Raw genomic sequence first — 56,387 nt, 5'->3', positions numbered from 1 at the left:
GTCTTCCCCGGCAGCCCGCACGCCTTCACCGCCCTGCTCGCCCAGCGCAGCGAGGGTCAGGTGCACTGGCGTACCTGGCACGCCTACCCGCAGGACGGGCAGTTGGTGGCGACCAGGACGAGGGTGGGCGTCCGTGTCCGGTCGGGGGATCCCGGCCTGTCCGTGGGCGCCTCCGCCCAGGGAGTCTGAGGCGCCGGCGGCTCAAACGTCCGTTGCCCGAACGACCTCTGATTCCACACGTGTGGGTGACGAAGGGTACCCGTGCCGTGACGTAACGTCGCAGTCGTGATCGAACCGCATGCGCCGGCCCTGCCCGGTGTCCGGCCGGACCGGGAGCCGCCCCCGCACGGGCCCGCGCGGCTTCCGGTCCGGCCGGCCACCGGGCGGTTCCTGGTCCTCGCGTGCGTGTTCGTCTGCGCGGCCTGCGGTCTCGTGTACGAACTGGAACTCGTCGCACTCGCCTCCTACCTGATGGGCGACTCCGTCACCCAGGCCTCCGTCGTGCTGTCCGTCATGGTCTTCGCGATGGGCATCGGCTCCCTCGCCGCCAAACGGCTGCGCCGGTTCGCCGCGGCCGGCTTCGGCGCCCTGGAGACGACGCTCGCCCTGGTCGGCGGGTGCAGCGCCATGTCGCTCTACGCGGTGTTCGCCTGGACCGGCGACTGGGGCGGCCTGTGGGCCCACGGCCCCCGCGTGCTCCTCGTCGCGTTCTCCCTCGCCATCGGTGTGCTCATCGGCGCCGAGGTGCCCCTCCTCATGGAGCTCATCCAGCGCATCCGCCGCCAGGACGCGGGCGGCGCGGTGGCCGACCTGTTCGCCGCGGACTACGTGGGCGCGCTGGTGGGCGGCCTCGCCTTCCCCTTCCTGCTGCTGCCGTTCCTGGGCCAGCTGACCAGCTCGCTGCTGACCGGCGGGGTCAACGTGGTGGCCGGGGCCGCCCTGGTGCTGGGCCTCTTCCGGCGCGACCTCACCTGCCGGGCCCGCTGTCTGCTGCTCGTCGCCAACATCACCGTCCTCGGCGTCCTCGCCTCCGCCGCCGTCCTCGTCGACGACTTCGAACGAGCGGCCCGGCAGGCGGTGTACGGCGACGACGTGCGCGTGGCGGTGCGCACCGGCGTCCAGGAGATCGTCCTCACCGGCGGGACCGACGGCCGGCCCCTCGACCTCTACCTGGACGGCCGTCTCCGCTTCGCGGGCCGCGACGAGCGGCGGTATCACGAGGCCCTGGTCCAGCCCGCGATCAGCGGTCCGCACGCGCGGGTGCTGATCCTCGGCGGCGGCGACGGCCTGGCCGCCCGCGAGGCCCTCGACCACCCCGGAGTGCGCCGCGTCGACATCGTCGCGCTCGATCCCGGCCTGGTCCGGCTGGCCCGCACCGACCCGGCCCTGTCCCGCCTCAACGACCACGCCTACGGCGATCCGCGCGTCCACGTCGTCACGGGGGAGGCCTTCCAGTGGCTGCGCGGGGCCCCTCCGTCGACGTACGACGTGGTCGTCGCCGATCTGCCCGACCCCGGCATGACGGCGAGCACGAAGCTCTACTCCCAGGAGTTCTACGGCCTCGCCCGCCGCGTCCTCGCCCCGAGCGGTCGCCTCGTCGTGCACGCCGGCCCGGTCGCCGGCCGGTCCCGCGCGTTCTGGACGGTCGAGGCGACCATGCGCGCGGCGGGCCTGCACACCGCCCCCTACCGGGTGGACGGCAGCGGCACCGGCCTCACCGCGGGCCCCGGCCGCAGCGCCGGCGGCTCCCGGGCCCCCCGCGACTGGGGCTTCGTCCTGGCCACCGCCGACACCCGCCCGCCACTGCGCCTTGACCGGCAGGTGCAGCCGCCGCGCACCCTGACCCAGGCGGAGCTGACGGCGGACGCGCGGGCGGCGGAGGCGACCCGGGTGACGGGGCTGCGGCCCTCGACGCTGGTGCACCCGCGGTACTGACCCGACGCCGGGGGCCTGTCACCGGCCGGAGCCCGGCGGAGTCGATTCCCGGTTTCGCCGGGTGCTTTCCAGCGCCCGCTGGGTAGGCTCCGATGTCATGGAGCAAGAGGTGTTCGTTCCGGTTCCGGCCGAGCGGTTGAGGGCGGCCCTCGCAGATCCGGCGCTGGTGGCCCGGGCGGTCCCCGGACTCCAGCAGGACGCGGGCACCGAGCCCGTCGCGGGGCGGCTGAAGGTGCGGGTCGGCGGCCACACCATCACGTACCGGGGCGTCGTACGCGTCTCGCCGCGCGAGGACGGTGCGTACGCCGTGGAGGGCGACGCGACCGAGGTGCGCGGCAGCGGGGTGGTGAAACCGATCCTCACGCTGTGGCTGCGGGAGACCGAGGCGGGCACGACGCTCCGCTTCGAGGGGACGGCGTCGGCGGACGGCCGGATCGCGGAGCTGCCGCCGGAGGCGGTGGAGTCGACGGTCACCCGCCTGCTGAACCGCTTCGCGACGAACCTGGCCACGGAAGCCACGGGAGCCACGCAGGCCACGGGAGCAGTGGAAGCCGTGAAAGCCGTGGAGGTGGACCTGGCGGACGCCGTGAACGAGGCTGCCGATGACGTGGACGAGGTCGACGACGTCGACGAACCGCCGGCCCCCGGGACCGTCTTCGAGGCGGAGGTGTCGCCCGCCGGGCTCGAGGACCTCACGGGGCCCGGAGAGCCGCCCGCCGAGGCCGCGCACGCGCGCCGGACGATGATCGGGCGCAGCGCCGAGGAGGTGGACCACGCCCCGCCGCGCGGACGCTACGCGCCGGTCCCGGCCCCGCAGACCGTCGTACCGAACAGCACACTGCGGTGGGCCGCTCCGGCTGCCGCGCTGGTCGTGGCGTCGGCGATCGTGGTGGGCAGGGCACTGCGCCGACGCGGCTGAGGCCGGAAACAGGCGGCGCCGACAGCAGGTTGGGCGTCACGACGTCCGGCCGGCGGCCTGCGCGAGGCCGTGCCGCCGGGCGGAGGGGACGCCGCACGGCGACGCGGGCACGCCTACCGGACCGCCCCGGTTCGAGGCCGCCGACGCGGCCCGGTTCCCCGCGCGGCGTCTCGGCCGGTCCGCCACCGCCCCGGTCCGATCGCCCCAGTAGGGTCGTCCCGTGAGTTACGAAGACATCACGCTGACCGCGGGCGACGCGGAGGTGACCGTCCAGCCGGGCAACGGCGGCCGGGTCGGTGGGTTGCGCGTCGGCGGCCTCGAACTGCTGCGTCAGGGAGAGCGCTTCGGGTGCTTCCCGATGGTCCCCTGGTGCGGCCGGATCCGCGACGGCCGCTTCCGGGACGGCGGCGCCGTCCACCAGATGCCGCTCAACGCGGCGCCGAACGCCATCCACGGCACCGTCCGCGACGGTGCCTGGAAGGTGGCGCGGCGGACCGCCGCCGAGGCCGTGCTGACGTACGACCTGGTGGCGCCCTGGCCCTACCCCGGCCTGGTCACCCAGGTGTTCACGCTGACCGAGGACACCCTGACCCTCGCGATGGCCGTGGAGACCTACGGCTCGTCCTTCCCGGCGCAGATCGGCTGGCATCCCTGGTTCAACCGCAACCTGGGCGGCCCCGACGACCAGGACGTGCGGGTCTCCTTCGACCCCGCGTGGCAGGAGGAGCGCGGCGACGACCATCTGCCGACCGGCAACCGCGTCGAGCGCAAGCCCGGCCCCTGGGACGACTGCTTCGGCATGCCCGGCGGTGTCGACGTCGGCCTCACCTGGCCGGGCCGGCTGGAGCTGAGGGTGACCAGCCCCGAGGAGTGGGTCGTCGTCTACGACGAGCAGGAGGCGGCCGTGTGCGTGGAGCCGCAGACCGGCCCGCCCGACGGCCTGAACACGCTCCCGCGCCTGGTCACGCCCCTGGAGCCGCTGGAGGCCACCACCACCTGGCGCTGGAGTCGGCTCTGAGCTTCGGCTCTAAGCTGAGGGGCATGACGGACGTACGTGGCGTGCTGCTGCAGCAGATCAAGGACAAGGCCGTGGTGCACGGCAAGGTGACCCTGTCGTCGGGTCTGGAGGCGGACTACTACATCGACCTCCGCCGCATCACCCTCGACGGGGAGGCCGCTCCGCTGGTCGGGCAGGTGCTGCTCGACCTGACCGCCGAGCTCGACTTCGACGCGGTGGGCGGTCTGACCATGGGCGCCGACCCGGTGGCCGGCGCCATGCTGCACGCGGCCGCCGCGCGCGGCCGGCGGCTGGACGCCTTCGTGGTCCGCAAGGCGGCGAAGGCGCACGGGCTCCAGCGGCGGGTCGAGGGCCCGGACATCAAGGGCCGACGCGTCCTGGTCGTCGAGGACACCTCCACCACCGGCGGCTCGCCGCTCGCGGCCGTGGAGGCCGTCCGGGAGGCGGGCGCCGAGGTCGTGGCCGTGGCGACGATCGTGGACCGGGCGACCGGCGCCGACGAGAAGATCCGCGAGGGCGCGGGCGTGCCGTACCTGTTCGCCTTCTCGAAGGATGAACTGGGTCTGGACTGACGGGCCGTATTGACCTGCACTTGACCGGGGCGTGGACCAGGCATGGACCATTCGCCCAGGTCTGGAAAGATGGGGCCGACGATGACGTCGCACCCCAGGTCTAGGTCAGGGCCGTAGTACGCAGATCGACAGATCGCCAACCCGCAGATACCAAGGAGCGGACAGATGCCCATCGCAACCCCCGAGGTCTACAACGAGATGCTCGACCGGGCGAAGGCAGGCAAGTTCGCCTACCCGGCCATCAACGTGACCTCGAGCCAGACCCTGCACGCGGCACTGCGCGGCTTCGCGGAGGCGGAGAGCGACGGCATCGTCCAGATCACGACGGGTGGCGCCGAGTTCGCGGGCGGCCAGTACAGCAAGGACATGGTGACGGGCGCGCTGGCCCTCGCCGAGTTCGCGCACATCGTCGCCGAGAAGTACCCGGTCACCGTCGCGCTGCACACGGACCACTGCCCGAAGGACAAGCTCGACGGGTTCGTGCGTCCGCTGCTCGCGATCTCCGAGGAGCGCGTGAAGGCCGGTCGCAACCCGCTCTTCCAGTCCCACATGTGGGACGGCTCGGCCGAGACCCTCGCCGACAACCTCGCCGTCGCGCAGGAGCTGCTCGCCCGCACCGCCGCCGCGAAGATCATCCTCGAGGTGGAGATCACCCCGACGGGCGGCGAGGAGGACGGTGTCTCGCACGAGATCAACGACTCGCTGTACACGACGGTCGACGACGCGGTGCGCACCGTCGAGGCGCTGGGCCTGGGCGAGAAGGGCCGTTACCTGCTGGCCGCGTCCTTCGGCAACGTCCACGGCGTGTACAAGCCGGGCAACGTCGTGCTCCGCCCCGACCTGCTCAAGGAGCTGAACGAGGGCATCGCCGCGAAGTACGGCAAGCCGGCCGGCTCCCAGCCGTTCGACTTCGTCTTCCACGGCGGCTCCGGCTCCACCCCGGAGGAGATCGCGACCGCGCTGGAGAACGGCGTCGTCAAGATGAACATCGACACGGACACGCAGTACGCCTTCACGCGTCCCGTCGCCGACCACATGTTCCGCAACTACGACGGCGTCCTGAAGGTCGACGGCGAGGTCGGCTCCAAGAAGATCTACGACCCGCGGACCTGGGGCAAGCTGGCCGAGGCGGGCATGGCCGCGCGGGTTCTCGAGGCCACGCAGCACCTGCGTTCGGCGGGCCAGAAGATCAAGTAGTCCCCGAAGGCGCCACTGGAGTACCCCCGGATCTCTGGAGGTACCCAGGAGGTACTACGGGTACGGGTGAGCCCGGCGTCTGTCTACGGCGCCGGGCTCGCTGTATACCTGGGGGCATGCCTGACGTCCGGTTGGCCTCGCCGCGGGGCAAGTGGATCCTGCTCACCACAGTGCTCGGCTCCAGCATGGCCCTGCTGGACTCGACCGTCGTCAACGTCGCCCTTCCGCGCATCGGCCGCGACTTGGACGCCGACCTGGCCGCCCTCCAGTGGACCGTCAACGCGTATCTGCTGACGCTGGCGGGGCTGATCCTGCTCGGCGGTTCCCTGGGCGACCGCTACGGGCGGCGCAAGGTGTTCGTGGTCGGGGTGGTGTGGTTCGCCGTCGCCTCGCTGCTCTGCGGGATCGCCCCGAACCCGGGCGTGCTGGTCGCCGCCCGGGCGTTGCAGGGGGTCGGCGGCGCGCTCCTCACCCCGGGTTCCCTCGCGCTCATCCAGGCCTCCTTCCACCCCGACGACCGGGGGCGGGCGGTGGGCCTGTGGTCCGGGTTCGGTGGCATGGGGGCGGCCGTGGGACCGTTCCTGGGCGGCTGGCTGGTGGACGGTCCGGGCTGGCGGTGGGTGTTCCTGCTGAACGTGCCGCTGGCGGTGGTGTGCGTGCCGGTGGCGTTGCGGCACGTGCCGGAGTCGGACGGGCGGCCCGTCCGCTCGAGCGCGACCGGGACGGTGACCGGGGACGCCTCCGAGGGCGCGGCAGGGCGTCCGCAGGGGCGCTTCGACGTGCTGGGCGCCTTCCTGGGCGCGCTGGCGCTCGCCCTCGTCACCTATGCGCTGATCGAGGCCCGGAGCGGACCCGTAGGGGTCGTCACGGGGGCGGCGGTCGCGGGACTGCTGGCCGGGGTCGCCTTCGTGGCGGTGGAGCGCCGCCGCCCGGATCCCATGCTGCCGCTCGACATCTTCGCGTCCCGCCAGTTCACGGCCGTCAACCTGGTCACCCTGTGCGTGTACGCGGCCTTCGGCGGCTTCTTCTTCCTGTCCGCGGTCCAGCTCCAGGTCGTGGTCGGCTGGTCCGCCCTCGGCGCCGGCACGGCGCTGCTGCCGACGACCGTGCTGATGCTGCTGCTGTCCGCCCGCTCCGGCGAACTCGCCGAGCAGATCGGGCCGCGGATCCCGCTCACGGTCGGCCCGCTGCTGTGCGCCGCCGGGATGCTCCTGATGCTGCGGGTGGGGCCCGGCGCGTCCTACACCACCGACGTCCTGCCCGCCGTCCTGGTGCTCGGTTGCGGCATGGTCGCGCTGGTCGCCCCGCTCACCGCGACCGTGCTGGCCTCCGTGGACGTCGCACGGGCCGGGGTGGCCAGCGGCGTCAACAACGCGGCGGCCCGGGCGGCCGGTCTCGTCGCCGTGGCCGCGCTGCCCCTGCTGACCGGGATGAGCTCGGAGGCGTACCGCTCGGCCAGCGCCTTCGACGAGGCGTTCCAGCGGGCGATGGTGCTGTGCGCGGCGGTGCTGGTGGTGGGCGCGGTGGTCGCCTTCGCGACGGTGCGCCGCCCGGCCCCGGGCTGCCGCAGGCCGGAGTGCAGGACGCACGGGAGCGTGCTGGCGCCGCCGCTGGAGGGGGAGCGGACGAAGGGGCGGCTGTCCTAGCCGGGCCCCGGGCGACGGTTGTCCGGGTTTGCCCGGTGGGCTGGGGCCGAGGGCCCGCGGATGGCGCAGACTGGACGCATGTCCCTTCACGAAAACCTCCTCGGGGGTCCGCCCCCGACCCACCTCCCCGACGACCCCGAGCCGCGCGAGCTCCTCGCGAACGGTACGGCGCCCGCCGACGTCGCCGCGAAGTACCCGACGTCCTCGCTGGCCTGGGCCCAGCTCGCCGACGACGCGTTCGAGCGGGGCAGCGTGGTGGAGTCGTACGCGTACGCCCGTACGGGGTACCACCGCGGCCTGGACAGCCTGCGCCGCAACGGCTGGAAGGGCCACGGCCCGGTGCCGTGGGAGCACGAGCCGAACCGCGGCTTCCTGCGCGCCCTGCACGGCCTCGCCCGCGCCGCGCAGTCGATCGGTGAGCAGGCGGAGTGGGAGCGCTGCTCGCAGTTCCTGAAGGACTCCTCGCCGACGGCGGCCCAGACCCTGGGTTAGCCGTCCACCTGGTGTTCTTGCGGGGCCCGTCTGGTGTGACCAGGCGGGCCTTGCGTTTTTGGGACACCATTGCGCAGTATGTGCCGGTGGGGACCGGGGCCCCCGTGTCGGTAACGGCAGGGGCGGACCGCTACCCGGAGTACACATCAGGAGACAGCGATGTCCCAGCAGGCTCAGCCCCAAGAGGCTTCGGAGCCCGAGACCCCGCATCTCGACTTCGCCGGCACGACGCCGTACGAGGACTACGTCAAGGCGGACGTCCTCACCCACCTCCAGCACACCCTCTCCGACGATCCCGGAGAGATGGTCTTCCTGGTCACCACCCAGGTCATGGAGCTGTGGTTCACGGTCATCGTGCATGAGTGGGAGACCGCCGCGCAGGCGCTCCGCCAGGACCGGGTGCCGGTGGCGATCGACGCGCTGAAGCGTTCCGTCCGCGAGCTGGACGCGCTGAACGCGTCCTGGCGGCCGCTCGGGCAGCTGACCCCGGCGCAGTTCAACTCGTACCGCTCCGCGCTCGGCGAGGGTTCCGGCTTCCAGTCGGCGATGTACCGCCGCATGGAGTTCCTGCTCGGTGAGAAGTCCGCGTCCATGCTGGTCCCGCACCGCGGCGCGCCCCGCGTCCACGCGGAGCTGGAGAAGGCGCTGCACGAGCCGAGCCTGTACGACGAGGTGCTGCGGCTGCTGGACCGGCGCGGTCACGCGATCCCGTCGGCCGTCCTGGAGCGTGACATCTCGCGCCGGTACGAGCCCTCGGCGGAGGTCGAGGCGGTCTGGACGGCCGTGTACGCGGGCGACGAGGGGGACGAGATCGCGCGCCTCGGCGAGGCGCTGACGGACGTCGCCGAGCTGGTGTGGCGCTGGCGCAACGACCACCTCGTCGCCACCCGCCGCGCGATGGGCGCGAAGGCCGGCACGGGCGGCTCGGCCGGCGTGGCCTGGCTGGAGAAGCGCGCGCAGAAGAACGTGTTCCCCGAGCTGTGGACGGCCAGGTCCCATGTCTGAGCGACCCGACATCGAGCAACTCGCCGTCAAGGCGAAGGAGTTGGACGGCGGCGACGAACTGGCGGGCAAGCGTGCCCAGTTCCTTCTCGACGACGGTGTCTACCTCGACGGCAACTCGCTGGGCGCGCTGCCGCGGTCCGTCCCCGGGCACGTCGAGGACGTCGTCCGCCGTCAGTGGGGCGCGCTGAAGATCCGCTCCTGGGACGAGAGCGGCTGGTGGACGGCGCCCGAGCGGATCGGCGACCTGATCGCCCCGCTGGTGGGCGCGGCGGCCGGGCAGATCGTGGTCGGCGACTCGACGAGCGTCAACGTCTTCAAGGCACTTGTGGGCGCGGTACGCCTGGTGGACGGCGCCCGGGACGAGATCCTCGTCGACGCGACGTCCTTCCCCACGGACGGCTACATCGCCGAGTCCGCGGCCCGTCTCACCGGCCGCACCCTGCGTGCGGTGACACCGGCCGAGGTGCCGGCGGCGCTGTCGGAGCGCACGGCCGCCGTGCTGCTCAACCACGTGGACTACCGCACCGGGCGGCTGCACGACCTGCCGTCGCTCACCGCCGCCGTGCACGCGGCGGGCGCGATCGCCGTCTGGGACCTGTGCCACAGCGCGGGCGCCCTGCCCGTCGGTCTCGACGAGCACGGCGTGGACCTCGCGGTCGGCTGCACCTACAAGTACCTGAACGGCGGCCCGGGTTCACCGGCGTACCTGTACGTCCGCCACGGCCTCCAGGACCGGTTCGACTCACCGCTGCCCGGTTGGAACTCGCACGCCGAGCCCTTCGGCATGCGGGAGACGTACGAGCCGGCGGCGGGCGCCCCGCGCGGGCGGGTCGGCACTCCGGACATCCTGTCGATGCTCGCCCTGGAGGCGGCGCTCGAGGTCTGGGACGGGGTCTCGGTCGAGGCGGTGCGGGCGAAGTCGTTGGCCCTGACGGACTTCTTCCTGGAATGCGTCGCCGCGTACGTCCCCGAGGGGCGGGTCGAGTCGCTGACTCCGGTGCGTCATGAGGAGCGCGGCAGCCAGGTGGCGCTGCGGTGCGAGGAGGCCGGCGAGGTCATGGCACGGCTGATCGGACGTGGGGTCGTCGGCGACTTCCGCCGCCCGGACGTCCTGCGCTTCGGCTTCACCCCGCTGTACGTCGGGTTCGCCGACGTGGAGCGGGCGGCGCGGGTGCTGGCGGAGGAACTGCGCTGACCCGGCGGTCACCCGGCCGGCGGACCCGGCTGCCGGACCCGGTCGGCTGAACCGGCCGGGTCCCCTGGGCGTACTAGGGGTACGCCCAGGGTGTTTCCCGGCGGGCGGGCCTGCGGGGGCGGCGGAACAGCAGAACCGTTTACCTGGACCGTTTGCCTCTCACCGAGCGTGACATCCGCGTGTCCGCGCACGTCACGGGCCTGATACCGTCCCGGCCAACGGCCGAATTCTCACCTGGTCCGCCAAATCCGTTTCGCCGCTGAGAGGTTGGAGCATGCCGGACGACGTTGTCGCAGCCCGGGCCGCCGCCGAGGAGGCGTCGGCCTTCGCGCATCCGCCCGTCGAGCCCGATGTCACCACGGCGTACGGCGATCACCCCGACCAGGTGATCGACTTCTACGTGCCGCGAGCACAGGTCGGGCCGGGCGGGTCCGTCCCGCTCGTCGTCGTGCTGCACGGCGGGGCCTGGCGGGCGCCGTACGACCGGCGGCACATCACGCCCTTCGCGGGCTTCCTGGCCCAGCGCGGCTTCGCCGTGGCCAACGTGGAGTACCGGCGGGGCGCCGACAGCCCCGACCCGGAGGGGACATCCCTGATCGCGGGACGCTGGCCGGACACCTTCGACGACGTCGCCGCGGCCCTCGACGCGCTCCCCGCCCTCGTCCGGGAGGCCGTGCCGCAGGCCGACGCCCGCCGCACGGTGCTCACCGGTCACTCGGCGGGCGGCCACCTCGCCCTGTGGGCGGCGGCCCGGCATGTGCTGCCCGCCGCCGCGCCCTGGCGCACCGGGGGTTCGGCCTCGCTGCGGGGTGTCGTCGCGCTGGCTCCGATCGCCGACTTCGAGGTCGCCGAGAAGCTGGACGTGTGCGGCGGATCGGCCCGCCAACTCCTGGGCGGCGAGGAGCACTTCGTGGAGCGACGGCCGTACGCCGACCCCGCGCTGCTGCTGCCGACCGGTGTCGCGACGACCCTGGTCCAGGGCCGCACCGACCTGGTCGTCCCGCAGGCGGTCGCCGAGGCGTACGCGGACGCGGCGGCGAAGGCGGGGGAGGTGGTGGGCCTGACCCTCCTGGAGGACGTCGGCCACTTCCCGCTGATCGACCCGGCGGCGGACGCGTGCGCGGTGGTGGCGGAGGAGATCGCGCAACTGGCGTGGTAGCCGTGACCCCGCTGTGGCGGGGTGAAGTCCCCTAGGTCGTACCCGTAGTACCTGAGAGCTACGTCGAAGAAGAGCTCCTCAGCGGGACGCGAACGACGAGCGCTGATCCGTAACTTCCAAGCCAGAAAGGCCCGATGACCGGGCGCACTGGCGGGGGAGGGGCGGGATGGCGGAGGTTCGTTTTCGCGGGTGGTGGCGCCGTGTGAGGGAAACGCGTGGGGGGCGGCACTGGTTCCGTGCCCTGTCGGCCGTCCTCGTCACCGCCGCCGTGGTCGTCCCGCTCACGGCGGCAGCGGCCCGGCCGCGGATCCCGGCTCCGGCCCCGGCCGCCCTCGCCCCGCTGACGGCGGCGACGCTGGAGAAGGCGTACGCCGCCAACCGGGCCAACGTCGTAACGGCGTCCCGGATGGCCGCGGCCCACGGGGACCGGCATCGTGCCGCCGCCGAGCGGGAGCTGGCCGCCCCGTCCCGCAGACTGCTCTCCTTCGACGGCCGGGGTTCCGGCCGGGCGGTCGAGGTGTTCGGGGACCTCGCCCACGCCGACCGTGTCGCCGTCCTCGTACCGGGCTCCGACACCTCGCTGGACACCTTCGGACGCTTCCGCGCGGGAGCGGCCGCCCTGCACCACCGCCTCTCCGGGCAGCCGGGCGCCGGCTCCCGTACGGCGGTGGTGGCCTGGCTCGGCTACACCACCCCCGGCACGGTCAGCGCCACCGTGATCACCCCGGACCGCGCCGACGAAGCGGCCCCGGACCTGCGGGAGTTCCTGCGTGGGCTGCGCTCTGTCACGGCACCGGGCTCCCGGTTCACCCTCCTGTGCCACTCGTACGGCACGGTCGTGTGCGGCCGCGCCGCCCCGCATCTGGACGTGACGGATCTCGTCCTCCTCGGCAGTCCGGGCACGGGTGCGGAGTCGGCGGCGGACCTGCGTACCCGCGCCCGGATCTGGGCGGCACGGGGCGCCGACGACTGGGTGGCGGACGTTCCGCACGTCAGCGCCGACCTGTTCGGCACGACGGTCGGCTTCGGCGCCGATCCCCTGTCCCCGTCGTTCGGCGCCCATGTCTTCGCGGCGGGCTCCGGCGGCCACAGCGACTACTTCAGGCCGGGCTCGCCCTCCCTCGCCAACATCGCCCGGATCGTCCTCGGCGAGACCTCGGAGGTCACCGGTGCGTGAGACACGGGAGCGTGGGACACGGGAGCGTGCGGCAGCGGTGCGTGAGACACGGGAGCGTGCGGCAACGGTTCGTGGGTCACAGGGGCGGGCGCTGTTCGGGATACGGCGGGCCGCCGCCCGGATCGACGCCGCCACACCGCCGCAGCGCGACCGGGCCGTGGACGCCCTGCGGGCCCTGGCGATCCTCGGCGTCGTCCTTGGCCACTGGCTGGTGACGGCGCTCGTCGCCGACGGCGGAACCCTGCGGGCCGCGAGCCCGCTGGGGCCGATGCCCTGGCTGGCCCCGGTGTCGTGGATGTTCCAGACCCTCGCCGTGTTCTTCATGGTGGGCGGCCATGTGGCGACCCGAAGCCTCGCCTCGGCCCGTGCACGGGGCGGGACCTACGGCGCGTGGCTGAGAACCAGACTGGCGCGGCTGTTCGTCCCGGTCGCCGCCGTGCTGGCTGTGTGGACCGTCGCCGCCGTCGGCCTCCTGCTCGGCGGCGCGTCCTTCGTCACCGTGCACACGGTGGTCAAACTGGCCCTGTCCCCCCTCTGGTTCCTGCTGGTCTTCGCCGTGCTGACGGCCGCGACCCCGCTGCTGGTCCGGCTCAACCCGCTGTGGCCGCTGGCCGTCGTCCTCCATGTGGACCTGGTGCGCTTCGGCCTGGGCGGCCCGTCCTGGCTGGGCTGGGTGAACGTGCTGGCGGGCTGGCTGGTGCCGTACACCGTCGGCGCGGCCTGGACCCGCGGCGAGCTGGAGCGGCCCCGCGCGGGCCGACTCCTGCTGGTCGGCGGGGCGGTGGGGACGGCGCTGCTCGTCGGCTGGGCCGGATACCCGGCGTCGATGGTGGGCGTGCCGGGCGCGGCGGTGTCCAACCTCAACCCGCCGACGCTGGCCGCCGTCACGTTCGGTCTCGCCCAGTGCGGACTGGCCCTGCTGCTGCGCGACCGGCTGCGCCGGGCCATGCGGCGGCCCGTGGCCTGGGCGGCGGTCGCGCTGGTCAACCTCTCGGCGATGACGGTGTTCCTCTGGCACCAGACGGCCATGATGGCGACCACCGCGACCGGCTTGTTCGCGGGCCGGCTGCCCGGTCTGCACACGGTTCCCGACGGGCTGGAATGGGTGGCGGCCCGGCTGCTGTGGCTGCCGGTCTTCACCCTGGCGCTGGGGGTGTGCTGGGCGGCGTTCCACGCCTGTGAACGCGGGCCGCGCGGGCCACGCCGTTCCGAGGGCCGCAGATCCCGGGTGATCCGCGTCCACCACCGTTCTGGCCGGACGGAGTCGAAGGCGGCCCCCAATGCCTAGGGTTGAGCCCGTGAACGGCGAGGAGACCTCTGTAGAGGGCAGCACCCCACCCGACCGCGCCGCCGTCGCACCCACCGGCCGCGCGGCCCGCCGCGCCTCCTTCCCCGATGCCCTCGGCGCGTCCCGCTCGACCGGCGGCGCCCCGCGCCGGCGGCTCGGCAGACGGTGGCCGGGCCGGCGGGTGCTGCGGTGGCTGCGGTTGCCGGGCTATGTGGTGGGGTGCTGGATCGCCCTCGGTATCGCGCTGGCCGGCATGGATCAGATGGGCCGCTACGGTCTGGGCACGGAGCTGTCGGTCCTGACCGGGTTCGCACAGGGCGCGGCCGTGGTGCTCGCCCTGTGGCGGCCGGTGCCCGCGTGGGCGCTGTCCCTGGCCGGCGTCGTCGTCGCCGCGGTGGCCGCGCGACCGACTCTGGTGGGGCACCCGCTGCCGGGACCCGACTGGCCCTGGAACGCCTCGGAGATCGTCGCCCATCTCCTGGTGCTCCTGCTCGTGGCGCTCCGCGCGCGCCCCCGGGTGTCCCTGGCGGCGCTGACCGCCACCGCCCTGACGACCTGGGTCGTCCAGGGCCTGATCGGCGGGGCGACCTACACCTCGACAGGGGTCACCGCGGTCGTGATCTTCGGGGCCGTCGTGCTCGTCGGCACCGCCTTCCGGGGTCTCGGCGAGGCCCGTACCCAGCTCGTCGAACAGGAGACGATCACCGCCGAGGAACGCGGCCGCCGCACGCTGCTGGAGGAGCGCAACCGGATCGCGCGCGAACTGCACGACGTGGTCGCCCACCACATGTCGGTGATCTCCATCCAGGCCCAGGTCGCCCCGCACCTGGTGGAGAACCCGTCCGAGGAGCTGAAGGAGAACCTCGCCGGCATCCGCAAGAACGCCCTGGAGGCGCTCGCCGAACTGCGCCGGGTGCTCGGGGTGCTGCGCTCGGAGAACCCCGAGGACCCCTACGGACTCGGCGCGGCCGGCACCGGAGCCGCCCCGGACACCCCGCAGCCCACGCTCGACCGCCTCGACGCCCTCATGGAGAACACCCGGGCCGCGGGGCTGGACGTGGTCGCCGCCGTCGAGGGCGAGGCGCCCGTGTATCCGCCGGGCGTGCAGCTGTCGGCGTACCGGATAGTCCAGGAGGCGCTCAGCAACGCCCTGCGGCACGCGCCGGGTTCCCAGGTGCGGGTGGAGGTCACCCACCATGCCCGGGGCCTGTACCTGGAGGTCACCAACTCCCGCCCGCGTGAACCCGTAGCGTCCTCCCCGGGGGCGGGGCACGGTCTGCTCGGGATGCGCGAGCGGGCGGTGATGCTGGGCGGCCATGTCCGCGCCTACCCGACCCTGCACGGCGGTTTCGCGGTGTCGGCGTTCCTCCCGCGGGACGGCGCGGCCACGCCCGGCGATGGTTCGCACGCCGATCCCGGCACCCCCGAGGGCCTCGAACTCATCTTCCTGGACGACCTGGACGACCTGGACGACCTGGACGACGCGCACGACGCGGGCGGCGCCCCGCCCCCGACAGGAGAAGGAACCCCATGACGACCGGCGGCACCATCCGCGTACTGATCGCCGACGACCAGGAGATGGTCCGGCAGGGCTTCACCGTGCTGCTCAACGCCCATCCGGGCATCGAGGTCATCGGGCAGGCGGTGCACGGCCTGGACGCCATCGCCAAGGTCGACGAACTCGCCCCGGACGTCGTGCTGATGGACATTCGCATGCCCGAGCTCGGCGGCATCGACGCCACGCATCGCATCACCCTCGCGCACCCGCACATCAAGGTGCTGGTGCTCACCACCTTCGACCTCGACGAGTACGTGTACGACGCGCTGCGGGCCGGGGCGTCCGGCTTTCTGCTGAAGGACGCCTCCGCGGACCGGCTCGCCGAGGCGGTCCGGGTGGTGGCGGCCGGCGACGCCCTGCTCGCGCCGGTCATCACCCGCAAACTGATCGCCGAGTTCTCCCGTCTCGACGGCAAGCCCAGAGCCCCGCTGAAGGAGCGGGTCGGCGACCTCACCGAGCGCGAGACGGAGGTGCTCACACTGATCGCGCAGGGCCTGTCCAACGCGGAGATCGCCGACCACCTCTTCGTGGCCGAGCAGACCGTGAAGACGCACGTGGGCCGCATCCTGGTGAAACTGGGGCTGCGGGACCGCACCCAGGCGGCGGTGTTCGCGTACGAGTCGGGCCTGGTGAGACCGTCGGGGTACTGAGGGACGCCGCCCTGGTGGGGCCTCGGCGCAGCCCTGGCGGACCCGTAGTACTTGAGAGGGATCCGTACGAACCCCTCTCACTGGTGACGACCGGGACCCCTCCCTCGGCCTACCGTTCTGAACGTGACAGAGACGACGCAGACGCACACCACGCGCCCGGACGACCCGGACGACTCCTACGAGGCCTACCGGCCGCGGAGCCCGGAGTTCCGGGCGGCCGTGACCGCCCTGCGCGGCCTGTGGGAGGACCTCTTCCACGACGCCTTCGCCTACCGCCCGCTGCCCCGCAAGCACCCCGACGGCCGCGCCCTGGGCCGCCTCAAGGGACGCAGGCGGGAGTACGTCGCCTGGTCCCGGCACGCGGTGGTCGGGGCGGCCGGCGCCCTGGCGATGCTGATCGCCTGGACGGACGCCCAGGGCAGCGGCCTCGGTCTCCCGATCGGCCTGCTCGCCCTGGCCCCGGTGCTGCTGACGCTGGTGCGGCCGGTCGGCGCGTTCTGGCTGTCGCTCGCGGGGGCCACCGTCGTCGCGATCATCGGCACCACCTACAGCGATTGGCCCTGGCTGCCGGGCAGCTTCGCCGCCCACCTGATCGTGCTGACGGTCGTGGCGATACGCACCCGCCCGCGCACGGCGGCGTGGATGTGGATGCTGACGGCGGCCTACGGCTTCGTCGCCGAGACCGTCTTCGGCGGGGGCTACTACTACACGAACACCGCCCCCATGCTGGTCTTCTCGGCGATCATCCTGCTCGCCGTCACTGTGTGGCACATCCGCCGGCAGGCCGAGGAGAAGGTGACGGCCCAGCAGACGGTGACCGCGCACGAGCGCTCCCGGCGCACCCTGCTGGAGGAGCGCACCACGATCGCCCGTGAGCTGCACGACGTGGTCGCCCACCACATGTCGGTGGTCGCCATCCAGGCCGAGGCGGCCCCCTACCGGGTGGAGAACCCGCCGCCGGAGCTGGAGAAGGCCTTCGCCACGATCCGGGAGAACGCGGTGGCGGCCCTCACGGAGCTGCGCCGGGTCCTGGGCGTGGTCCGCGCCGAGGACTACGAGGTCCCCGACGCCCCGCAGCCCACGCTCGCCGAACTGGACGGGCTGATCGCCAACGTGCGGGAGACGGGCCTGCACGTGGAGAAGACGGTCACCGGCGCGGTGCGCGAGCTGCCCCAGGGCGTGGAGCTGTCGGCGTACCGGATAGTCCAGGAGGCGCTGAGCAACACCCTGCGCCATGCTCCCGGGGCGGGCGCCCGGGTGGAGATCGGCTATGTGCTGGGCGGCCTGGGGCTGCGGATAGCGAACGACGCACCGCCGAACCCGTCCCTGATCAAGCCCTCGCCCGGCGCCGGCCACGGCATCACGGGGATGCGAGAGAGAGTGAGCATGCTGAACGGCGAGATGACGGCGGAGCCGACCCCGACGGGCGGCTACGAGGTGACGGTGTTCCTGCCGGTGCCCGCCGCGAGTGAGAGTGGCGCATGACGATCCGAGTACTGATCGCCGACGATCAGATGATGGTGCGTGAGGGCTTCTCCGTCCTGCTGAACGCGATGCCGGACATCGAGGTCGTGGGTGAGGCGGTCAACGGCCGGGAGGCGGTCGACCGCGTCCGCGAACTCGCGCCCGACGTGGTCCTGATGGACATCCGCATGCCGGAGCTGAACGGCATCGAGGCGACGCGGGAGATCGTGGCGGCGGACGACTCGGCGAAGGTCCTGGTACTGACGACCTTCGACCTGGACGAGTACGTCTACCAGGCGCTGCGCGCCGGTGCCTCGGGCTTCCTTCTGAAGGACGCGTCGGCCCGCCAACTGGCCGACGGAGTCCGGGTGGTGGCGGCAGGCGAAGCGCTCCTCGCCCCCTCCGTCACCCGGCGGCTGATCACGGAGTTCTCCAAGCTGTCCGACACCCCGCGCCTGTCGGCGACCGCGCAGGCGGCGTACGGCGACCTCACCGAGCGGGAGACGGAAGTGCTGGTCCTCATCGCCCAGGGCCTGTCGAACCTGGAGATAGCCGGCCGGCTGGTGGTCGCGGAGTCGACCATCAAGACCCACGTCAGCAGGATCCTGGTCAAGCTGGGCCTGCGAGACCGCACCCAGGCGGCGGTCTTCGCGTACGAGGCCCGGCTGGTGACCCCGGGCTAGGACACGCGGTCGGCGGCCACCCGGTGGTATTCGTCCGGCGGATCCATCGGATCAGGGCGCTCGACGGGTCCCGCTCCCCGTGAAGCGCCCGCATCGCCCGGTGCCAGGCCGTCATGAGGGACGAGGCCCCGGTACGGCGCGGCGCTGGCTGTGGAGGTACGCGCGGTACTCGGTCTCGTTCAGAACTGCTGGACGAAGGCGCGCCAGCTTTCACCGGAGACGGCGAGGAGCGGCCCGTCCGGCTCCTTGCTGTCACGGACGGCACGGCCGCCGGTGGCTGTGGGCGCGACCTCGACGCAGTCGCCCTGCTGAGCGGAATAGGACGACTTCCGAAAGGGGCCCACAGCCTCGGTCACGATCAGACTTCCTTCATGCTCCGCAGCACGTCCCGGATAAGTCGCGCGCTTGCCTCGGGTGACAGTGCTGCCGATCGTAGTAGGTCGAACGCATTGCCGTAAGCCGCGAGATCCTCCGGTGCCTCAAGCACGGACGTGCCCCGCAGGTTCTCCATCGTCACGGCCTCGACGGTCGGTTCGGAGTCGAAGCTGAAGGAGGAGAAGGCGGGAATCGAAGCCACCAGGACGCCCGCGCTGAGCGGCAGCACCTGCACAGTGATGTTCTTTCTCTTCGCGACCGTGAGGATCGAGGACAGTTGTTCCCGATGGGTCTCGGCGCTCACCAAGGGGTGTACGACCGCTGTCTCCCAGAAGATGGCGGCATACGAGGCTCCGCCCTCCCCGATCTTCGTCTGGCGGGCCTCCCGTACCTTCACCAGTTGTGCGAGCACGTCCGGGGCGACGTAGTCCGGGCCCGCTGCGATGATCGCCTCCGCGTAGGCCGGGGTCTGTAGGAGTCCGGGCACCAGCGCCGGTTGCCACTGGCGGATGTAGGTCGCGTCGTCCTCCAACGCGATGTGGTCCAAGTAGTCCGGTCGCAGATGTTCCGCGTGTTCGAGCCACCAGCCGCGGTTCTTCGAGTGCTTGGCCAAATCCTCAAGCTTTTCGCGGACTTGCGAGTCGGCGACGCCGTACGCGTCCAGCAGAAGCCGCACCTCGATGACGCGAGGGGTCGCATGCCCGCTCTCGACGCGACTGATTCTGGCCTGACTTGACGCGATGAGCTCGGCGGCCTGCGGCTGGTCGAAGCCGGCCGCCTGCCGGAACCTCTTGAGTGCCAAGCCCAGGCGCCTGCTGCGTACCGTCGGCCGTCCACCTGCGGGCATGAGTTCTCCCCTCTGATCCGAAAACCATGTCACATCAGGTGGCAACCCCACGGCTGCATCACGCGATCGAGTGAGACGCCTGCATGTATTCAGTGGTTGTGGTTGTACGAGTCGGAAATCCAGTCCTACCTTCGAGCAGGCGCCACGGACCAGCGCATCGTGACGAGACGTCAGGAGGTACGGCACCCCCATGCCCGAAACCGAAACCTTCCGCATCCCCAAGCACAGAAGACACGTGTCAGTCGCCCGGAATCAGGTCCGGAAGGTTCTTGCGGACTGGGGTGTCGGCGGCGAACTCGCCGACGCCGTCACCCTGTCGGCGAACGAGCTCGTGACCAACGCGGTGACCCACTGCCGGGTGTCCCACGCCCAGGTCGGGGTCACGCTGTATCTCCAGGGGCCGTACCTGTTCCTGGAGGTCTACGACCCGGACCGGGACCGACTGCCCGCGCCTCGCGCCTGCGGCCCGGACGACGAGGGCGGACGCGGCCTCGCGCTCGTCGAGCGGCTGGCCGGTGCCTGGGGGCACGTACAGCAGCGGCACACGAAGTGCGTGTGGGCCCGGTTCACGCTCGTGGAAAGTCCGGGGAAGGCCTATGTTCCGGCGGATTCATGAGGCGCTCGCCGGGCTGCGGCACAAGGACGCCTCCGCGGCGCACGGCCGGGAGCGGGACACGATCCCGGAGGCACGGACTCCGGACCCGTACGTATGGCGGTTGCCGGACCCGCGCGAAGCCCGCTGGCGCAGATGGGCCAGACGCAGCCGCGCGGCCGGCCACTGCCTTCCGTTCCCGCAGGAGGAAGCGTGCTGGCAGCCCCCCGCACGGCCCCGGAATCCCCTCTGGGAAGCCGCTGACGACGTGGTCCGGCTGTATGTCACCGAAGGGGCCCGGGCGGCGGACTCATGAAGGCACGAACGCCTGGACCGACCGGTCCGTAGATTGGGAGGCATGACTGAGGGTGGGGAACCGAGGGTGTTCGCGAACCGGTGGGCCGATGCCGTGGGTCCGGCGGGGACCGCGCCCGACCGGGACCGGTGTGGATGCCTCGGGAGGCGGGCGGGCGGGCCGCCGGGGGACATGCGCTTTCACACCGAGCGCCAGGACACCTCCGCGCCGGGCTGGCGGCGTCTCCTCGAGTTGATCGAGGAGGCGGCGGCCGACGGGCGTGAGGTGTTCAAGCCGCTGGTGGAGCTGACGGCGCAGGAGCGGCGTGAGGTCGTCACGCTGCCGCCGGACATCGGCAGGCTGAAGAGGGTGCGGCACCTGGTGCTGTACGGCAGCAACCTTGTGCGGATCCCGCCGGAGATCGGCGAGATGGAGAGCCTGGAGGAGTTCAGTCCGTACACCTCGTACCGGCTGCACTGGTTCCCGTACGAGCTGACCAGGTGTCCGAACCTGCGCCGCAGCACCGTCAGCACACGGGCGGTCTACGGCAACTACAAGACGCGTCTGCCGTTTCCCTCGCTCGCGTCGTCGGCGTCCCTGCCCGACGCGTTCCACGCGTGCAGCGTCTGCGCGGGACCGCTGCCGCCGTCGGGTCCGGAGCAGGTCTGGATCTCGTCGACAGTCGCCACCGACGTACTGCCACTCCTGGTCAACGCCTGTTCGCAGGCCTGTGTCGACGCGCTGCCCGAACCGGCCGCCCGCCATGTCCCCACACCCCACCGGGGCGGCCCGACGGTGATCCAGCCACCCGCCCGTTGAGGGAGGGGCGCGCGGGCCGCACCTCGCGGGGGACGACGCCGACGGGGCCCGCGCAGCGAAGCCCCCCTGGTCAGGAGCCCGCTCACCGGCTAGCGTCCGTTCATGGCAGTAGTTGACGCTCTCTCCTTCGACCCCTGGGATCCCGCGTTCGTGTCGGACCCCTACCCGGCCTATGCCGAGCTTCGGGAGCGGGGGCGGGTGATCTACTACGAGCCGACCGACCAGTGGCTGGTGCCACGGCACGCGGATGTGTCGGCGCTGCTGCGGGAGCGGCGGCTCGGGCGGACGTATCAGCACCGGTTCACGCACGAGGACTTCGGTCGGACGGCGCCCCCGGTCGAGCAGGAGCCGTTCCACACGCTCAACGATCACGGGATGCTCGACCTGGAGCCGCCCGACCACACGCGGATCCGGCGGCTGGTGTCGAAGGCGTTCACCCCGCGCACGGTGGAGCGGCTGCAGCCGTATGTGCGGCGGCTGGCCGGGGAGTTGGTGGACCGGCTGGTGGAGGCGGGCGGGGGCGATCTGCTCAGCGATGTCGCCGAGCCGCTGCCCGTCGCCGTGATCGCGGAGATGCTCGGCATCCCGGAGTCGGACCGGGGGCCGCTGCGGCCCTGGTCGGCGGACATCTGCGGGATGTACGAGCTCAGCCCGTCGAAGGAGACCGCGGCGCGGGCGGTGCGGGCCTCCGTCGAGTTCTCCGAGTATCTGCTGGAGCTCATCGCCGCGCGGCGCAAGGAGCCCGGCGACGATCTCATCTCCGGTCTCATCGCCGCGCACGACGAGGGCGACCGGCTCACCGAGCAGGAGATGATCTCGACCGCCGTGCTGCTGCTCAACGCGGGGCACGAGGCGACCGTGAACGCCACCGTCAACGGGTGGTGGGCGCTCTTCAGGAACCCGGAGCAGTTGGCCGCGCTGCGCGCCGACCACTCGCTCGTCCCGACGGCCGTCGAGGAGCTGATGCGGTACGACACTCCGCTCCAGCTCTTCGAGCGGTGGGTGCTCGACGACATCGAGATCGACGGGACCACCGTGCCCCGGGGGGCCGAGATCGCCATGCTCTTCGGGTCGGCGAACCACGATCCGGCCGTCTTCGCCGACCCGGAGCGGCTCGATCTCAGCCGCGCCGACAACCCGCACATCTCCTTCAGCGCGGGCATCCACTACTGCATCGGCGCCCCGCTGGCCCGGATCGAGCTCGCCGCCTCGATGACGGCACTGCTGGAACGGGCCCCCACCCTGGCCCTGGCGGCGGAGCCCCGGCGCAAGCCGGCCTTCGTGATCCGGGGTCTTGAGGGGCTCAGCGTGACCCTCTGAGACGGCGGTCTGCGAGGCGGGCGAACACGGCCCACAGGGCCAGGCCCGCGGCCGTCCCGCCCAGCGGGGCCAGCGCCAGTTCTGCGTAGAGGACGCTCCAGTCGGGTGCCTGTTCGAAGCGCCAGAGGCGGGCGCGGACGTCGACGGACCACACCGTGAGGGTCGGGGTCGGCTGCTCGGGGCCCGGGCGGCGCACGGGAAACTCCGGTGCGTCCGCTCGTACGCCTCTGCGATCATCCCCGAATGGCGCACCGTCTCGAATCGCTGGTCATCCGGCACACCCACCGACTTCCCTGCCCGAAGGGATCCACCGGGGGCTCCACCGGGCAAGGGGCCGTCGCCGCGCGGCAGTTCGACGCGGCGTTGGCATCCGTGGGTTTCAAGCTCTCGGCGGAGCTGCTGGATCGGCTGTCGGGGCTGTCGGAGGCCGCGGTCGTGCACACCGCCCGGCGGACGCTGCGCACCGTGAGCGAGATGGTGGGCGACCACGTCCGGCACAACGTGTACTTCATCGACTTTCCGGCGCACGTGCCGGACACCGAAGAGTTCTGGATGCGGTGCGTGACGAAGGCACTCGGCGACGAGAAGTCGCGCGAGAACGTGCTCACGCAGCTGGCGCACGGGGTGCTGGACCTGCTCAGCCTCCCCACGTACGGCCGCTACCAGCACACCTACGAGGAGATGCTCGCGGCGCAGGACGAGCTGATCGCCTCGGCGGGCGACCGGGTGACCGTGCTGCACCTCGGGCGGGACCTGGACGAGGAGCTCACCGACCTGTACCTGGCATGGGCGGGCGGGACGACGCCGCTGGGCGAGGAGCATCTGCGGGACCTCAAGGCCGTCGCCGAGCGGTGCGCGCTCGGCCCCCAGCCGGAGTCGATCCCGGTCCGGGAGAACCGGGCGGTCGTCAACGAGGCCCGTCTCGCCGTCGGCGCGGACCTGCTCCTCGACACCGTCGTGGATGTGCTGCGGCTGGCCTGCGCGCTGTCGGGCGGCGACGTGACGCTGCGGGAGCCGACCCGGTTCCGGACGCTGCCGCGGCCGGTCCGGCGTGCGCTGCTCGCGGGCCTCGACGCCGTGGTCGCGGCGAACCCCGCCAAGCTGGCCGATGTGCACGCGTACCGCGAGCCGTTCAAGCGGCTCGGTGAGCGTCTCCACCCGCACGAGTACCCGCGCTGGCCGCACGCCGCCGACGTGTTCGCCGTGGCGCGGGGCGAGAAGGAGGCGCGGTCCTTCGACAGCCGTTGCGAGAAGCTGCTGGACGAGTTCGACGTCCTCGGTGCGGTGCGGCTGCTGGAGTCCGCTCCCGGCAAGCTGTTCCGCGCCCTGGACCTCCTGCTGCGGATCGCCGCCGACCAGGAACAGCGGGACGTGGTGGTGGCCGCCGCCGTGCGGGTCGCTCCCGAGGTCTCGGGCCGGGTCGTGCTCTCGGTCCGCGAGCACTTCCACAACCGGGAGCGGGAGACCGACGAACCCCGCATCTTCGTCAACCGCCAGGGCCGCGCGTGGGTGACCCCCGACCACCGGCCGTCCGTCCCGGCCGCCGACTGCGATCGTCTGATCGCCGCGCTCGACGCCGAACTGCGCCGCCGGCTCCCGGCGCCGGGGCGGCTGCTCGTCGACCTGGACGTCCTCGACGTGGCGCTCCCGCTCAGCGGCAGGGCGACCGCGGCCGGGCTCGGCGTGCTGCCCCGGGGCTCCGTCTCCACGGTCGACGGCGAGCGGCTGCGTTTCTTCGTGTACTGGAAGGAGACCGAGGACCGGACCGACTTCGACCTCTCGGCGCTGCTCCTGCACGCCGACTACAGCACCGACTCGTGGCTCTCCTACACCTCTCTCACGGCGGTCGGGGGCGTGCACTCGGGCGATGTCACCGAGGCGCCCGACGGGGCCTCGGAGTTCATCGACCTGTCCCTGGACCGGGTACGCGGCTCGTTCATCGTCCCGCAGGTCAACATCTTCGCCGGGGAGGGCTTCGAGGAGGTCGAGGAGTCGTTCTTCGGTTTCATGCTGCGCGACGGTGAGCAGAAGGGGCGGCCGTTCGAGCCGCGCACGGTGCGGATGAAGTCCGAGCTGCGCGGGGCGGGGCGGGTGGCGCTGCCGCTGGTGTTCCGGCGCGCGGACGACGGCCGGTGGCGCGCGAAGTGGCTGCACCTGTATCTGAAGGGCATCTCGTCGGCCAACCGGGTCGAGGAGAACCAGGTGTCGGTGTCCAAGGCGGTGCGTGCCCTCGTGGAGCGCGAGCAGCTGACGGTGTCGTACCTGGTCGACCTGATGTCCGGCGACGCCACGGAGGTGGAACCGTGGGACGGCGAGTCGGTCCCGGACGAGCCCGTGACGTACATCGGTCTCGAACGTCCCGAGGGGCTGCACCCGGACTCCCGGGTCATCACCCTCGAAAATCTGCGCGACCTGATCCCGGGCTGACTGCTAGCGTTTGCCCACGGCGAGGCCATGAAGGGGCTTCCTTCTCAATTTTCCTGCAACGAAACAAGTTCCTTCGCTTTCCTCGCCGTCGACTTGGACCGGGAGGCGCCCACGCGGCGCCTCCCGGTTCTCGTGTCTCGCGGTTTTCGTCCATTCCATGCCGCCGCCCGGCAGCTTCGGAAGGTGACCGGGGTCAGCGCTCCTTCGTCTCCTCCAGCACCGTGCGGCCCAGCAGCAGGTAGCGGGACGGGTCCCGCCGCTTGAGGTACTGGGCGTAGCCGACGCCGGCCACCGCGATCAGCGCGACCAGCCACGGCGTCGCCTTCAGCACCAGAGAATCCGACTCCGGCCCGGCCGCGACCCCCATGTTGGACACCAGCAGCGTGACCACGGCGAGCATCGCGACACCGCCGACGAGCGGGGCGGCGAACGTCCTGAACCAGTGCCGGCTCTCGGGGTGGTGGGAGCGGAAGTAGACCAGCACGGCGAACGAGCACACCGCCTGCACCACCAGGATCGCCATCGTGCCGAGGATCGCGAGCAGCACGTACGTGCCGGTGTACGGGTCCTTGCCCGCCGCCCAGAACGCGCCGATCAGGACGGCCGAGACGACGGTCTGGACCAGGCCGGCGATGTGCGGGGAGCCGTGCCGGGCGTGGGTGCGGCCGACGGTGTTCTTCAGGGAGGGCAGGACGCCCTCGCGGCCCAGGGCGTACATGTAGCGGGCGGCGCAGTTGTGGAAGGCCATGCCGCAGGCCAGTGAACCGGTGATCATCAGCCACTGCATGACGTCGACGGCCCAGTGGCCGACGTACCGCTCGGTGGGGTTGAAGAACAGGCCCAGCGGGTTGTCGGTGGCGACCTGCACGGCGTCCGACTGGCCGGTGCCCGTGATGGCCATCCAGGAGACGAACACGTAGAAGACGCCGACGCCCAGCACCGAGATCATCGTGGCCTTGGGGATGATCTTCTTCGGGTTGCGCGACTCCTCGCCGTACATCGCCGTCGACTCGAAGCCGACCCACGACCAGAAGGCGAAGAAGAGTCCGAGGCCCGCGCTGGTCCCCTTGAAGGCGTTGACCGGGTTGACCGGATCGATGCTGAAGCCGTCCGGGCCGCCGCCGTGGAAGGCGACCGAGATCGCCATCGCCGCGAGGACCGTCACCTCGGTGGCGAGCAGGACGACGAGCAGTTTCTCCGCGACGGAGACGCCGAACCAGGTGCCCGTCGCGTTGACGGCGAGCATCAGCACCGCGAACGCCCACCAGGGGATGTCGAGGCCCGTCTGGTCGTGGAGCGTGGTGGTGGCGAAGGTCGAGAAGATGCCGATCAGGGCCGGCTCGAACACGACGTACGCGAAGGTCGCGAGCAGCCCCGAGGCGAGGCCGATCGAGCGGCCGAGGCCGTAGGAGATGAAGCCGTAGAAGGCGCCCGTCGAGGTGATGTGCTTCGCCATCGAGGTGAAGCCGACGGAAAAGATTGCCAGGACGACCATTGCGACGAGGTAGCTCGCCGGGGCCCCGATGCCGTTGCCGGACGACACCATGAAGGGCACGTTACCGGTCATCGCGGTGATCGGCGCGGCCGTCGCGACGGCCATGAAGACCACCCCGAGCAGGCCGATGGCGTTGGGCTTGAGCCGGTGAACAGTGCCTTCCTCGCCTGATGTCGCCGTTGTGCCCGCCGTTGCGTCCGCCGCTGAGGCGACGCCCTCGTCCACTGCCATCGGGGTGGCCCCTCTCCTGGTCGTCCACGGGTGTGCTGGACCGGAACTCTGTAGCCCGAATGAGTCCGCCAAGGGTGTCGGGACGTTAAATACTTGTCAACCAGACCTTTAGAAATCTGGCGGCAACACGCGCCTCGTACGGTCGCCGCCATGAGCGCCTACACCTCCACCCTCGGCGGCGAGCGGTACCGCTTCGACTCGCTCGCCCGGCTGCTCGCCGCCGCGAGCCCCGAACGCTCCGGCGACCGCCTGGCCGGTCTCGCGGCGCAGGACGCCCGGCAGCGGGTCGCGGCCCGCTGGGCGCTGGCGGAGGTGCCGCTGACCGACTTCCTGACCCGCCCCCTGATCCCCTACGAGGACGACGACGTCACCCGGCTCATCCTCGACACCCACGACCCGGCCGCCTTCGCGCCGGTGGCGTCGATGACGGTCGGAGAGCTGCGGGAGTGGCTGCTGTCGGAGGCGGCGGACGCGGTGACGCTGGCCGCCCTCGCCCCCGGGCTCACGCCGGAGATGGCGGCCGCCGTCTCCAAGCTGATGGGGAACGCCGATCTGGTGGCGGTGGCGCGCAAGGTGCGGGTGGTGACCGCGTTCCGGTCGACCATCGGGCTGCCCGGCCGGCTGGCCACCCGGCTCCAGCCCAACCACCCGACCGACGACCCGGCGGGCGTCGCGGCCGCCCTCCTCGACGGCCTCCTGCTCGGCTCCGGCGACGCGGTGATCGGCGTCAACCCGGCCACCGACAGCCCGAAGGCCGTACGGGACCTGCTGGAACTCATCGACGGGGTGATCGGCCGGTACGCGATCCCCACCCAGTCCTGCGTGCTGTGCCACGTCACCACCAGCGTGGACCTGATGGAGCGGGGCGCCCCCGTCGACCTCGTCTTCCAGTCCATCGCCGGCACCCAGGCCGCCAACGCCTCCTTCGGGGTCACCCTCGGCCTGCTCGACGAGGCGTACGAGGCGGCGCTGGCCCTGGAGCGGGGGACGGTCGGCCGGAACGTCATGTACTTCGAGACCGGGCAGGGCAGCGCCCTCTCCGCCGGCGCGCACCACGGGGTCGACCAGCAGACGGTCGAGGCGCGGTCGTACGCGGTCGCCCGCCGCTACGACCCGCTGCTGGTGAACACGGTCGTCGGCTTCATCGGCCCGGAGTACCTCTACGACGGCCGGCAGATCCTGCGCGCCGCCCTCGAGGACCACTTCTGCGGCAAGCTGCTCGGCCTGCCCATGGGCCTGGACATCTGCTACACCAACCACGCCGACGCCGATGACGACGACATCGCCACGATGCTGACGATGCTCGGCGTGGCCGGGGCCTCCTTCGTGATCTGCACCCCGGGCGGCGACGACATCATGCTCAACTACCAGTCGGCCTCGTACCACGACGCGTTGTACCTGCGGGAGGTGCTCGGGCTGCGCCCGGCGCCGGAGTTCGAGGCATGGCTGGATTCGATCGGGCTGCTGGACCCGCGCGGCGGCATCCGCGAGCTGTCCGGAACGGCCCACCCGCTGACGGAGATCGCCACCACCGGGACCCCCGGACGCGCCACCGGACGGGAGCTCGCGGCATGACCATCAGCCAGGTGACGGACAGCCGGATCGACGACGGCCAGGGCGGGTCGGGCGACGGCCAGGGCGAGTTGTGGGCGTCGCTGCGCCTGCGCACCCAGGCCCGGATCGGCCTGGGCCGGGCCGGTTCCGCGCTGCCCACCCGGCACCGTCTGGAGCTCCAGGCCGCGCACGCCGCCGCCCGGGACGCGGTGCACTCGCCGTTCGACCCGGACGCGGTGGCGGCGCGGCTGACCGGCACGCCGGTGGTCCGGGTCCGCAGCGCCGCCCCCGACCGCACCACCTACCTCCAGCGCCCCGACCTGGGCCGCCGCCTCAACGCCGTCGACCGGGCCCATCTGCCCACGGGCGAGTGGGACGTCGTCTTCGTGGTCGCCGACGGGCTCTCCAGCCGGGCGGTGCACGAGCACGCGGCGGCGATGATCCGGGCGACGACCGCGCTGCTGCCGGCCGGCACCCGGGTGGCGCCGGTCGTCCTCGCCGAGCAGGCCCGGGTGGCCCTCGGCGACGACGTCGCGCACGCCATGGGCGCCACGGCCGTGGTGCTCCTCGTCGGCGAACGCCCCGGCATGTCGGCGGCGGACTCCCTGGGCGCGTACCTGACCCACCGGCCCCGGCCGGGCGTCACGACGGACGCCGACCGCAACTGCCTGTCCAACATCCGCCCGCCACTGGGCCTCGCCTACGAGACGGCGGCGGCGAAGCTGGTCTCTCTGCTGGGGAGGGCGCGGGAGCTGGGGGCCTCGGGGGTGGGGCTGAAGGACGAGTCCGGCGACGAGGCCGTGGTCGAGCGACTGCCCTGAGCGGCGGCCGGCTCACCGCCCCGGCAGCATCAGCCCCAACGCCCCCTCGCGCACCGTCCACGTGCGTCGCCGTACCGGTCCCGCGACTATCGCGTCGGCCCGGTAGCGGAAGTCCGCGCCCGAGACGGTCACCGTCCGCCCCCGGGCCTCCAGGGGCACCGCCACCGCGCCCAGGGACAGCGGCCGTACCGTCACGACCACCGTGCCGGGGAGCCCCGGGGTCACCGACACCGCCTCCACCGGCTGGTCGAGGTCGACCAGGGTCACCCCGTCGACCTCGATCCGCAGCCGGGCCGGGCCGGGCGGGGCCGGGGCGGCGGAGAGCCGCGAGGGCCGTGACGCCACCAGGGTCCGGAAGAGGGAGTGGTAGGTCCGCAGCCAGGGGTGGCCGCCGCCCGGCGCGAGCCCGGCCTCCGCCACGGCCGGCTCCGCCCGCGGAGCGAGCGGCACCGGCGGGATCCGCAGCGCGCCCAGCACCACCCCGTCGCTGTCGTCCACCAGTACGTCCAGACGCCGCTCGGTGCCGTCCAGGACGGCCCGGGCGGCCGCCACGGCCCCCGTGGGCACCCCCAGGGCGTGCGCGACGCCCAGGGCGGCGCCCACCGGCACCACCGACAGCACGGTTTCGGCCAGGGCCCGCTGCCGGTGCAGCAGGGCCACCGTCCGCATCAGCGCCCGGTCGTCGCCGACGACCACCGGCCGCCGCGAGCCCCGCCGGGCCAGCACCCGGGCGAATTCCTCCGGGCCCTCCGGGAGGCACACCTTCGTACTCGCCGCACCCGCGCTGAGCACGTCTTTCGCGATCCGTACGGACTCCCCGTCCGTGCGCCGGGCGACCGGATCGATGATCACCAGCAGCTGATCGGACGTCGCGAAAGTCGCCACCTCGGTCCTGCCTCGCTTCCTCGGGTAGCATCTTTGTGCAAGAGCCCCTTGCGCTATTGCGCCAGGGGCTTGGTCTATTCCGGGGCATCCGGGTCCGACAAGCGGCGACCGACGACGGTCGCGGTGCACGCGGTGCACGCGGTGGAAAGAGCCACCGCGTACGCCCCTGGCCTTGGACATGCCCCACCCGGAAGGGGTGTACGCGCGTGCCCGCACTTGTGCTGCTCGGTGCTCAGTGGGGTGACGAAGGCAAGGGAAAGGCCACCGACCTTCTCGGTGGCTCGGTGGATTACGTAGTGCGCTATCAGGGCGGCAACAACGCCGGCCACACGGTCGTCGTGGGCGACCAGAAGTACGCACTCCACCTGCTCCCTTCGGGAATTCTGTCACCCGGCTGTACGCCGGTCATCGGTAACGGTGTCGTTGTCGACCCGTCGGTCCTGCTCTCCGAGCTGAGCGGTCTGAACGAGCGCGGCGTCGACACGTCGAAGCTGCTGATCAGCGGCAACGCGCACATCATCACCCCCTACAACGTCACTGTCGACAAGGTGACGGAACGCTTCCTCGGAAAGCGCAAGATCGGCACGACCGGGCGCGGTATCGGCCCGACCTACGCCGACAAGATCAACCGGGTCGGCATCCGGGTCCAGGACCTGTACGACGAGTCGATCCTCACCCAGAAGGTCGAGGCGGCGCTGGACGGCAAGAACCAGCTGCTGACCAAGCTGTACAACCGCCGCGCGATCGCCGTCGACCAGGTCGTCGAGGAACTGCTGGGCTACGCGGAGAAGCTCGCTCCGTACGTCACCGACACGGTCCTGCTCCTCAACCAGGCGCTCGAGGCGGACAAGGTCGTCCTCTTCGAGGGCGGTCAGGGCACGCTCCTCGACATCGACCACGGCACGTACCCCTTCGTCACCTCGTCGAACCCGACCGCGGGCGGCGCCTGCACGGGTTCGGGCGTGGGTCCGACGAAGATCAGCCGGGTCATCGGCATCCTGAAGGCCTACACGACCCGCGTCGGCTCGGGCCCGTTCCCGACCGAGCTGTTCGACGAGGACGGCGAGGCGCTGCGCCGCATCGGCGGCGAGCGGGGCGTGACGACCGGTCGTGACCGTCGCTGCGGCTGGTTCGACGCGGTCATCGCCCGCTACGCGACCCGCGTGAACGGCCTGACGGACTTCTTCCTGACGAAGCTCGACGTCCTGACCGGCTGGGAGCAGATCCCGGTCTGCGTGGCGTACGAGATCGACGGCAAGCGCGTCGAGGAACTCCCGTACTCGCAGACCGACTTCCACCACGCGAAGCCGATCTACGAGACCCTGCCCGGCTGGTCCGAGGACATCACCAAGGCGAAGTCCTTCTCCGACCTGCCGAAGAACGCCCAGGCGTACGTCAAGGCGCTGGAGGAGATGTCCGGCGCCCCGATCTCCGCGATCGGCGTGGGCCCGGGCCGGGACGAGACGATCGAGATCAACTCGTTCCTGTAGCCCCGGGAAAGACCTGACGGCGGTACCGGCGGCAGTGCCTGATCGCAGTGCCTGACGGCAGTACGTCGGCTTGGGCCGGTCTTGGACATCCTTGACCGGCCCATGGTCCGTTCGCGGTTACGCCCGTAACTGGCGGAAGCAAGCATCTACGCGGGTAGTTGCCCCTCCTTCCTCACCAGTGGCTCACCGGCGCCCAGCTCAAGGACTACCTGGAGTTCGCCGCGAAGTGCTACCACCAGGTGCCGGCGGGCACGGCGGTCGACACCGCGACCCTGACCAACGCCGACAGCTTCTGGGACTACATGTACGACACGGCGGCGGGCGTCTCGTACGACATCGACATCGCGCAGGCGGAGGGGGCGCGGATCAAGAACCTCAGCTACGAGGGCGTCGCCGTCGCCGACGACCAGGTCTTCGTCGTCGCCGTCAACAACTACCGGGCCAACGGCGGCAGCGGCTACCCGCACATGGCCGCCGCCGAGATCGCCTACAGCTCCACCAACGAGATCCGGCAGCTGATGATCGACTACGTCACGTCCGCGGGGGTGCTGGACCCGGCCGGCTTCGCCACTGCCAACTGGAAGCTGACGCAGGCCGGCACGGCCGTCTTCTGACGTCGGCCGCCCGGCCTCACAGCGAGGGAGGAATGCCGCATACAGGCATATCCTGAGGTGGATACGCGTGTGTGTCGACCAGAAGGAAGTGACTGCGATGCGCATGATGCTCAAGGCGACCATGGACACCGAGAAGGCGAACGAGGCCATCCGGAACGGGACCCTCGGCAAGCTCCTCGAGGAGTCCATGGCGCAGGTCAAGCCCGAGGCCGCGTACTTCACCACCGACCACGGCCGGCGCACTGCCTTCCTGTTCTTCGACATGGAAGAGAGTGCGCAGATGCCCGTGCTCAGTGAGCCGTTCTTCCTCAACCTCGGGGCCGAGATCTCCTACACCCCGGTGATGAACAGGGAGGACGTGCAGAAGGGTCTCTCGCAGCTCGGCCGCTGACCGCCCGAGGACCCGCCCGCTCGACCCGCCGCCCGCCCGACCCGTTCGCCCGCTCGGCCGGCGTGCTCAGCTGAACACGATCATCGACCCCTGGGCCAGACTCCGCGTCACCGCCGCGTGCAGCCCGAGCCAGACGTGCCGCTCGCGCGCGAAGGGGCTGGAATCGTACGGCGCCGGGATGGCGGGTTCCTCCAACTCCGTCGGGCCGGACGGCGGTTGGGGGGCCGACGGCGGATTGGCCGGATCGATGCCGATCGACGGGGCCACGAACTCCAGTTCCCGCAGCAGGGACTGCGCGGAACCCAGGGGTCCGCCGCCCGCCAGGAGTTCGTCGTTGGACAGGGGCTGCGGGAAGTCGACGGGAACGTAGGCACCCGCGTGGTCGTAGTGCCAGACCAGGTGCGACTGCTGGGCCGTCGCCTCGAACATCTCCAGGAGCTGCTCGTAGTCGCCGCCCAGCTCGTCCACCGGCGTCACCGGCAGCCCGCACACCTGGAGGAGGTAGGCGCGGCGCAGGAAATGCAGGGCGTCGTAGTCGAAGCCGGCCACCGGGGCGACCTCGCCGGACAGCCCCGGCATGTACTGGTACACCGGCACGGGCGGCAGACCCGCCTCGGCCAGCACCTTGTTGTACTGGGCGAGTTCGTCGGCGAAGGGATTGTCGGGGGTGTGGCACAACACGTCGACGAGTGGCACCAGCCACAGGTCACAGGCCAAAGAGAGCTCCTCACTCAGTACGGTGACCGGTCAGGGAAGAGTAGTCGGTGCGACCCGCGTCAGCTCCCCTCGTGCAGGTCCCATACCCACACTCCGGCCACCCGCCTACCCGGCCGGCCGACCAGCTTCTCCACCGTCTCACGCAGCCGGTCCTCATGCGGCTGTGGGACCAGCACCAGCGCCCCGGCCCGCCAGTGGGCGAGATCCTCGCGGGTCTCGGCCCGGGCCCGGGCGTCGATCACCGGGACCACGCCCGTGTACCGGACGTCCCGCAGCAGACTCGCCGTGAAGCGCAGCGGGACGCCGTAGACGCCGGTGCGGTCGCCGTCGCCGAAGGGGCCGTTGAAGTAGCCGCCGGGCATCCGGAAGCCGAGGCCGGCCGCCGTCTGCCAGTGCAGCGCCTCGGCGTCCTCGGGTTCCGCGAGCGGCACCGGGACCAGGGTCTCGTCCCCCCGGACGTACGTCTTCCAGGTGCCGTCGGTGAAGAAGGCCGGCACCTCGGCGCGCGGCGCGGACTTCAGCGGGGCGGGGACGAGGGGGAGCAGGGCGAGGCAGACGGCGAGCAGACCGGCGTACTGGGTGCCCAGCCGACGGGCCCGGGCGAGGCGGTCGATCGCCAGGGCGAGCAGCATGCCCAGCGGCGGGGCGCAGACCAGCGCGACCCGGCTCTCGATGACCGAATCGAAGAGGGGCAGGCCGGCGAGCGGCGCCCAGGGGCCGGGGACGGTGGTGTCGGTGAACGGGAGGGGGATGCGCGAGCCGAGGGACAGCACGGCCGCGGCCGCCGCCGTACCGGCCAGCGCCTTGACCGCCGGCCGCCGCCACAGTCCCACCGTGATCGCGAACGCGAGCAGCACCAGCGGCCAGCCGTAGAAGGCGTTCTGTTCGGTGGGGTTCAGCGAGAGGGCGTCGGCGCGGTGGGCGTCGCCCGCGATCAGGGAGCGCTCGGCGAAGGAGAGCAGCGCCCGGACGGAGTTGGCGACGCCGGGCGCGGTGCCGTGGTCGATGCCGGTGTAGCTCTGCGGGCCGGAGAACTGCCAGGCCAGCGGGTAGACGACGAGGGGGAGGCAGACGGCGGCGGCGACCGCCAGACCGTTCAGCAGGGGCCGTACGGCTTTGCCTGCGACGTCGGGGCGTACGGCCGCGTAGGCGACCGCGAAGAGGGTCATGCCCATCGCGGCGAGCAGCAGCGGCTCCTCGCCGAGGAAGAACTGGTAGGCCGCCATCAGGCCGAGGACGACCGCGTTGCGGGTGACCCGCTCACCGGCGGTGAGGCGCAGCGCGCGGTCGATGATCGGCGGGATCATGAACAGCACGACGAAGTTCGGATGCGCGTTGGCGTGGCTGATCATGGGCGGCGCGAACGTGGCCAGCGCGGCTCCGGCGAAGGCGGCCGCACGCTGTCGGACGAGCCGTTTGACGATCAGCCGGTACCAGGCGACGGCGGTCGCGGCCAGCCCCAGCGTCATCACCAGGCCGAGCGTGACGGCCGGGCCGAGCAGCAGCGTGACGGGCGTGAGCGGGACGGACAGGCCCAGCATGGTGGTGTTGGCCATCAGGTTCACGCCGTCCGGGGCGCCCTGGAGGCCGGTGAACAGGGGATTGCGCAGGTGGGCGATGTTGTCGGCGGTCACCGCGAAGAACCACTCCCACTGGTTCTGGTCCTGGAGGGAGTCGGTGAGATAGCGGTGGTCCGGGTCGGGGAGGCGGCCGGAGTAGAGGGCCACCGCCATCGCGAGGAACAGCAGGACGGCGACGACGTCCACGGGTCTCGGCACCGGGATCCGGAGCCGGACCAGGTCGCGCAGGACCCGGAGGTAGTCCGCCGGACGGACCTTCGAGCCGGGCTGGTGCGACCAGTGCACGGGCACCTCGGCGACCGGCCAGCCGGCCCGCTGGAAGTGGCGCAGCACCTCCACGTCGATGGCCCAGCCGTTGAGGCGGGAGGCGGTGAAGGCGGCGCGGGCCTTGTCGCCGTCGAACAGCTTGAACCCGCACTGGGTGTCGCGCGTGCCCCGCAGGGTCGTCCGGCGTATCAGCAGGTTGCCCGCTCGGCCCGCGACTTCGCGTATCCGGTGCTGGCGGTCGCCGAGGGTCGCGCCGGGTACGGCACGCGAGCCGATCGCCGCCGCGTTGCCGTCGGCGAGCGCCTTCTCCAGGCGCTCCGACTCCTCGACGGGAGTGGCGAGATCGGCGTCCATGACCAGCACCTGGCGGCCCCGGCTCGCGGCGACGCCGCGGCGCAGGGCATGGCCCTTGCCCCGGTTGCCGGCGCCCGCGACGAGCTTGATCCGGGGGTCGCGGCGGACGGTGACGAGCTCGCGGGTGGCGTCGGTGGAACCATCGTCGGCGACCAGGATCTCCCAGGTGCGCCAGTGGCTCCCGCCCGCGTCGAGGTAGCGGGTGACGGCGTCCAGGGTGGAGCCGAGCCGGCGCTCCTCGTTGAAGGCCGGGATGACGACGGAGAGTTCGACGGCGATTTCGACGGAGAGGTCGACGGGGAGGGTGACGGGCGTGGTGCGGTGCGCGGGAGCGGGCGCGCCGGGGGCGTCCGCCCTGCTCATTCCGCCGCCAGTCGCTCGATCAGGGCGATGGAGTCGTCGTTGTACGCGGCGAGCATCGCCCGCGCGGTGACGGTGTCGCGGTCGTACAGGGCGTCGACCAGTTCGGTGTGGCCGGACCACAGTCGGCCGCGCAGATCGGTCGGCCGACGCAGGTGCTGCACCGTGCACACCCAGGACTGGAGCCGCAGCCGGTGCAGGAAGTCGGCGAGGTAGGGGTTGCCGAACAGGGCGCTCAGCTCGCGCCAGAAGCGCAGGTCGTAGCCGATGAGGACGGTGAGGTCACCGGCGGCCGCGGCCCGCTGCGCCTCCTCGCCGCGGCGGCGCACCCCCGCTATGGCGGCGGCGGTCCGCGGGTCGTCGTAGTTGTGGTGGCGCTGACGGCCCTCGTCCAGGGCGAGGAACATCCCCTCGATGATCAGGCTGCGTGCCTCGATCATGCCCCGGAAGTCCTCGGCGGAGTACTCGTGGACCCGGAAGCCCCGGTGCTGGTCGGCCTCCAGCAGGCCCTGCGCGGAGAGGTCGACGAGGGCCTCGCGGACGGGGGTCGCGGAGACGCCGTACTGCTCGGCGATCTCCTTGACGGTGAACTCCTGGCCCGGTTGGAGCCGTCCCCCCAGCACCTCGTCGCGAAGCGCGTCGGCGATCTGCTGTCGCAGGGTGCTGCGCGTCACGGCTCCGTTGCCGGTGCTGCCGGGCATGGTCGGGGCGTCTCCATCGTCGGGTGCGAGAAAAAGTGGCGTGCTCGTGGGTATGTACGAGCACGCCACCTTACGCGTTCGACGAAATCAAGACCTTGGTCGAGTGCCCTCCGAGCCACCGGGCCGCCGAAGGGCCGGAACCGCTCCTCGGCCGGCCCTCCTCGGGTCCTCGTCCGACCCTCGTCGGGCCTCGTCGGGACCTCGTCCGGTCCTAGTCCGTGTACTCGTCGGCCACCGAAAGCGCCGCGTCCAGGGCCGCGAGACCTTCCTTGACCTCGGACTCGGAGACGTTGAGCGGCGGCACGAAGTGGGTGCGGTTCATGTTCACGAACGGCCACACCCCGGCCTTCTTGGCGGCGGCGCCGAAGGCGGCCATGGCCGCGTTGGCCTCGCCCGCCGCGTTGTACGGCACGAGCGGCTCGCGGGTCTCCCGGTTCTTCACCAGCTCGAGGGCCCAGAACATGCCGACCCCGCGCACCTCGCCGACGCATCCGTGCCGCTCGGCGAGTTCCCGCAGCCCCGGCCCGACGACCGACGCGCCCAGGTTCTTCGCGTTCTCGACGATGCCCTCCTCCGCCATGACGTTGATCGTCGCGACGGCGGCGGCGCAGGCCAGCGGGTGCCCGGAGTACGTCAGACCGCCCGGGTACGGCCGCCTGGCGAAGGTCTCCGCGATGGCGCCGGAGATGGCGACCCCGCCGAGCGGCACATATCCGCTGTTCACACCCTTGGCGAAGGTCATCAGGTCGGGCGTCACATCGAACAGGTCGGCCGCGAACCACTCACCGGTGCGTCCGAACCCGGCCATGACCTCGTCCAGGACGAAGACGATCCCGTACTGGTCGCAGAGGGCCCGCACCCCGGCGAGATAGCCGGGCGGCGGGACCATGATCCCGGCGGTGCCCGGGACGGTCTCCAGGATGATCGCGGCGATCGTCCCCGGCCCCTCGAAGGCGATCGTCGTCTCCAGGTGCTCGAGCGCCCGCGCGGTCTCCTGCTCCTCCGTCTCCGCGTAGAAGCGGGAGCGGTACAGGTACGGCGCCCAGAAGTGGACGACGCCGGCCGTCGCGGTGTCGGAGGCCCAGCGGCGCGGGTCGCCGGTGAGGTTCACGGCCTGCTGGGTGCCGCCGTGGTACGAGCGGTAGGCGGACAGCACCTTGGCGCGCCCGGTGTGCAGCCGGGCCATGCGGACGGCGTGCTCGACCGCGTCCGCTCCGCCGTTGGTGAAGAAGATCTTGTCCAGGTCGCCGGGGGTCCGCTCGGCGATCAGCCGGGCCGCCTCCGAGCGGGCCTCGATCGCGAAGGCGGGCGCGAAGGTGGTCAGGTGTGCGGCCTGCTCCTGGATCGCGGCGACGACCTTCGGGTGCTGGTAGCCGATGTTGGCGTAGACGAGCCCGCTGGTGAGGTCGAGGTATCGCTTGCCGTCGTAGTCCCAGAAGTACGACCCCTCCGCGCCGGCCACGGCGAGCGGGTCGATGAGCTCCTGGGCGGACCAGGAGTGGAAGACATGCGCGCGGTCCGCGGCCTTCACGGCGGCGCCGGCCTGGGGGCTGGACTGAGGGGTCATGTCAGTGAGCGTAAATGTCCGCGATGCGGAAGCGGTATCGGCGTCCTGTTCCGTGGACGGGGCGATTCCGCGACAGGTTGTCGGGCGTGGGAGGGGCTGGCCCGAGGGCTTCCGAGGTCATTGACAGTTTGCTGTCGAAGTGACAGTCTGCTGTCATGTGGCCGTTACGGGGATCCGCTCACCGAGGAGGAGCCATGAGCCGCAAGCCGGTGCATCTCGCCGTGTACGACACGCTCGCCGACTGGGAGACGGGGTTCGCGACGGCGTACCTCGCACGGAACGGGTACGAGATCCGGACGGTCGGCAGGTCGCTGGAGCCGGTCGCCAGCGTCGGCGGACTGCGGATCCTGCCCGACCTGGCGCTGGACGCCGTACGGCCCGAGGACAGCTCCCTGCTGATCCTGCCGGGCGCCGACCTCTGGGACACCTCCGACGACCTCGCGCCCTTCGCCCGCACGGCCCGCGCGTTCCTCGACGCCGGGGTGCCCGTCGCCGCGATCTGCGGGGCCACCGCGGGACTCGCCCGCGAGGGCCTTCTCGACGACCGGGACCACACCGGCGCGGTCTCCTTCTACCTGGCGGCGACCGGCTACGGGGGCGGCGACCGGTACGTCGAGGCGGACGCCGTCACCGACGCGCGGCTGATCACCGCCGGTCCGACCGAGCCGGTCGCCTTCGCACGCGAGATCTTCCGGCTCCTCGGCGTCTACGAGGGCGAGGTGCTGGACGCCTGGTACCGGCTGTTCCACGACTCCGACCCGGCCGCGTACGCCGTGCTGGAGAAGGCGACGGCCGGCCGGTGAGCCGGGAACGACAGGATCTGCTCAGCCGCGGCGCCCTCGGGGTGTTCCGGCTGAACGGCCAGTTCCTCGCCGTGGCGGAGGAGCTGGCCGGGCCCGCCGGGCTCTCCGCCGCCCGGTGGCAGGTGCTCGGCGCGGTGCTCGGCGACCCGCTGCCCGTGTCCGGCATCGCCCGCGCCATGGGCATCACCCGGCAGAGCGTCCAGCGCGTCGCCGACCTGCTGGTGGAGGGCGGCCTGGCCGAGTACCGGCCCAACCCAGCCCACCGGCGCGCCAAGCTGCTCGCGCCCACGGAAGCGGGCCGGGCCGCGGTCGCCCGCATCGACCCCGGGCACGCGGCCCTCGCCGACCGGCTCGCGCAGGCGTACGGGGACGCGGAGCTCGCCGAGGCCGTACACGTACTGGAACGGCTGTCCAAGGTGCTGGACGGGCTGGAGCCCGCCGTTACGCAACCGTAGACACCGTGCCGCACTACTCCCCGAACGGCCGGATTATTCTCGGCTGGGTTGCACATGTCTCGATCACACATGTGCGGGAAAGGCGGCGCTGCGATGGAGAAGCTGGGCCCGGGGGACCCGCAGCGCATCGGCGGCTACCGGCTGCTCGCGCGGCTGGGCGCGGGCGGCATGGGGCAGGTCTACCTCGCCCGCTCGGACCGGGGGCGCACGGTCGCCGTGAAGCTGGTCCGGCGTGAGCTGGCGGCGCGCGAGGAGTTCCGGGCGCGGTTCCGGCAGGAGGTGCGCAACGCGCAGCGGGTCGGCGGGTTCTGGACCGCGCCCGTCCTCGACGCCGACACCGAGGCCGCCGTGCCCTGGGTCGCCACCGGCTATGTCGCGGGGCCGAGCCTCCAGCAGGTCGTGAGCCACGACCACGGCCCGCTGCCCGAGCGGTCGGTGCGCATCCTCGCCGCCGGGCTCGCGCACGCGCTGGCCAACATCCACGCGGCCGGGATCGTCCACCGTGACCTCAAGCCGTCCAACGTGATGGTCACCATCGAAGGACCCCGGGTCATCGACTTCGGCGTCGCGCGGGCGCTGGAGAGCGTGACCGGCGACAGCCGGCTGACCCAGACCGGCGCGGTGATCGGTTCTCCCGGCTTCATGGCCCCCGAGCAGCTGCGCGGCGGTCCGGTCACGCCCGCCAGCGACGTCTTCTGCCTCGGCTCGGTCATCACCTACGCGGCCACCGGCGCCCTTCCCTTCGGCGCCGCCGACAGCGGGGCGCACGCCCTGATGTTCCGCATCGCCGAGGACGAACCCGACCTCTCGGGCCTCCCCGAGGGCATCGCCGACCTGGTCCGCGCCTGTCTGCGCAAGGACCCGGCCGCCCGCCCCTCCCTCGACCGCGTCCTGGAACTCACCGGCGTCGACGACACCGTCTCCGACGGCCGCTCCCGCGACCCCTGGCTGCCCGGCGCCCTCGTGGCGCAGCTCGGCCGGCACGCCGTGCGGCTGCTGGAGGTGGAGGACCCGGACGGCGCGGACCCGTCCCGCTCCGGCCACGCGGCGCGCCCCACCCTCCTCGACCACTCGGCGACCGCCTCCGAGGCCTTCCCGCAGCACTCCGGCCCGCGCGGGGTCGCGCCCTCGCCGGACCACCGCCCCGCGTCGGCCGCGGGCGCCGACGGCATCCCGGCGCGGCCCCTCCCGCCCGGCGGGCCGACCGCCCCGGCCCACCCGGTGTACGGCTACCCCCAGCAGCATCCGCAGCCGGCCGCGCCCCCGGGCTACGGCCACCCGCACCAGCCGTCGGCCGCCTGGTCCGCGGCCCCGGGCCAGGCGGCGCCGTACAACCCGTACGCCGACGGTGCCGGGGGCCCCGGCACCACCCCCGCCTACGACCCGTACGGGCCCGGCGACCCCGCCGGACCGCAGGAGCCGCCGCGCCGCAAGGGGCGGACGACCGCCCTGCTCGTCGCGGTCGGCCTGGTGGTCGCGGTCGCCGCGGGCGGCTCGGTGTACGCCTTCATGAACGGGGACGGCGATTCCACCGCGAGCGCGGCGCCCCCCGCGTCCGGTGGCTCGACGACCTCCTCCGCGAAGGCCTCGGAGCTGCCCTCGCCGGACTCGTCCCCGTCCCCTTCCGCGTCCCCCTCCGCGTCCTCGGCCGACGGGGTGGTCCCGGCGGCCTACCTCGGCACCTGGACCACCACGATCGAGAACGAGAGCGGCACGAACACGCGCCTGCTGACCCTCGCCCAGGGCAAGGTGGGCGACGCGGTGCTCGCCCTCGTCGCCGACGGGAAGGGCTACCACTGCGAGTTCAGCGCCGCCCTCTCCGAACGGCCCGGCGGGAAAGGCCCGTTGGCGATAGGCCCGTCCAAGGTCACCGCCGGTGAACCCCTCTCCTCGTGCAGCCCCGGCGCCGCCTCCGAGGTCACCCTGCTCGCCGACGGCACACTGCGCCGCGTGAACAACGGCACCGGGGAGAAACTGACCTACACCCGCCGGTGAACGTCGTGCGAACGCCGGTCGACCAGTCCGGAATGTCCCACCGGACAGACGTACGGTGACCCCCTACTGTCCGGCCGACGGGAGTGGCGGGGGCGCCCACGGTGGAGTGGCTGAACGCTGAGAACGTGGTGGCCGTGGGGACGGCCTTCGTCGGTATCGTCGCGTCCGGGATCATGGTCTGGTACGAGCGCCGGGTGCCGCGCAGGAAGCGCGTCGGGTACCGGGTGCAGATGGACAACCCGATCGGCGACGACGTCAGATCCGGCCGTCCCAACCGCCGCCTCGGCCTCTTCGACGAGGCCCCCGGCATGTCGGACGCGACGCTCGTCCTGCTGCGCATCGAGAACGACGGCTCGCAGGGCATCGCCCGCGACGACTACACGGGCCCCGAACGCCACGGCCTGACCGCCGTCTTCACCGACCGCACCATCCGCGGGGTGTCCGTCACCCAGCCGACCGACACCGACCACCTCATGGACCACTTCACCGCGGACCGGGGCTTCGGCTACGAGGACAACACCCTGCGCATCCCGCGCGTCCCGCTCAACCCCCGCGAGCACTTCAAACTGCTCGTGCTGCTGTCGGGCGGCGACGTCGGCCGGGGGATACGGCTGTACGGCGGTCTGCGCGACGGCGAGGTGCACCCCAACCGCAGCGCCACCCCGGACGACACCCCGCCGCTGTTCAGCCGTGCCGCCCGGCTGATCTCCATCCTGCTCACGGTCTGCGTGGTCACCCTCGCGACGATCGTCGTCGTCCGGGACGCCCCGCCCCCCGTCGGCTGCGAGCGCGGCGTGCTCACGGTCACCGGGTCGACCGCGTTCGCTCCCGTGGTCCGGGAGGTGGCGGCCAAGTACGAGCGCGACTGCGAGGGTTCGCGGATCACCGTGGACCCGCACGGTTCGACGGCCGGGATCCGTGAACTCGCCGCCGCCGCCACGGGCGGGAAGGGCTCGCCGCCGGTCGTCGCCCTCTCCGACGGCCCCAAGCCGGCCGGGCGCGACGAACTGCGCGAGAACCGGGTCGCCGTGTCCGTGTTCGCGCTGGTCGTCCACGACGACGTCAAGCTGAAGAACCTCTCCACGGCGGACGTGCGGCGGCTGTACCTCGGGCAGATCGCCAACTGGGACGAGGTCGGCGGGCCCCACCTGCCGGTGGTCCTGGTCAGCCGGGACGCCAACTCCGGTACCCGGCAGGTGTTCCAGCGGCGGGTGCTGGGCCGCGGCGAGATCGCGAACTCGTCCGTCGACTGCGTCCACAAGGACGACCCGACGGCCCCCGTCGTCCGCTGCGAACTCGACTCCACCGACCAGGTGCTGTCCACGGTCGCCGCCACCCCCGGCGCGATCGGCTACAGCGAACTCAACCTGGCCGAGCGCGCGAAGGGCCTGCACCCGCTCGACCTGGGCGGCGACCCGCCCTCCGTGGACGCCATCGAACACGGCACGAGCGACTACCCGTACCGCGAGATCGAGTACGCCTACACCTACGGCCGCCCCCCGGCCGACTCGCTTGCCTCGAGCTTCCTGACCTACCTCACCCGAGGCAACGGCCAGGACGTGATCCGCACCCACGGCCACCTGCCGTGCTGGACCCCGGAGGGCATGCGGCTGTGCCGATGAGCCCGTCCGGCGCTTGAGGACGAGGCCGTCAGGCCGAAAGGGGGGCTGGGGGCACAGCCCCCAGGGACGGGACGGGAAGGGGCGGCGGGGGCGAAGAACGCGGCGGAGCCGACCCCTCACCGAGGCTCGGGCGGCCGCTGCCGAGGCATGTTCGGCCGGGCGTTCGCCCCCGGCGGCATCGGGAACCGCCCATACCCCCCGCCCACGTCCGCCCGCCCGCCGGAGACGACCGCCCCCTGGATCCCCATGGGCGCGGGCCCGGTCCGGAACTCCACCATCCAGTCCGCCGTCTCCGTACGCACCAGCTCGGAGACGTCCTCCGAGAACCGACGCAGCACCGCAAGGCATCGCTCCGCGGCATCGCTCGCCGTGCCCTCCGCCGGGCCCAGCACCTCCCGGACGCTCTCCGACGCCCAGTCGAACTGGAGCACTTGGAGCCGGCGCTGCACGGCCTGCGCCGTGGCCACGTCCCTTATCCAGCCGGACGTCACCCCGAAGAAGCGGTCCACCACCACACACGCCACCGCGAGCAGCAGCGCCAGATACCCCCAGGGAGCGGCGCCGCCCAGCACCCGGGCGAGGTCCAGCAACGGCAGCGCGGCCGCGCACACCGCCCCGGCCGCCGCCCCGGTGCGCAGGGCCCGGGCGACCCGCCGCTTCCACACCCGGTCCGCGAGGTACCAGGCGGCGGTCTCCAGCGCCCCGCGCTCCACCCACCGGTACAGCTCGTCCAGCCGCTCGGCGGGCTCACCCCAGTCCCCGAGCGGAAACGTCCGCCCGGCCAGATCGCCCGGCCGCAGCCCGGCCGCGCCCTCACTCCGCCCGTCCTGAGGCGGACCCTCGGGCTGCATCTCCGGCTGCTGACCCACCCGGCACTCCCTACTGATCCCGACCGATGGAACCCGACCGATCCCGACCGATCCCGACCGCTCACGTTGCGTGACACCCGTGACGCCCGGTGCTGCTGCGCCGGACCTTTCCTACCTCCCAATGGGTGGCGAAGAGGAAGGTTTCATCTCTTTTACGCCCGGAAGTGGGCCTTGATCAGGTATAGGCCTCACACCTGACTCACTCGAAAGAGTGCTGGGGCGACACCCGCACAGACCACGTAGGCTCGTGCCGAGCGGGAAAAAACCCGCCCGAAGGCACACCCGACAGTCGTAGGACACAGGAGCTGATCGTGATTTCCGGTGGTGGCCAGCCCAACATGCAGCAGCTGCTCCAGCAGGCCCAGAAGATGCAGCAGGACCTGGCCCTCGCCCAGGAGGAGCTGGCGAACACGGAGGTCGACGGACAGGCGGGCGGCGGCCTGGTGCAGGCGACCGTGACCGGCTCCGGCGAGTTGCGCGCCCTGCGGATCGACCCGAAGGCGGTGGACCCGGACGACACCGAGACCCTCGCCGACCTCATCGTCGCGGCCGTCCACGCGGCCAACGAGAACGCGCAGACGCTCCAGCAGCAGAAGCTCGGTCCGCTGGCCCAGGGCCTGGGTGGCGGCAGCGGCATCCCGGGACTGCCCTTCTAGGACCGGTCCGCCTTTCTAAGACCGGCCTCGGCCAACTACCGTACGTACCGCAAGGAACCCCAGGAAGGACGGCAGTCCGTGTACGAAGGCGTGGTCCAGGACCTCATCGACGAGCTGGGGCGACTGCCCGGCGTCGGTCCCAAGAGCGCGCAGCGGATCGCCTTCCACATCCTCCAGGCGGAACCGACGGACGTACGGCGGCTCGCGCAGGCCCTCATGGAGGTCAAGGCGAAGGTCCGCTTCTGCGCGACCTGCGGCAATGTTGCGCAGGAGGAGCTGTGCGGCATCTGCCGTGACCCGCGCCGGGACCTGAGCGTCATCTGCGTCGTCGAGGAGCCGAAGGACGTCGTGGCGGTCGAGCGCACACGCGAGTTCCGCGGCAAGTACCACGTCCTGGGCGGCGCGATCAGCCCCATCGAAGGTGTCGGACCCGACGACCTGCGTATACGAGAACTTCTCGCGCGGTTGGCCGACGGGACGGTCACGGAGCTGATCCTGGCCACCGACCCGAACCTGGAGGGCGAGGCGACGGCCACGTACCTCGCCCGCATGATCAAGCCCATGGGCCTGAAGGTCACCCGCCTGGCCAGCGGCCTCCCGGTGGGCGGCGACCTGGAATACGCGGACGAGGTGACCCTCGGTCGCGCCTTCGAGGGGAGACGACTCCTAGATGTCTGACGCCACGCTGCACGCGACCGACCACAACCCGGACGATTTCGTGGTCCAGATCGCGGATCAGGTCGAGAGCTTCCTGGTAGCCGTCACGGAGGTCGCGAAGGGCGACGAGCCCGGCCTGGCGGTCCCCTTCCTCCTCCTGGAGGTCTCCCAGCTGCTCCTGGCCGGCGGCCGCCTCGGCGCCCACGAGGACATCGTCCCCGACGAGCGCTACGAGCCCGACCCGGGCTTCGAGCCGGACGCCGACGAGCTCCGCGAGAACCTCGCCCGCCTCCTCGAGCCGGTCGACGTCTACTCGGAGGTCTTCGACCCCTACGAGCCCCGCAAGGCGCCCGTCCCGGCCCGGATCTCCGACGACCTCGCCGACGTCATCGCCGACCTGCGCCACGGCATGGTCCACTACCGCGCGGGCCGCGTCACCGAGGCCCTGTGGTGGTGGCAGTTCTCCTACTTCTCCAACTGGGGCTCCACCGCCTCGGCGACCCTGCGCGCCCTGCACTCGGTCCTCGCCCACATCCGCCTGGACCAGCCCCTCGAGGAACTGAACGGTCTCGACACCGACCAGTCCACCCTGGGCGACGAGACCCTCGAGTTCGAGGCGGGCCGGGTCATGGAGGAGGAGATCGGCGGACAGCTGGGCGTACGGCCGGCGAACTAGCCGTCACGGCCGGCGAACTAGCCTTCACGCCCGGCCTTGCCTGTCGTCGGGTCAGATCTGCACGGCCGCGCCCGTGACGCCGATGCCGGTGTCCGGTCCGTCGGGGACGGACACCGTGATGGTGCTCGGCCGGCCCATGTCCGCGCCCTGATGGATCGTCAAGGTCGTCGGGGTGTCGACGAGTTCGAGCTCCCGCAGATAGCCGCCGAAGGCGCCGGCCGCCGCGCCGGTGGCCGGGTCCTCGACGACCCCGCCGGGCGGGAAGGGGTTGCGGGCGTGGAAGACGGTGGGGGACTCCCGCCAGACCAGGTCGATCGTGGTCCAGCCCCGGCGGGCCATGAGCGCGGTGAGCGCGGGCATGTCGTAGTCGAGGTCGGCCAGGCGGCTCCGCTCGCCCGCGGCGATGACCGGATGCCAGGCGCCCGCGTAGGCCACGCGGGGCGGTAGTGTCGGGTCGAGTTCGTCGGCGGACCAGCGCAGGGCCTTCAGCAACTCGGCCAGGTCGGCCTCCGCTAGCGGCTCCGTGCGCGGTGCGACGCTCACCAGGGTGGCCACGGTCGTCCCGTCGTCGGCCACGGTGGTGGTGACCTGGACGGTGCCCGCCTTGGTGTGCAGGGTCAGTGGTCCGATGCCGTGCCGCTCGGCGTGGGCGACGGCCGTGGCGATCGTCGCGTGACCGCAGAACGACACCTCGGCGAGCGGGCTGAAGTACCGGACGTGCAGGGTGCCGTCGTCGGACGGCACCACGAACGCCGTTTCCGAGTAACCCACTTCGGCAGCCGCGGCCAGCATGCCCGCGTCGTCGGTACCGCCGGCGTCGAGCACCACACCCGCGGGGTTGCCCCCGGCGGGGTCGGTGGCGAAGGCCACGTAGCGCAATATCTCCATCGGGCGACGATAGCGGCTGACGGAACCTCAGGTCGGCCACTTTCCCACTCGTCGTGGTGTACCTGCCTACACCATGCCTTCGGGAGTGCGCTCCCTCGTTTGCGCAGGTCCGGGACGGGATCGTTGATCTCGCAAGCGAACCCCGGTTCTCCCCGGTTCTCCTCGGTTATCCCTGGATCTCCCCGGATCCCCTCCCCTTAAGGAAGCCCTGTCATGAAGGCTCTGCTCTCCTCCCGTCCCGTTCTGTGGTTCCTCTTCCTCTTCAACCTCACGGTCGCCGCCGTCGCGCCCTTCGTGGTCGACGGGTCCCAGGGCGTGATGACGGCCGTCGGGATGGGCGTCGTCTCGCTCGGGGCCGGTGTCAGCCTGGTCCGGGACCGGGGACGGAAGGCCGCCTGAGAATTGGCCGGGCCCTGTACGTCCCCTGTACGTGTGCTGCACCGGCGCTAACCGGCCGGACGCGAGGCTTGGGTCATCCCAACAGCAGCAAGCCGCACAGGAGTTGCGATGACCCGCAAGACCCGCATACGCGCCGCCCTCGTCACCGCCACCGCCGTCGTCACCGCCGCCACGGTGTCGGTCGGAGTCAGTGCGGCCGGCTCCGAGAAGCCCTCGAAGCCCACCAAGAAGCAGATCGCCGCCCTCTTCGACGGCTGGAACGCCGCGCTGCGGACCGGCGACGCGGAGATCGTCGCGGACCGCTACGCCAAGGACGCGGCCCTGCTGCCCACCGTCTCCAACAAGGTCCGTACCGACCGCGCCGGCATCGTCGACTACTTCGAGCACTTCCTCCAGAACAAGCCGGTCGGCAAGAAGGTCCGGACGATCGTCAACGTCCTCGACGGCGACTCCGCCATCGACACCGGCGTCTACGCGTTCACGCTCACCGACCCCGACACCGGCGAGAAGCGCGTCGTCGAGGCCCGCTACACCTACGAGTACGAGAAGCGCGACGGCGTGTGGAAGATCGTCAACCACCACTCGTCCGCGATGCCCGAGGGCTGATCAGCCCGTCCGCCGGTCGGCCCGGAGCGTGATGCGCACGCCCAGCCCGCCCCCGGGAGCGTCCGTCAGGGTCACCGTCCCGCCGTCGTCCGTCACCAGCTGCTTGACGACGGCCAGGCCGAGACCGGAACCGGAGCGACCCGTGAGGCCCTGGCCGCGCCAGAAGCGGTCGAAGGCGCGGGACTTCTCCGCGTCGGACATGCCCGGACCGTCGTCGAGGACCGACAGCACCACCCGGTCGCCCTCCGAGTACGTCCGGACGGTGATCTCCCCGCCGTCGGGTGACACCTCCAGGGCGTTCGAAAGCACGTTGTCCAGCACCTGGTCCAGATGACCGGGGCCGGCCAGCACAGACGGCCGGTCGTCGACAACACCCCCCCTGAGCGCGATGGTGACTCCGCGCTCGTCGGCGGCCGGCCTCCACACCGACAGGCGTTCCGCCACGATGTCCGTCAGGGACAGCGGTTCCGCCGCCGTCACCTTGGCCTCGGCACGGGCCAGCACCAGCAGACCGTTGACCAGCCGGCTCATCCGCACCACCTCGGCCGTGGCCTGCTCCACGTCCTCCCGTACGAACTCGTCGTCGACACCGTCCGCGATGTTGTCCAGGGAGAGGCGGAGCGCCGTCAACGGGGTCCTCAGCTGGTGCGAGGCGTCCGCCACGAAGTTGCGCTGCGAGGCGATCAGCGTGTCGAGGCGCTCGCCGGCCTGGTTGAGGGTGCGGGCCAGGGTCTGGGTCTCCTGGGGGCCCGTCACGGGGGAGCGGGCGGTCAGGTCGCCGTCGCTGAACTTGCTCGCCATGTCGTTCAGCTGGCGCAGCGGGAGGGTGATGCGGCGGGCGACGACGGTGCCGATCAGCGCGGCCACGCCGAGCACCGCCACGGCGAGGCCCGCCCGGAAGCCCCAGATCGTCCACAGCCTGTGGGTGAGTCCCGAGGTCGAGTAGACGATCCGTACGGCGCCGACGACCCGGCCGTCGTCCTTCGCGGGGACGGTGATCACCAGCTCGCGGCCCCAGATGAGGTCCGACCCCCAGTCGGTGGTCGGCCGGCCCTGCTCCAGGGCCCTGGCCAGCGCCGGGTCCCGGTTCGGGCGCGGCACGTCCGCCGTGCACCTGTCGGTGGTCGTGACCTGGACCTCGTCCTTGCCCTTCGTCTCCACGGCGTACGCGCCGGCCATCTCCTCCAGCGCCTGGCAGGAGGCGGGGTCGCCGTTGCCCAGCAGCAGCGCCATGGTGGTCGCCTCGCGGGCGATGGACACCTCGGTGTCGCCGCGCAGCTGGGCGGTGAGGGTGAAGGCCACCGGCACGGTGAACAGCAGGATGGCGACGGCGACCAGCAGCACATAGCTGCGGATGAGTTGCTTGATCATGAGGACGGGCCACCCGGGCCGGGAGCGGTCCCGCCGACGATCTCCAGCCGGAAGCCCACCCCCCGCACCGCCTCGACGGCGACGACCCCGGCGAACTTCCGCCGCAGCGCCGCCACGTGCACGTCCAGCGTCTTGGTCGGCCCGAACCAGTTCGCGTCCCAGACCGCTTCCATGATCTGTTCGCGCGACATCAGCGCGCCCGGCTCCTCGGTGAGGAACGACAGCAGGTCGTACTCCTTCGGCGCGAGCGCGATCTCCTCGCCGTCCACGTGGACGCGGGCCGCCTTGCGGTCGATGCTCAGCCGGGAGCCGTAGCGGTCCGCGCCGCCGGTCGTGCCCTCATCCGCCGTACGCGGCCGCACGCGCCGCATCACCGCCCGTATTCGGGCGATGACCTCCCGCACCCCGAACGGCTTGGACACGTAGTCGTCGGCGCCCAGCTCCAGGCCGACCACCCGGTCCGTCTCGTCGCTGCGGGCGCTGATCACGATGATCGGGACGTCGCCGCGCTCGCGCAGGGCCTTGCACACGTCGAGGCCGTCGGTGTCGGGCAGGCCCAGGTCCAGCAGGACGACGTCGTAGGGGTCGGAGTGGGCGAGCGCGGCGGCGCCCGTGGTGACCCAGTCGACCTCGAAGCCGTAGCGCCTCAGTCCGCGTCGCAGCGACTCGGCGACCGGTTCGTCGTCTTCCACGAGGAGTACGTGCACAGCCGCACGATAGTGCTTGAAACTTAATTCACAGCTATCACTTCGGCGTCAGTGGGAAGGGAAGACCCGACGACGGGCGCCCGGACCCTGTTCCGGCGTCTTCCGCGAGCCTCGTCGAGTCTCATCATGCGGGACTCGGGAGGCGGTTTTCGGGCGCTCGTTAGACTGAGCCGACCCGCAGTACAAGGGCGTATGTGCGGAAACAGACAAACTGAGCGAGGAGCGCACGTGGGCCTTGTCGTGCAGAAGTACGGAGGTTCCTCCGTAGCCGATGCCGAGGGCATCAAGCGCGTCGCCAAGCGGATCGTGGAAGCGAAGAAGAACGGCCACCAGGTCGTCGTCGTCGTTTCCGCGATGGGCGACACGACGGACGAGCTGATCGATCTCGCCGAGCAGGTATCCCCGATGCCCAGCGGCCGGGAATTCGACATGCTGCTGACCGCCGGAGAGCGGATCTCCATGGCCCTGCTGGCGATGGCGATCAAGAACCTGGGCCACAGCGCCCAGTCGTTCACGGGCAGCCAGGCGGGTGTCATCACCGACTCCGTCCACAACAAAGCCCGGATCATCGACGTCACGCCGGGTCGCATCCGGACCGCGCTGGACGAGGGCAACATCGCCATCGTCGCCGGGTTCCAGGGTGTCAGCCAGGACAAGAAGGACATCACCACGCTGGGCCGTGGCGGGTCCGACACCACGGCCGTCGCCCTCGCCGCCGCGCTCGACGCCGAGGTCTGCGAGATCTACACCGACGTGGACGGCGTGTTCACCGCCGACCCGCGCGTGGTGAAGAAGGCGCGGAAGATCGACTGGATCGCCTTCGAGGACATGCTGGAGCTCGCGGCCTCCGGCTCCAAGGTGCTGCTCCACCGCTGTGTGGAGTACGCCCGCCGCTACGACATCCCGATCCACGTCCGCTCGTCCTTCAGCGGACTCCAGGGCACGTGGGTCAGCAGCGAACCACTCGTTCAGAAGACACAGCAGCAAGGGGAAAAGCCGGTGGAGCAGGCCATCATCTCCGGTGTCGCGCACGACACCTCCGAGGCCAAGGTCACGGTCGTCGGCGTGCCGGACAAGCCGGGCGAGGCCGCCGTGATCTTCCGGACGATCGCCGACGCCGAGATCAACATCGACATGATCGTGCAGAACGTGTCCGCGGCCTCCACCGGTCTGACGGACATCTCCTTCACGCTCCCCAAGGCCGAGGGCCGCAAGGCCATCGACGCCCTGGAGAAGAACAAGTCCGGCATCGGCTTCGACTCGCTGCGCTACGACGACCAGATCGGCAAGATCTCCCTGGTCGGCGCCGGGATGAAGACCAACCCGGGCGTCACGGCCGACTTCTTCAAGGCCCTGGCCGACGCGGGCGTGAACATCGAGCTGATCTCGACCTCCGAGATCCGCATCTCGGTCGTGACGCGCGCCGACGACGTCAACGAGGCCGTGCGCGCCGTGCACACCGCCTTCGGGCTGGACTCCGACAGCGACGAAGCCGTCGTCTACGGGGGCACCGGCCGCTGATGGCCGACAAGGTGCGGCCGACCCTCGCGGTCGTGGGAGCGACCGGTGCCGTCGGCGCCGTCATGCTCAAGATCCTGTCCCAGCGAGCCGACATCTGGGGCGAGATCAGGCTCGTCGCCTCCCCGCGCTCGGCCGGCCGCAAGCTGGCCGTGCGCGGCGAGGAGGTCGAGGTCGTGGCCCTGTCGGAGGAGGCCTTCGACGGGGTCGACGTGGCCATGTTCGACGTGCCCGACGAGGTCGCGGCCCAGTGGGCCCCGGTCGCCGCCGCCAAGGGCGTGGTCGTCGTCGACAACTCGGGCGCCTTCCGGATGGACCCGGAGGTGCCGCTGGTCGTCCCCGAGGTCAATCCGCACGCGCTGCGGACCCGGCCGCGCGGGATCGTCGCCAACCCCAACTGCACGACGCTGTCGATGATCGTCGCCCTGGGCGCGCTGCACGCCGAGTACGGGCTGCGCGAGCTGGTGGTGTCGTCGTACCAGGCGGTGAGCGGGGCCGGGCGGGCCGGCGTGGAGACACTCCGGCGGCAGATGTCGCTGGTCGCCGGCACCGAGCTGGGGACCGGCCCGGGTGATCTGAGGCGGGCCGTCGGCGACGACACCGGGCCGTTCCCGGAGCCGGTGGCGCTGAACGTCGTCCCGTGGGCCGGGTCGCTGCGCGCGGACGGCTGGTCGTCGGAGGAGATGAAGGTGCGGGACGAGTCCCGCAAGATCCTCGGGCTGCCGAAGCTTCCGGTGGCCGTGACCTGTGTGCGCGTCCCCGTGGTCACCACGCACTCCCTCACCGTCCACGCCCGTTTCCAGGACGAGGTCACCGTGGACGGTGCCCGCGAGATCATCGCGACGGCGCCCGGCGTCGTCCTGTTCGACAACCCGGAGGCGGGGGAGTTCCCCACGCCCGCCGACGTGGTCGGCACCGACCCGACCTGGGTGGGCCGGGTGCGGCGGGCCCTCGACGATCCGACGGCGCTCGAGCTGTTCGTCTGCGGGGACAATCTGCGCAAGGGGGCCGCGCTCAACACCGCGCAGATCGCGGAGCTGGTGGCGGCCGAGCTGTCGTGAGGCGGCCGCACCGGCGTGCGGCGAGGTGCTACCGGGAGTAAAAGCGCTGGCCAGGGCTTGGTGGGTTTGTAGGATCTCCAGTGCAATGTGAGCCGGTCGATGGTCCCAACCACTTGTACCGGACACCTTTGGCGTCCGAAGATTTTCCTCCCCGCTCTCCGCAACCGTGCGCAGGGCGGGGAGCGTCTTTGCGGTCACCCCTCGGGGTGTGCGTAGACGTGTGAACGATCACAGCGTTCGGGGGACGCGGCGATCCGGGCGTGGGGACGCCCGTTCATATGGCAAACAGGGGAAGAGCGGGACAGATGAGACGGGTGCGCGGGGCCTTGGTCGACGTAAACGTGACGCCGGACGCGTACAACCCCCACGGGGGGAAGTGTGTCCAACTGGCGTGGCAGAGGTACTCGAACTCCCAGTGGCGCCCCGCGGCGCGGCCCTTCGGCCGCCGCGTGCCCTCCTCCGACCCCGCATGCCCGGCACGCCCGGCGGCATGCCGGTGATCGCGCCCATGCCCGCAGCGCGGCCCACCCGCGTCCCCAGCCAGCGTGACGGCGGCGAGACCGCCGAAGCGACCGTCACCGCCGAGAACACCGAGGCGGCCGGCACCACCGTCGACCACCTCACCGAGACCTACCGGGCCCACTACCGCTCGCTCCTCGGTCTCGCCGCCCTCCTCCTCGACGACACCGCCTCCTGCGAGGACGTCGTCCAGGAGGCCTTCATCCGCGTCCACTCCGCGCGCAAACGCGTCCGCGACCCGGAGAAGACCCTCGCCTACCTGCGTCAGACGGTCGTCAACCTCTCCCGCTCCGCTCTACGCCGCCGCATACTCGGCCTGAAGCTGCTCTCCAAGCCGATGCCGGACATGGCCAGCGCGGAGGAGGGCGCCTACGACCAGCTGGAGCGCGACTCGCTCATCAAGGCGATGAAGGGCCTCCAGCGCCGTCAGCGCGAGGTCCTCGTGCTGCGCTACTTCGCCGACATGACCGAGGCCCAGGTCGCCGCGACCCTCGGCGTCTCCCTCGGCTCGGTCAAGGCCTACGGCTCGCGCGGCATCGCCGCCCTGCGCAAAGCCATGGAGGAGCCGACGTGAGCGGTGAAGCCGAAGGGCAGGGCTCACACGGGGGCCATGACAGTCACGAGCGCCACGAGCCGTTCGCCTGGCACGAGCCGACGTCCTCGTCGCCCACACAAGAGCCGAAGCAATCGCACGCTGGGAACTCAACCGTGAACCACCACCTCGACGACCAGAGCCCCGACGGGCTCGACTCGGACGAGCTGGCACTGCGCCGGATGCTGCACGACGCCGTCCAGGAGATGGAGCCGCGCGACGGCTCGCTGGACCACCTGCGGCGGGCCGTCCCCGTCCGGCGGGCCCGCAAGCGGCAGGCCGCCGTCGGCATGGCCGCCGCGGCCCTCTTCCTCGGCACCGCCGTCCCGGCCGTGCTGCACGTCTCGAACGCGGGCGGCTCCGACGCCAACCCTTCCATCGCCGGCCAGGCCTCACAGGCGCAGGGAGGCGCGGATCAGGGCAAGAACCCTGACGGCGGCTCCTCGGGCAAGGTCGGCGACTCCTCCGGCAAGACCGGTGAGCAGGGCAAGGGCGGCGCCACCGACTCCGACCAGGGCAAGGAGTCCGCGGGCGGCACCGCCTCCAGCGGCACCGGTCCCGCCTCCGAGTCCGCGGCCGGCGCGCCCGTCTGCGCGGCGGACCAGCTCGAGGCCGGCACCCCCAGCGTCGCCGTCCCCGACTCGGCCGGCACGGTCTACGGCACCTTCCTCGTCCGCAACGCCTCCAGCGCCACCTGCACCGTCAGCGGCGCCGTCGACGTGACGTTCGGCGCGCAGGGCGCCGCCGACGCCACGAAGATCACCGTCGTGGAACACGCCTCGGGGGACGCGGCGGCCGGCCTGCCCGACCCCTCCCTCTACGTCACCCAGCACGCCCTCGCCCCCGGCTCGGCCTACGAGGTGAAGTTCGCCTGGGTGCCCTCCGAGACCTGCCCCACCACCGGCGGCAGCGGCGGCGGCGACAGCGGCGGCTCGGCGTCCCCCTCCCCGACCCCGACCGAGCAGTCGAGCACGACCGGCGAGACCACCTCCGGCACCACGGCCCAGATGTACATCGAGGACGGCACGGTCGATGGCAGCGTGAACGTGTCCTACACGGCCGAGAGCGGCTCCCCGACGAGCGTGGCCACGGTGTCCGGCGCGTGCGCGGGGACGATCTACCGGACGGGCGTGCTGGCGTCTTCCTGAACCAGCCCGTGGCGATCGGCTGAACCGGCGCCGGACTCCCCGGGCTCGTGGGACGCCCCGGACTCGTCGGACACTCCGGGCTCCTCGGGCTCCTCGGGGAGGATGCCGAGCTCCGCGTCCCGGGCGAACTCCACCTCGCGGCGCAGCAGCCGGAACCACATGAACACCACGAACCCGGCGAAGACGAACCACTCGCCGGTGTAGCCCAGGTTCTGGAACGCCTTCAGATCGAGCCCCGTGTCGGACGCCGCGGTCGCGGGCACCGCCGTCATCCCCGCGTCGGCGGTGTCGAGCGTGACCCAGGCGTCGTAGAGGTCGTATGGCACCAGGTTGACCAGCGACGCGGCGCTGATCGCCGAGGTCTGCCCGGCCGGCAGACCGCCCTGCGCGCTCACCCCGTTGTCGCCCGGCGTCTCGGAGGCCTGGAGCGTGCCGGTGACGCTGACCTGGCCGGCCGGCGGCTTCGGGGCCTTCGCGGAGTCGGCGCTGCCGGGCAGCCAGCCGCGCACCACGGGCAGCGCCTTGCCGCCGTCGGTGCGCAGCAGGGTCAGCACGTAGTACCCGTTCCTGTCGTCCAGTCGCCGGCCGGGCACCAGCAACTGCTTGCCGTAGTGCCCGGTGGCGGTGGTGCGCCGGCCGGAGGTCGACTTGTCCACGGGCAGCAGCTCGGCCAGCGGACGAGCGGCCTCCGTACGGGCGGACTCGGCCAGCTCCTTCGCGCTGCGGTGGTCGTCCACCCGCGCCTCGAACCGGCTCAGCTGCCAGGACCCCATGAACACGCAGAAGGGGATGGCCAGCAGCACGAAGACGTTGATCCCCCACCAGCGGGGCGTCAGCAGGAACCGGTACACGCCCTCCACGGTACGGGGCGGCCGCCGGACGCCGACCCGCGGGGTGAGGCTCGGGAGCGCCCGGGAGAGCTCGGAAGAGCCCGGAAGAGGCTCATTGGTGGGAAGGAGGTGCGAAGTCGGTGGGAAGTTATCCACAGCCTGGGGACCCTGGCGTCCCCTTGCCGTCGCGGGCGGGCAATATGGGGTCATGACTGAGAGCAACGGGTCCGCCGCACCCGAGCAGTACGAGGAGATGCCGGACTGGGAGAAGCGCTTCCGGGCGCCCCGGGTGTCGCTGCCCGACTGGGCGGAGGACGCGCCGGACCGCTCCCTGTTCGTTTCCAATGCGACGGGGACGTACGAGCTGTACGCCTGGGACCGGGCCACGGGCCACCAGCGCCAGGTGACCGACCGGGCCAACGGCACGACGGACGGTGTGCTCTCCCCGGACGGCGCGTGGATCTGGTGGTTCGACGACAAGGACGGCGACGAGTTCGGCGTCTGGCGCCGCCAGCCCTTCACCGGCGGAGCCGACGAGCCCGCCACCCCGGGCCTGGACGCCTCCTACCCGGCGGGCCTGGCCCTCGCCCGGGACGGCCGTACCGCGGTGGTCGGCCGCTCCACGGACGAGGAGGGCACGACGATCCATGTGACGCGGACCGGCGAGCCCCCCTTCGAGCTGTACCGCCACCGGGAGTCGGCGGGCGTGGGCGACCTCTCCCACGACGGCACCCTCATCGCCGTCGAGCACACCGAGCACGGCGACGCGATGCACTCCGCGCTGCGGGTACTGCGCCCCGACGGCTCGACGGTCGCCGAGCTGGACGACACCAAGGGCGGCGTCGAGGAACTGGGCCTGGAGGTACTGGGCTTCGCCCCGGTCGACGGCGACGCCCGGCTGCTGATCGGCCACCAGCGCCGCGGCCGCTGGGAGCCCCTGGTCTGGGACGTGGCGACGGGCTCGGAGACGGACCTGGACCTGGACCTGCCGGGCGACGTCAGCGCCGAGTGGTACCCGGACGGCTCGGGCCTGCTCATCGTGCACAGCTTCGAGGCCCGCAGCGAACTGTTCCGCTACGACCTCGCGAGCGCCGCGCTGGAACGGATCACCACCCCGCCGGGCACGGTCTCCGGGGCCACGGCCCGTCCGGACGGCAGCGTGGAGTACCTGTGGTCGTCCGCGGCCCGGCCGCCCGCCGTCCGCTCGACGACCGGCGAAGTGGTCCTGGACCCTCCCGGCATGAAGTCCCCGGGCTCGGTCCCCGTGGAGGACGTGTGGGTGGAGGGCCCCGGCGGCCGCATCCACGCGCTGGTCCAGCGGCCCGCCGACGCCATCGGCCCGCTGCCCACCGTCT

General features: G+C 71.9%; 53 protein-coding genes and 1 pseudogene (2 of these 54 running past the window's edge). 40 read left to right on the top strand and 14 right to left on the bottom strand.

Annotated elements, in window-relative coordinates:
- The 17 genes from ACIRPU_RS13205 to ACIRPU_RS13125 form a co-directional block, all read left to right on the top strand.
- On the top strand, positions 1–189 hold the final stretch of the coding sequence (locus ACIRPU_RS13205; protein WP_384125580.1) for a DUF2617 family protein. The gene continues 366 nt to the left of window position 1, outside the view; only the last 189 of its 555 coding nucleotides appear in the window; the start codon falls outside the window, past its left edge; its stop codon occupies positions 187–189.
- A 96-nt stretch (positions 190–285) separates the two neighbouring features.
- Positions 286–1,935, top strand: coding sequence for a polyamine aminopropyltransferase (locus ACIRPU_RS13200; protein WP_403865754.1), 1,650 nt, complete (start codon positions 286–288; stop codon positions 1,933–1,935).
- A gap of 97 nt (positions 1,936–2,032) precedes the next feature.
- A complete protein-coding gene (locus ACIRPU_RS13195) occupies positions 2,033–2,854 on the top strand; it encodes an SRPBCC domain-containing protein (RefSeq protein ID WP_403865751.1) in 822 nt (273 codons plus the stop codon).
- Between the two features lie 220 nt (positions 2,855–3,074).
- On the top strand, positions 3,075–3,872 hold the full coding sequence (locus ACIRPU_RS13190) for an aldose 1-epimerase (protein ID WP_403865748.1): 798 nt from the start codon (positions 3,075–3,077) through the stop codon (positions 3,870–3,872).
- A 23-nt stretch (positions 3,873–3,895) separates the two neighbouring features.
- Positions 3,896–4,444 (top strand): orotate phosphoribosyltransferase, encoded by a 549-nt coding sequence (gene pyrE / locus ACIRPU_RS13185; RefSeq protein ID WP_351766945.1) that lies wholly within the window; start codon positions 3,896–3,898, stop codon positions 4,442–4,444.
- A 165-nt stretch (positions 4,445–4,609) separates the two neighbouring features.
- The gene (fbaA, locus tag ACIRPU_RS13180; RefSeq protein WP_403865745.1) at positions 4,610–5,641 is read left to right on the top strand and encodes a class II fructose-bisphosphate aldolase; all 1,032 of its coding nucleotides are present in this window, start codon (positions 4,610–4,612) and stop codon (positions 5,639–5,641) included.
- A gap of 116 nt (positions 5,642–5,757) precedes the next feature.
- On the top strand, positions 5,758–7,287 hold the full coding sequence (locus ACIRPU_RS13175; protein WP_403865742.1) for an MFS transporter: 1,530 nt from the start codon (positions 5,758–5,760) through the stop codon (positions 7,285–7,287).
- Positions 7,288–7,365: 78 nt separating this feature from the next.
- On the top strand, positions 7,366–7,779 hold the full coding sequence (locus ACIRPU_RS13170; RefSeq protein ID WP_403865739.1) for a DUF3151 domain-containing protein: 414 nt from the start codon (positions 7,366–7,368) through the stop codon (positions 7,777–7,779).
- 159 nt (positions 7,780–7,938) lie between these two features.
- Positions 7,939–8,784, top strand: a complete 846-nt coding sequence (locus tag ACIRPU_RS13165) for a tryptophan 2,3-dioxygenase family protein (RefSeq protein WP_355702589.1) — start codon at positions 7,939–7,941, stop codon at positions 8,782–8,784.
- The gene (gene kynU, locus ACIRPU_RS13160; RefSeq protein WP_403865735.1) at positions 8,777–9,979 is read left to right on the top strand and encodes a kynureninase; all 1,203 of its coding nucleotides are present in this window, start codon (positions 8,777–8,779) and stop codon (positions 9,977–9,979) included. Before ACIRPU_RS13165 ends, kynU begins: the two co-directional genes overlap by 8 nt.
- Positions 9,980–10,253: 274 nt before the next feature.
- Positions 10,254–11,138: an alpha/beta hydrolase gene (locus ACIRPU_RS13155; protein ID WP_403865732.1), complete on the top strand. Its 885-nt coding sequence runs from the start codon at positions 10,254–10,256 to the stop codon at positions 11,136–11,138.
- 166 nt (positions 11,139–11,304) lie between these two features.
- A complete protein-coding gene (locus ACIRPU_RS13150) occupies positions 11,305–12,315 on the top strand; it encodes an alpha/beta hydrolase (protein WP_403865729.1) in 1,011 nt (336 codons plus the stop codon).
- A gap of 100 nt (positions 12,316–12,415) precedes the next feature.
- Entirely contained in the window at positions 12,416–13,603 is a 1,188-nt protein-coding gene (locus ACIRPU_RS13145) for an acyltransferase (RefSeq protein WP_403866252.1), read from the top strand.
- 10 nt (positions 13,604–13,613) lie between these two features.
- On the top strand, positions 13,614–15,137 hold the full coding sequence (locus tag ACIRPU_RS13140; protein WP_403865726.1) for a sensor histidine kinase: 1,524 nt from the start codon (positions 13,614–13,616) through the stop codon (positions 15,135–15,137).
- A complete protein-coding gene (locus tag ACIRPU_RS13135) occupies positions 15,134–15,811 on the top strand; it encodes a response regulator (protein WP_384116860.1) in 678 nt (225 codons plus the stop codon). The genes ACIRPU_RS13140 and ACIRPU_RS13135 overlap by 4 nt, the downstream gene beginning before the upstream one ends.
- A gap of 123 nt (positions 15,812–15,934) precedes the next feature.
- Positions 15,935–17,296 carry a sensor histidine kinase gene (locus tag ACIRPU_RS13130; RefSeq protein ID WP_403865722.1) on the top strand — a complete coding sequence of 454 codons (1,362 nt, stop codon included), beginning with the start codon at positions 15,935–15,937 and terminating at the stop codon, positions 17,294–17,296.
- Complete coding sequence (locus tag ACIRPU_RS13125; protein WP_403865719.1) at positions 17,293–17,958, top strand: response regulator; 666 nt, start codon at positions 17,293–17,295, stop codon at positions 17,956–17,958. The genes ACIRPU_RS13130 and ACIRPU_RS13125 overlap by 4 nt, the downstream gene beginning before the upstream one ends.
- A gap of 179 nt (positions 17,959–18,137) precedes the next feature.
- Here the strand turns inward: ACIRPU_RS13125 and ACIRPU_RS13120 are convergent, their stop codons facing one another.
- Together ACIRPU_RS13120 and ACIRPU_RS13115 are read right to left on the bottom strand one after the other, a co-directional pair.
- Positions 18,138–18,314: a DUF397 domain-containing protein gene (locus ACIRPU_RS13120; protein ID WP_403865716.1), complete on the bottom strand. Its 177-nt coding sequence runs from the start codon at positions 18,312–18,314 to the stop codon at positions 18,138–18,140.
- 2 nt (positions 18,315–18,316) lie between these two features.
- Entirely contained in the window at positions 18,317–19,180 is an 864-nt protein-coding gene (locus ACIRPU_RS13115) for a helix-turn-helix domain-containing protein (RefSeq protein WP_403865713.1), read from the bottom strand.
- 190 nt (positions 19,181–19,370) lie between these two features.
- Here ACIRPU_RS13115 and ACIRPU_RS13110 point away from each other — a divergent pair, with 190 nt between their 5' ends.
- From ACIRPU_RS13110 to ACIRPU_RS13100, 3 genes are all read left to right on the top strand, one after another.
- Complete coding sequence (locus ACIRPU_RS13110; protein ID WP_403865710.1) at positions 19,371–19,796, top strand: ATP-binding protein; 426 nt, start codon at positions 19,371–19,373, stop codon at positions 19,794–19,796.
- Positions 19,797–20,259: 463 nt separating this feature from the next.
- Complete coding sequence (locus tag ACIRPU_RS13105) at positions 20,260–20,886, top strand: leucine-rich repeat domain-containing protein (RefSeq protein ID WP_403865707.1); 627 nt, start codon at positions 20,260–20,262, stop codon at positions 20,884–20,886.
- A gap of 102 nt (positions 20,887–20,988) precedes the next feature.
- On the top strand, positions 20,989–22,206 hold the full coding sequence (locus ACIRPU_RS13100; protein ID WP_403865704.1) for a cytochrome P450: 1,218 nt from the start codon (positions 20,989–20,991) through the stop codon (positions 22,204–22,206).
- Here ACIRPU_RS13100 and ACIRPU_RS13095 read toward each other — a convergent pair.
- Positions 22,190–22,402, bottom strand: coding sequence for a hypothetical protein (locus ACIRPU_RS13095; protein WP_403865701.1), 213 nt, complete (start codon positions 22,400–22,402; stop codon positions 22,190–22,192). The genes ACIRPU_RS13100 and ACIRPU_RS13095 overlap by 17 nt on opposite strands.
- Before the next feature lie 47 nt (positions 22,403–22,449).
- Here ACIRPU_RS13095 and ACIRPU_RS13090 point away from each other — a divergent pair, with 47 nt between their 5' ends.
- Positions 22,450–24,633: a hypothetical protein gene (locus ACIRPU_RS13090; RefSeq protein WP_403865698.1), complete on the top strand. Its 2,184-nt coding sequence runs from the start codon at positions 22,450–22,452 to the stop codon at positions 24,631–24,633.
- A gap of 193 nt (positions 24,634–24,826) precedes the next feature.
- On the opposite strand, the gene ACIRPU_RS13085 is transcribed toward ACIRPU_RS13090, so the two are convergent.
- Positions 24,827–26,359: an APC family permease gene (locus ACIRPU_RS13085; protein ID WP_403865695.1), complete on the bottom strand. Its 1,533-nt coding sequence runs from the start codon at positions 26,357–26,359 to the stop codon at positions 24,827–24,829.
- Positions 26,360–26,509: 150 nt separating this feature from the next.
- Between ACIRPU_RS13085 and ACIRPU_RS13080 the strand changes: the two genes are divergently transcribed.
- Positions 26,510–27,934, top strand: coding sequence for an ethanolamine ammonia-lyase subunit EutB (locus ACIRPU_RS13080; RefSeq protein ID WP_403865692.1), 1,425 nt, complete (start codon positions 26,510–26,512; stop codon positions 27,932–27,934).
- Complete coding sequence (gene eutC / locus ACIRPU_RS13075) at positions 27,931–28,734, top strand: ethanolamine ammonia-lyase subunit EutC (RefSeq protein ID WP_403865689.1); 804 nt, start codon at positions 27,931–27,933, stop codon at positions 28,732–28,734. The genes ACIRPU_RS13080 and eutC overlap by 4 nt, the downstream gene beginning before the upstream one ends.
- Positions 28,735–28,746: 12 nt before the next feature.
- On the opposite strand, the gene ACIRPU_RS13070 is transcribed toward eutC, so the two are convergent.
- Positions 28,747–29,619 carry a diacylglycerol kinase gene (locus ACIRPU_RS13070; RefSeq protein WP_403865686.1) on the bottom strand — a complete coding sequence of 291 codons (873 nt, stop codon included), beginning with the start codon at positions 29,617–29,619 and terminating at the stop codon, positions 28,747–28,749.
- 206 nt (positions 29,620–29,825) lie between these two features.
- On the opposite strand from ACIRPU_RS13070, the gene ACIRPU_RS13065 reads away from it, so the two are divergent.
- From ACIRPU_RS13065 to ACIRPU_RS13055, 3 genes and pseudogenes are all read left to right on the top strand, one after another.
- The gene (locus ACIRPU_RS13065) at positions 29,826–31,109 is read left to right on the top strand and encodes an adenylosuccinate synthase (RefSeq protein ID WP_355702604.1); all 1,284 of its coding nucleotides are present in this window, start codon (positions 29,826–29,828) and stop codon (positions 31,107–31,109) included.
- A 182-nt stretch (positions 31,110–31,291) separates the two neighbouring features.
- Positions 31,292–31,723, top strand: a pseudogene (locus ACIRPU_RS13060) (5'-nucleotidase C-terminal domain-containing protein); the annotation flags it as partial.
- Between the two features lie 97 nt (positions 31,724–31,820).
- Positions 31,821–32,114 (top strand): hypothetical protein, encoded by a 294-nt coding sequence (locus tag ACIRPU_RS13055; RefSeq protein ID WP_403865683.1) that lies wholly within the window; start codon positions 31,821–31,823, stop codon positions 32,112–32,114.
- 66 nt (positions 32,115–32,180) lie between these two features.
- Here ACIRPU_RS13055 and ACIRPU_RS13050 read toward each other — a convergent pair whose 3' ends face one another.
- The 4 genes from ACIRPU_RS13050 to ACIRPU_RS13035 all read right to left on the bottom strand — a co-directional run bounded on the left by ACIRPU_RS13050 (position 32,181) and on the right by ACIRPU_RS13035 (position 37,660).
- Positions 32,181–32,831 (bottom strand): hypothetical protein, encoded by a 651-nt coding sequence (locus ACIRPU_RS13050; RefSeq protein ID WP_403865680.1) that lies wholly within the window; start codon positions 32,829–32,831, stop codon positions 32,181–32,183.
- Positions 32,832–32,890: 59 nt separating this feature from the next.
- On the bottom strand, positions 32,891–35,395 hold the full coding sequence (locus tag ACIRPU_RS13045) for a glycosyltransferase (protein ID WP_403865677.1): 2,505 nt from the start codon (positions 35,393–35,395) through the stop codon (positions 32,891–32,893).
- On the bottom strand, positions 35,392–36,093 hold the full coding sequence (locus ACIRPU_RS13040; RefSeq protein ID WP_355702609.1) for a GntR family transcriptional regulator: 702 nt from the start codon (positions 36,091–36,093) through the stop codon (positions 35,392–35,394). Before ACIRPU_RS13040 ends, ACIRPU_RS13045 begins: the two co-directional genes overlap by 4 nt.
- A 211-nt stretch (positions 36,094–36,304) precedes the next feature.
- On the bottom strand, positions 36,305–37,660 hold the full coding sequence (locus tag ACIRPU_RS13035) for an aspartate aminotransferase family protein (RefSeq protein WP_385561016.1): 1,356 nt from the start codon (positions 37,658–37,660) through the stop codon (positions 36,305–36,307).
- Between the two features lie 194 nt (positions 37,661–37,854).
- On the opposite strand from ACIRPU_RS13035, the gene ACIRPU_RS13030 reads away from it, so the two are divergent.
- The 4 genes from ACIRPU_RS13030 (at position 37,855) to ACIRPU_RS13015 (ending at position 42,535) form a co-directional block, all read left to right on the top strand.
- Positions 37,855–38,463, top strand: a complete 609-nt coding sequence (locus tag ACIRPU_RS13030) for a type 1 glutamine amidotransferase family protein (RefSeq protein ID WP_403865673.1) — start codon at positions 37,855–37,857, stop codon at positions 38,461–38,463.
- Positions 38,460–38,918: a MarR family winged helix-turn-helix transcriptional regulator gene (locus ACIRPU_RS13025; RefSeq protein ID WP_403865670.1), complete on the top strand. Its 459-nt coding sequence runs from the start codon at positions 38,460–38,462 to the stop codon at positions 38,916–38,918. Before ACIRPU_RS13030 ends, ACIRPU_RS13025 begins: the two co-directional genes overlap by 4 nt.
- A gap of 93 nt (positions 38,919–39,011) precedes the next feature.
- Positions 39,012–40,913: a protein kinase gene (locus ACIRPU_RS13020; RefSeq protein WP_403865667.1), complete on the top strand. Its 1,902-nt coding sequence runs from the start codon at positions 39,012–39,014 to the stop codon at positions 40,911–40,913.
- A 101-nt stretch (positions 40,914–41,014) separates the two neighbouring features.
- Positions 41,015–42,535, top strand: coding sequence for a substrate-binding domain-containing protein (locus ACIRPU_RS13015; protein ID WP_403865664.1), 1,521 nt, complete (start codon positions 41,015–41,017; stop codon positions 42,533–42,535).
- A gap of 116 nt (positions 42,536–42,651) precedes the next feature.
- On the opposite strand, the gene ACIRPU_RS13010 is transcribed toward ACIRPU_RS13015, so the two are convergent.
- Complete coding sequence (locus ACIRPU_RS13010; protein WP_403866249.1) at positions 42,652–43,386, bottom strand: SLATT domain-containing protein; 735 nt, start codon at positions 43,384–43,386, stop codon at positions 42,652–42,654.
- Between the two features lie 329 nt (positions 43,387–43,715).
- Between ACIRPU_RS13010 and ACIRPU_RS13005 the strand changes: the two genes are divergently transcribed.
- From ACIRPU_RS13005 to ACIRPU_RS12995, 3 genes are all read left to right on the top strand, one after another.
- Positions 43,716–44,060: a YbaB/EbfC family nucleoid-associated protein gene (locus tag ACIRPU_RS13005; RefSeq protein WP_385561030.1), complete on the top strand. Its 345-nt coding sequence runs from the start codon at positions 43,716–43,718 to the stop codon at positions 44,058–44,060.
- A 78-nt stretch (positions 44,061–44,138) separates the two neighbouring features.
- Complete coding sequence (gene recR, locus ACIRPU_RS13000) at positions 44,139–44,738, top strand: recombination mediator RecR (protein WP_351767010.1); 600 nt, start codon at positions 44,139–44,141, stop codon at positions 44,736–44,738.
- Positions 44,731–45,393, top strand: a complete 663-nt coding sequence (locus ACIRPU_RS12995) for a DUF5063 domain-containing protein (RefSeq protein WP_355702616.1) — start codon at positions 44,731–44,733, stop codon at positions 45,391–45,393. The genes recR and ACIRPU_RS12995 overlap by 8 nt, the downstream gene beginning before the upstream one ends.
- A 51-nt stretch (positions 45,394–45,444) precedes the next feature.
- Here the strand turns inward: ACIRPU_RS12995 and ACIRPU_RS12990 are convergent, their stop codons facing one another.
- Positions 45,445–46,281, bottom strand: coding sequence for a PhzF family phenazine biosynthesis protein (locus ACIRPU_RS12990; protein WP_403865659.1), 837 nt, complete (start codon positions 46,279–46,281; stop codon positions 45,445–45,447).
- 213 nt (positions 46,282–46,494) lie between these two features.
- On the opposite strand from ACIRPU_RS12990, the gene ACIRPU_RS12985 reads away from it, so the two are divergent.
- Both ACIRPU_RS12985 and ACIRPU_RS12980 read left to right on the top strand, forming a co-directional pair.
- Positions 46,495–46,680 (top strand): hypothetical protein, encoded by a 186-nt coding sequence (locus ACIRPU_RS12985; protein WP_384116918.1) that lies wholly within the window; start codon positions 46,495–46,497, stop codon positions 46,678–46,680.
- A 108-nt stretch (positions 46,681–46,788) separates the two neighbouring features.
- A complete protein-coding gene (locus ACIRPU_RS12980; RefSeq protein ID WP_403865655.1) occupies positions 46,789–47,286 on the top strand; it encodes an SgcJ/EcaC family oxidoreductase in 498 nt (165 codons plus the stop codon).
- Here ACIRPU_RS12980 and ACIRPU_RS12975 read toward each other — a convergent pair whose 3' ends face one another.
- Together ACIRPU_RS12975 and ACIRPU_RS12970 are read right to left on the bottom strand one after the other, a co-directional pair.
- A complete protein-coding gene (locus ACIRPU_RS12975; RefSeq protein WP_403865652.1) occupies positions 47,287–48,657 on the bottom strand; it encodes an ATP-binding protein in 1,371 nt (456 codons plus the stop codon).
- Positions 48,654–49,364 (bottom strand): response regulator transcription factor, encoded by a 711-nt coding sequence (locus tag ACIRPU_RS12970; protein WP_403865649.1) that lies wholly within the window; start codon positions 49,362–49,364, stop codon positions 48,654–48,656. The genes ACIRPU_RS12975 and ACIRPU_RS12970 overlap by 4 nt, the downstream gene beginning before the upstream one ends.
- A gap of 228 nt (positions 49,365–49,592) precedes the next feature.
- On the opposite strand from ACIRPU_RS12970, the gene ACIRPU_RS12965 reads away from it, so the two are divergent.
- From ACIRPU_RS12965 to ACIRPU_RS12950, 4 genes are all read left to right on the top strand, one after another.
- Positions 49,593–50,885, top strand: a complete 1,293-nt coding sequence (locus ACIRPU_RS12965; RefSeq protein WP_384116928.1) for an aspartate kinase — start codon at positions 49,593–49,595, stop codon at positions 50,883–50,885.
- Positions 50,885–51,943 (top strand): aspartate-semialdehyde dehydrogenase, encoded by a 1,059-nt coding sequence (locus ACIRPU_RS12960; RefSeq protein ID WP_403865646.1) that lies wholly within the window; start codon positions 50,885–50,887, stop codon positions 51,941–51,943. Before ACIRPU_RS12965 ends, ACIRPU_RS12960 begins: the two co-directional genes overlap by 1 nt.
- A 391-nt stretch (positions 51,944–52,334) precedes the next feature.
- Positions 52,335–53,036 (top strand): SigE family RNA polymerase sigma factor, encoded by a 702-nt coding sequence (locus ACIRPU_RS12955; protein WP_403865643.1) that lies wholly within the window; start codon positions 52,335–52,337, stop codon positions 53,034–53,036.
- 134 nt (positions 53,037–53,170) lie between these two features.
- Positions 53,171–54,202: a hypothetical protein gene (locus tag ACIRPU_RS12950; protein WP_403865640.1), complete on the top strand. Its 1,032-nt coding sequence runs from the start codon at positions 53,171–53,173 to the stop codon at positions 54,200–54,202.
- Here ACIRPU_RS12950 and ACIRPU_RS12945 read toward each other — a convergent pair.
- The gene (locus tag ACIRPU_RS12945) at positions 54,172–55,053 is read right to left on the bottom strand and encodes an SURF1 family protein (protein WP_403865637.1); all 882 of its coding nucleotides are present in this window, start codon (positions 55,051–55,053) and stop codon (positions 54,172–54,174) included. The two genes, ACIRPU_RS12950 and ACIRPU_RS12945, sit on opposite strands and share 31 nt — an antisense overlap.
- Before the next feature lie 187 nt (positions 55,054–55,240).
- Between ACIRPU_RS12945 and ACIRPU_RS12940 the strand changes: the two genes are divergently transcribed.
- Positions 55,241–56,387, top strand: the 5' portion of a protein-coding gene (locus ACIRPU_RS12940; RefSeq protein ID WP_403865634.1) for a prolyl oligopeptidase family serine peptidase. It continues 671 nt past the right edge of the window; the window shows 1,147 of its 1,818 coding nt (coding positions 1–1,147); it begins with the start codon at positions 55,241–55,243; the stop codon falls past the right edge of the window.

The organism is Streptomyces sp. NPDC102259, from assembly GCF_044766465.1.
Lineage (GTDB): Bacteria > Actinomycetota > Actinomycetes > Streptomycetales > Streptomycetaceae > Streptomyces.
The sequence above is the reverse complement of the archived record's forward strand: the minus strand, read 5'-3'. Positions and strand labels throughout refer to the sequence as shown.

What these genes read in the sequence shown, in the direction of transcription:
- ACIRPU_RS13195 (WP_403865751.1), top strand. Translation starts at nt 2,033, where the DNA reads ATGGAGCAAGAGGTGTTCGTTCCGGTTCCGGCCGAGCGGTTGAGGGCG.
- pyrE (WP_351766945.1), top strand. Translation starts at nt 3,896, where the DNA reads ATGACGGACGTACGTGGCGTGCTGCTGCAGCAGATCAAGGACAAGGCC.
- fbaA (WP_403865745.1), top strand. Translation starts at nt 4,610, where the DNA reads ATGCCCATCGCAACCCCCGAGGTCTACAACGAGATGCTCGACCGGGCG.
- ACIRPU_RS13175 (WP_403865742.1), top strand. Translation starts at nt 5,758, where the DNA reads ATGCCTGACGTCCGGTTGGCCTCGCCGCGGGGCAAGTGGATCCTGCTC.
- ACIRPU_RS13170 (WP_403865739.1), top strand. Translation starts at nt 7,366, where the DNA reads ATGTCCCTTCACGAAAACCTCCTCGGGGGTCCGCCCCCGACCCACCTC.
- ACIRPU_RS13165 (WP_355702589.1), top strand. Translation starts at nt 7,939, where the DNA reads ATGTCCCAGCAGGCTCAGCCCCAAGAGGCTTCGGAGCCCGAGACCCCG.
- kynU (WP_403865735.1), top strand. Translation starts at nt 8,777, where the DNA reads ATGTCTGAGCGACCCGACATCGAGCAACTCGCCGTCAAGGCGAAGGAG.
- ACIRPU_RS13155 (WP_403865732.1), top strand. Translation starts at nt 10,254, where the DNA reads ATGCCGGACGACGTTGTCGCAGCCCGGGCCGCCGCCGAGGAGGCGTCG.
- ACIRPU_RS13150 (WP_403865729.1), top strand. Translation starts at nt 11,305, where the DNA reads ATGGCGGAGGTTCGTTTTCGCGGGTGGTGGCGCCGTGTGAGGGAAACG.
- ACIRPU_RS13135 (WP_384116860.1), top strand. Translation starts at nt 15,134, where the DNA reads ATGACGACCGGCGGCACCATCCGCGTACTGATCGCCGACGACCAGGAG.
- ACIRPU_RS13125 (WP_403865719.1), top strand. Translation starts at nt 17,293, where the DNA reads ATGACGATCCGAGTACTGATCGCCGACGATCAGATGATGGTGCGTGAG.
- ACIRPU_RS13115 (WP_403865713.1), bottom strand. Translation starts at nt 19,180, where the DNA reads ATGCCCGCAGGTGGACGGCCGACGGTACGCAGCAGGCGCCTGGGCTTG.
- ACIRPU_RS13110 (WP_403865710.1), top strand. Translation starts at nt 19,371, where the DNA reads ATGCCCGAAACCGAAACCTTCCGCATCCCCAAGCACAGAAGACACGTG.
- ACIRPU_RS13105 (WP_403865707.1), top strand. Translation starts at nt 20,260, where the DNA reads ATGCGCTTTCACACCGAGCGCCAGGACACCTCCGCGCCGGGCTGGCGG.
- ACIRPU_RS13100 (WP_403865704.1), top strand. Translation starts at nt 20,989, where the DNA reads ATGGCAGTAGTTGACGCTCTCTCCTTCGACCCCTGGGATCCCGCGTTC.
- ACIRPU_RS13090 (WP_403865698.1), top strand. Translation starts at nt 22,450, where the DNA reads ATGGCGCACCGTCTCGAATCGCTGGTCATCCGGCACACCCACCGACTT.
- ACIRPU_RS13085 (WP_403865695.1), bottom strand. Translation starts at nt 26,359, where the DNA reads ATGGCAGTGGACGAGGGCGTCGCCTCAGCGGCGGACGCAACGGCGGGC.
- ACIRPU_RS13080 (WP_403865692.1), top strand. Translation starts at nt 26,510, where the DNA reads ATGAGCGCCTACACCTCCACCCTCGGCGGCGAGCGGTACCGCTTCGAC.
- eutC (WP_403865689.1), top strand. Translation starts at nt 27,931, where the DNA reads ATGACCATCAGCCAGGTGACGGACAGCCGGATCGACGACGGCCAGGGC.
- ACIRPU_RS13055 (WP_403865683.1), top strand. Translation starts at nt 31,821, where the DNA reads ATGCGCATGATGCTCAAGGCGACCATGGACACCGAGAAGGCGAACGAG.
- ACIRPU_RS13045 (WP_403865677.1), bottom strand. Translation starts at nt 35,395, where the DNA reads ATGAGCAGGGCGGACGCCCCCGGCGCGCCCGCTCCCGCGCACCGCACC.
- ACIRPU_RS13040 (WP_355702609.1), bottom strand. Translation starts at nt 36,093, where the DNA reads ATGCCCGGCAGCACCGGCAACGGAGCCGTGACGCGCAGCACCCTGCGA.
- ACIRPU_RS13035 (WP_385561016.1), bottom strand. Translation starts at nt 37,660, where the DNA reads ATGACCCCTCAGTCCAGCCCCCAGGCCGGCGCCGCCGTGAAGGCCGCG.
- ACIRPU_RS13030 (WP_403865673.1), top strand. Translation starts at nt 37,855, where the DNA reads ATGAGCCGCAAGCCGGTGCATCTCGCCGTGTACGACACGCTCGCCGAC.
- ACIRPU_RS13020 (WP_403865667.1), top strand. Translation starts at nt 39,012, where the DNA reads ATGGAGAAGCTGGGCCCGGGGGACCCGCAGCGCATCGGCGGCTACCGG.
- ACIRPU_RS13010 (WP_403866249.1), bottom strand. Translation starts at nt 43,386, where the DNA reads ATGCAGCCCGAGGGTCCGCCTCAGGACGGGCGGAGTGAGGGCGCGGCC.
- ACIRPU_RS12995 (WP_355702616.1), top strand. Translation starts at nt 44,731, where the DNA reads ATGTCTGACGCCACGCTGCACGCGACCGACCACAACCCGGACGATTTC.
- ACIRPU_RS12990 (WP_403865659.1), bottom strand. Translation starts at nt 46,281, where the DNA reads ATGGAGATATTGCGCTACGTGGCCTTCGCCACCGACCCCGCCGGGGGC.
- ACIRPU_RS12985 (WP_384116918.1), top strand. Translation starts at nt 46,495, where the DNA reads ATGAAGGCTCTGCTCTCCTCCCGTCCCGTTCTGTGGTTCCTCTTCCTC.
- ACIRPU_RS12980 (WP_403865655.1), top strand. Translation starts at nt 46,789, where the DNA reads ATGACCCGCAAGACCCGCATACGCGCCGCCCTCGTCACCGCCACCGCC.
- ACIRPU_RS12975 (WP_403865652.1), bottom strand. Translation starts at nt 48,657, where the DNA reads ATGATCAAGCAACTCATCCGCAGCTATGTGCTGCTGGTCGCCGTCGCC.
- ACIRPU_RS12960 (WP_403865646.1), top strand. Translation starts at nt 50,885, where the DNA reads ATGGCCGACAAGGTGCGGCCGACCCTCGCGGTCGTGGGAGCGACCGGT.